We start from the raw sequence: 45105 nt of genomic DNA, 5'->3' as shown, positions 1-45105 counted from the left end.
ATACCCATATCAACATGGAGCGCCCGTGGGAAGACGGTCTAAACATCCGTAAAGGCCGGATCGGGAGCTAACGACACGCCGTCATTAGCAACTATTTTTGTCTATTAACCCGCCCACTATATGAGATGAGAGTTCTTGGACAGGGTAGCGCAGGGGCAGCACAACAAAAACAGAACGGGCCCGGGTAAAAACCCGGACCCATTCCGCGTGAAACGATGAAACAGTTGAGGATGAATAACCTAATGGCAACCAGCCTCGGAACTGTTTTTAGTGCCAGAGGCAGGTTTGCTTAGGCAAACTTGCGGTAGGCCACGAAGGCACCACCGGCCAGGAGGAGCAGAGCAGCCCCACCAGCAGCCGCACCGGCGTCAACACCGGAGTTGGCCAGCTTCTTGGCGTCGGCCTTCTTGACTTCCTTCTTGGGGTCAGCCTTCTTCTCAGCCTTAGGATCAGCCTTCTTCTCGGCATCCTTCTTGGGATCGGCCTTCGGCGCGGGCTTTTCAGCCTTCGGATCCGCCTTGGGGTCAACCTTGGGGGCCTGGCCCTTCAGAGCGTCAAGAGCCTTCTGGGCAGCGTCGAGTTCGGCGACGGCCTTGTCGTAGGCATCCTGAGCCGGACCAACACCCGGGAAGGCGTCAAGAGCTTCTTCAGCGTAGCTGAGGGTGCCCTTCTGGATCTCGATGTAACGGGGGGTATCAGCGATATCGGTCTTAATTTCTTCCACCGTGCGGAGACCAGCAACGCCCGCCTGTGCGGTGTTCATGGCATTCTTGGCATCAACCATAGCCTTCTGAAGCGCCTCATCGTTCATGTTGGCTTCGAAAGCTTTGCGAGCTTTATTGTAATTCTCCTGGGCGGTAGCCAAAGCCGCGTAGGCAGCCTCAGCCTTCTCAAGTTCCGCGGGAAGTCCAGCATTGACAACTTCAAGTTCAGTCAGCTTAGCCTTCGCGTTCGAAACGGCAATTTCGAGCTTTTCAAGTTTTTCGGAAGCGGCCTTCACTTCAGCTGCCGCGGCATCAACCTTAGCCTTGGCATCAGCAACAGCCTTTTCAGCCGCCGTGGTATCGGCAGCGGTCACCTGCGGTGCATCAGGCGCGGCAGGAGCAGCGTAAGCTACACCCCCCCCCCCGCGGCGAGCATGACACCAAAGGTAGCGCCAGCCACAATCTTCTTCAACTGCATGTCTACTCCTATAAACGTATGTCCATGGCATGAATTCCTCAGTAAAGGCTTTATCGACCGATCCCATTCGCCAGCCGTGCACTCCACTGAGCACCTGCCACAACAGTCACAATACTTTATTGCGCTCTATTAATATACGGGAATGATGAGATTTTCGGAACTCTGTGACCACCGCCACTCACGGTGTTTTTTCCTTTTAATTTCGCGCCATATTAACATTCCGATTTTATTTAAGATATGCATTTGCCCAGCTCAAAGATTCATCAATGGAATTAATATACCTTTGTATTCAACTTTTCGACCAAAGTCCCGTCCAGCCCCCTCAGCAACCTCACGCCTTTAGCCGGGCCGGGTACACCCGCCGCGTGACTATGCACGTAGCGACGTCTGCCCGGCACCTCCCCGGATCCCTCCCCAGATCCCTCCCCGGATCCTTCCCCTGCCCGCACCCACACCGCTCAGCGCCTCCGCGCCTACTCCGCCCCCACTCCGTCAGAACGCGTCCAGCGCACCTTCGCACCTGTCCACATAGCCCACAATTCCCCACCCGGGCGGTGAAGGCGATAAGCTCAAGGCGCTAATGCAGCACATTCCTCACATATCGGGAAAGACCTCTATGTCCACGAATTCCACGCCGGCTCCGTCCGGCACTCCGGCGCCGGGAACGCCGACTACCAGCGCACCCGCAGCAACCGGCACCCACGCCACTACCCACGCAGCCCACCTGCACCGAGATCTGCACAATCGCCATATCCAGATGATCGCGCTGGGCGGGGCCATCGGAACGGGCCTCTTCTACGGCTCAGCCTCCTCCATCAGCTTGGCCGGTCCGGCTATCCTCTTCGTCTATCTCATCGGCGGATGCACGATCTACCTTGTTATGCGCGCCCTGGGTGAAATGAGCGTGCACGAACCGGTGCCCGGCGCTTTCTCCCATTACGCCTATACATACTGGAGCCCGCGCGCCGGCTTTATCTCGGGCTGGAATTACTGGTTTAACTACATTTTCGTGGCGATGTCGGAACTATCCGTCGTCGGCCTCTATATCAATTACTGGTTCCCGGCGGTCCCCACGTGGCTCACCGCCGCGTTCTGCCTGGTCTTCATCACGGCCGTCAACCTACTCGGGGTACGCGCCTTCGGTGAATTCGAATTCTGGTTCGCGCTCGTCAAGGTCATCGCAATTATCGGAATGATTGTGCTGGGCATTCTTGTGCTTGTCGTCGGGCTCCAAGAACCTCACCAGGTCCCGCCCGGAACCTCTTTCGCCGAGCTGGTTTTCCCCAACGGCCTCAAAGGCGCGACTTTCGCTTTCGTCGTCGTTATGTTCAGTTTCGGCGGCATCGAACTCATCGGCATCACCGCCGGTGAGGCAGACGACCCACGCCGATCCATCCCACGCGCCATCAACCTGGTGATTCAGCGCATCCTCATTTTCTACGTGCTGTCGCTCGCCATTATTATGGCGGTCATCCCGTGGCGCAGCATCGACGGGCACGCCAGCCCCTTCGTCCAGATTTTCGACTCGGTAGGGATCACCTTCGCGGCCCATATCCTCAATTTCGTGGTGCTCACCGCGGCGCTCTCCGTCTACAATTCCGGACTGTACTCCAACGGCCGCATGCTCTATTCGCTGGCGCAACAAGGTAACGCCCCGCGTATTTTCGCCACACTTTCACGAGCGGGCACGCCGTACGTGGGGATTCTGACCTCCTCGGCCGTCACCGTCGTGGCAGTGGTTGTGGTCTTCGCTTTCCCGAACTTCGCATTCGGGTATCTGCTTTCCATCGCCCTCATCGCCGGGATTATCAACTGGACAATGGTCATGATCACCCAGCTGAAATTCCGCGCCGCGCTCGGCCCGGAACGCGTGGCGAGCCTCGCCTACAAGCTCCCCGGCGGCCTAGCCTCCAGCATTTTTGTACTGGTGGCGCTGGCGGCCTGCGTGGTGCTCATGCTTTTCCAAGACGCCTACCGGGTGGCAGTTTTCGTGGGTCCGGCCTGGCTGCTACTCCTCACCATCGCGTACCAGGTGAAAGTTTCGCGTGAGAAGCGCCATGCGCGCGCATAGTTCTTAAAGAGTACGACGACGGCCGGGGGGGGGGGGGGGGGGGGCGCGCGCCCCCCCCCCCCCCCCCCGGCGTATCTGGCCCGCGGGAGATTGGGCTATCCGCGGCCGCTCGGGACCCCGGTTAATCAGGGCTTAGAATTCACCGTCGATGGGCGAATTAGCCACCACCTTGATATTGACAAATTCGTGAATACCCAGGTCGATGAGCTCATGGCCATAGCCGGAGTTCTTCACGCCGCCGAAGGGAATATCCGCCGCGACCGCGGTGGGGTGGTTGAGATAAACCATCCCGGTATCCAGCCGCGCCGCTACCCGCTTGCCACGTTCCAGATCTTCGGTGAAGACCGAACCGCCCAGGCCGTAAGGGGAATCATTGGCGAGGGTGATCGCCTCTTCTTCGTCCTTGACCCGGTAAATCTGGGAAACCGGCCCGAAGAATTCCGTGTAGCGGCACCGGGCGCCCTCGGGGATCTCCGTGAGGATCGTGGGCTGGAAGAAGTTACCGTGCTCGGGCAGTTCGATTCCGGCTTCTTCGGCCTTCGCACCTTCCGCGATGGCTTCTTCCAGTTGCTTGGCAAGATCACGCTTCGCTGCCGCGGAGGACAGCGGTGCCAGGGTTGTTTCCCGATCCATCGGGTCTCCGGCCTTGAGCTGCTTGACACCTTCCCGGTATTTCTCCATGAATTCGTCATACACAGCATCCACAACGATCATGCGCTTGGAGGAGCAGCACACCTGCCCGGCATTCCAGTGCCGGCCGGTCACCGCCCAAGCAACCGTTTTATCAATATCGGCATCCTCTAGCACGATGAAAGCGTCAGCCCCGCCCAATTCCAACGTGGACTTCTTAATGTACTTGCCGGCGAGCTGCGCGATGGCAGCACCGGCCACTTCCGAGCCGGTGAGGGCCACCCCGCGCACCCGCGGATCGGCCAGTACAATCTCCGACTGATCATGGGAGAGGTAGAGATTCTGGAAGCAGCCTTCGGGCAGGCCCGCTTCGCGGAAGATCTCCACGAAGGTAGCGGCCGATTCCGGAACGATCGATGCGTGCTTGAGAATAAGGGTATTGCCGGCGAAAAGCTGCGGGGCAGCCACGCGGACAATCTGGTAGTAGGGGAAGTTCCACGGTTCCACCATGAAGAGCACCCCGAGCGGCTGGAAGAGCAGCTGCACAGAGTCCTTCCCGTATTTATCTGAGGGGAGCGTGCGGGTGGCAAGATACTTTTCGCCATTGCGCACATAGTCTTCAAACATCGCGATGCAAATATCGACTTCCGCTTCCGCTTCCCCGATCACCTTGCCCATTTCCTTGGTGATAATCGAGGCGTATTCGGTGCGGCGTTCGCGCAGCAGATCAGCGGCCTTCTGGAGTACCTGGGCGCGCTGTGCATACGAGGTTTCCCGCCATGCCACAAAAGCTTCGTGGGCAACGTCAACTGCCTTCTTAACTTCCTCATCCGTGGCAGTGGGATATTCTTTGAGTATTTCACCGGTGTACGGACTGACTGTCTTGTACGCCATTGTTCGACCTCCGCGTATCGGTGCGAGCAGACCCGCGGCCCGCCCGCGTAATGGATAAATTCGATGGGCTTCCCGGCGTATCCCGCACACCTCCGTGCCAGCAGCGCATATACAGGGACGTAGGGCCGGGTAGGGAAGCAACAGCGCTTCGCTACCCGCGGGAAGAGAACACGTATATTGTTATGACCGGAACGCGAAAACTCCCGCGTTCCTACCTATTACTCTACCTATTTTCGAGTGCGTGTGAGGGGTTTCATATCTCTGGGTGAACATAGGGTAGCCCTGGGACTCTTGTCCCGGTGCTGCGTCGTCGTTCCCACGCACCCCGCGCCGTGTGGTATCCACCCACCCCACCATCGCTATACGGCCCCTAAACTAGGGAGTATGAGTAACACTTTCCCCCAGGGGGCCGATATGCCCTCGGAGCACTCGTTCCATGCGCCCGGGCCCGCCGGCACTCCCCTGCCCGAGGCCGCAGGCACTCCGGCGGTACGCGCCACACCACCGCTAGCTGCCCCGATCGGCGTGCTGGCCGGTTCCATCATCGGTTTTATTGGCACGGCACTGCACTTCTGGACCCTGCATATGAGCGCCGGCACCCAATCGGAAGATTTCGGTGTCAAACTGTGGGAAACGGATACCAAATCGGTGGCCATTTTCATCACCATCGGCCTGGCCTTGGGCGCGATTGGTGCTTTCGTGGGGCTGGTGCGCCAGGCACCCGCCGCGGTGCGCAAAACGTGGTCTTCGGGCGGCATTGTCGGCGCGGTTATCGTGGGGATTTACCTGGTTATTAATATCAAGCCCTCGGATGCGGATACCATCATTGCCTACGGGCAATCCCAGGGTGTAGATGTGAATATTGCTCCCGGAATTGGCTTCTATCTGCTCGCGGTGGCCGCCGTGCTCATGTTCGGTTTCGGTATCTGGCAAATCGCGAAGACACCTACCGCGGCAGCCGTCCCGGCGCAGCCCGGTAAAGTTTCCGGCGGCCAGAACCCGCAGTTCCCGCCACAGAATCCCGTTTTCCCGCCGGCACCGCCCGCTGCGCCAGCTGCGGCGGCGTCGCCCAAAAATACGGACCACGGGGAAAGCGTAGCGCCCGCGGAAACGCAGCCCGTACAAGAACCGCGCGAGGGCGAAGAACCGCAGCAGGACCCGCAAAACTAGCGGATTTTATGGCTAAAGGCCCAGCTCGAAGAGGTCGCTGAGCACAGTAATCACGCCTTCCTCCGCATTGGAGGGCGCCACGTAGCGGGCGGCCTCCACCACATCGGGCTGGGCATTCGCCATGGCGAAGCTGAAATGCGCGTGCTCAAACATGGGGATGTCATTATTGAAATCCCCGAAGCACAGGGTCTGCGCCGGGCTGATGCCCAGGCTCGCCTGGAGGCCGGCCAGGCCGGTGCCTTTCGTGGCCGCGGAGGGGTTGACGTCCGTCCACAGCTCGCCGCTGCGCACCACATCCACGCCCGGCCCGAGAGTTTCCAACAGCGGGATCACGCGCTGGAGCGGATCGGCGAAACTGAGCACCCCAATTTTGTAAATCCCCTCGGTATGGGGCATGAGGTCGGGGACGATCGCATTCGCGTGATAATAAGCGAGGGTTTCATCCAGGAACGCGGTATCGTTGCGTTCGGCGTAGGCCTTCTCCCCGCAGAGTACCGTGCCCACATCTTCCCCGGCTGCGCTGAGCTCGCGCACGATCTCCACGACCCGCGCGCTGGTTTCCCGAGGCAAGGTAGTTGTGGCGAGCGGCTCGCCGTCACGGCGCACATTCGCCCCGTTCTCCGCAATAATGGGCATGCCTTCCACGTGGGCAGAAAACATATCCGCGAGGGTTTGGTACTGCCGTCCGGAAGCCGGACAGAAAATAATGCCACGTTCTCGCAGGCGCGCCACCAGCTCATTGCCGCGTTCCGGGAAAATCTTCCCCGGCAGGAGGAAGGTGCCATCCATATCAACGACAACGAGTTTCACGCTGGCGGCGGCCTCGCGCAGGAGGCTCAGATCGGTAGCTACGGGCTGCACAAAGAAACCTTTCGGGGTGGTGCTGGGCTCACGAGTGCTCTACTTGGCCGCGGCTTCCGTGCCGGCGCCGCTAGCTGTGCCGACACCGGCCAGCGCCACCACATCCGCACGGCTAGCCGTATAGCCTTGCGCCCCCGAAGCCCCGGTAGCAATGGCACCGAGGGCCGTGCCCCAGCGGGCCGCGGTGGCCAGTGATTCACCCACGGCCAGGGCAGCTGCGAAAGCTCCCACGAAAGCATCACCCGCGCCGGTGGTATCCACCACCTCCACGTGGTGGGCGGGCAGCGCATCGGCCTTGACATCGGCGTCGGGCAGGTAGGCGTCAATATACTGGCAGCCGTGGCTTCCCAGCGTCACCACAATGGAACCGCCGTAGCGCAGGTGGAGCTGCTGGGCGCGGTCGGTCACCTTGGTTCCCAAAATGGTATCCGCCTCGGTTTCGTTCACGATAAGCACGTCCACATTCTCCAGGAGGTGGCCCACCGGGGCGGCCGGGGCGGCGTTGAGCACCGTGGTGGCCCCGCGTTTCTTTGCCTCCGCCAATGCGGCCGCCACCGCGGGTTCGGGAATTTCCAATTGGCACACCACAATATCGCCGCTCTCTACCGCGGCGAGACGCTCCACCACATTCTCCGGAGTATTCGCGGCATTCGCACCGGCCACCACCACGATGGCATTTTCGCCATCTGCATCGGATTGGATCATGGCCTGCCCGGTGGGTTCACCCACCCGCAGCACGGCATCCATATCAAGATTTTCTTCCGCGGCGAGCTCAGCCGCAACGGCATCCCCCACGGCATCGCGCCCGAGGGCAGCCACCATAGTCACGGGGATTCCCATACGGGCCGCGGCAACCGCCTGATTGAGACCCTTCCCGCCTAGCGCGGTGTGGGAGCTGAGGGCAGAAATTGTTTCTCCCGGCTCCACAAAATTCTCCACCTTAAGGAAGGTATCGGAATTCATGCTTCCAACAACGAAAATGCGTGCCATGGATACACCCCGTTCTGTCTAGGCTCGTGCGCGGGCAACGGCGCCAATCGCGCGGCTCATTACCTCATATACTACCCGGATCCAGCCTGTTTCCGGCGCGGGAATATAGAGGTACGACGACGCGCGCGGCGCCTCGCGCCGCGCGGGAAACCCGCCCGGCGGCCCACTAAGCGCAATGCGTGGCGATATACTCGCGCACCGCTTCCGGATCGGCGGGAACCTGGGTTGCACGCTGCGGGAGGGCCAGCAGCCCGGTCAGGCGTTCCTCCAGGTCATCGGCTGCATCCCCGACCGCTTCGCGGACGGTATGCGCGAACTTCTCCGGGCGGGCGGTTTCCATGGCGAGGACCGGGACCGTGCCATCGCTTAGGCGGCGGGCCACCGTAACCGCGTCCGCGGTATGCGGGTCAATGAGGATCCCGCTGGTGCGGTAGGTCCACTCAATGGCAGCCAGCCGATCCGCATGATGGGATGATGAGGCCGCGAAGCCGAATTTCTCCCCAAATTCCGGCAGATACGTGTGCATATCCAGAGTTCCGGTGGCGTTCAGCTGCTCCCAGGCAACCGGGAACTCCGCCCCCAGCACCTGGTAGATGAAACGCTCCACATTGGATGCCTTGGAAATATCCATGGACGGGCTGGAGGTGGCGAATGTACGCTCCCGCGAGCGCGGGGTGTAGCGCCCGGTGGTGAAGAATTCTTCCAGCACATTATTTTCGTTGGTGGCCAGTAGCAGGCGGCGGATGGGCAGACCCATGCAGCGCGCCAGGTGGCCGGCATAAATATTGCCAAAATTACCGGAGGGCACACAAAAATCCACCCGGATGGCCTCGCCGCGCGCCCCGCCCGCAGCACCGGGAGCGGTAGGGGCAGCCGCGCCAGCGGCGTCGTCGTCGTTCCTATCCCGCGCGAACGTGCCATCGGTGTAACGCAACCACGCCCAGAAGTAGTAGACAATTTGCGCGGCGATGCGCCCGAAATTGATGGAATTGACCGCTCCGATGCGGTAGCGCGTTTTGAAGTCGATATCAGAGCTGAGTGTTTTAACGATGTCTTGGCAGTCGTCGAAAACGCCATCGACAACGAGATTGTGGATATTGGCGTCCTGAAGGGAATACATTTGGGCGCGCTGCACCGCGGACATCCGCCCGCGCGGGGAAAGCATGACCACCTGCACGCCCGGCTGGCCGCGGAAGGCGTATTCCGCCGAGGAACCCGTATCCCCCGAAGTAGCACCCAGGATAGTGAGGTCACGCCCGGTGGCAGCCAGCACGTAGGGAATGGCCTGGCCCAGGAACTGCATCGCGAGATCCTTGAAAGCCATGGTGGGGCCTTCCGAAAGGCCAACCAAGACCAGCGTGTCATCCACGCGGCGCAGCGGCACCCCGCCCGGGAAGTTCTGCGGGCTATAGGCGGCCGCGGTGAGACGCTCAAGATCCGCGGTGGGAATATCGGTAGCGTACAGGCCGATAATCGCCGCTGCCAGCTCCGGATAGCTCAGGCCGCGCCACGCTTCAAGCTGGGCGGCATCCACATGCGGGATGCTTTCGGGTACCACCAGGCCGCCGTCCGGGGCCAGGCCGTCCAGCAGAATATCGGTGAAAGAAGCCGGTTCCATCCCGGAACGGGTGGAGATGAACTGCATGCTCGCCTTTCGCTGAGGGTGGGTGCGGGAAAAGAGCGCCGCTCTCCCATCATAGTGGCTCCCCGCCGCTCGCAATACCCGTGGTCAAGCACAGCCAACCCGGCGCACACGGCTCGCGGCGCGCAGGGCTCGCGGCACGCAGGGCTCGCGGCACGCAGGGCTTTTCATATCTCTTCACGAAGCCTCCAGGAAGTCTCCAGTAAGCTGAGAAATGCTAGTGCCTATCAGAAATTTTCCCGAAGACGTGAAAGGTACCCGGTAGTGACCTTAGCTGGACGCGCGTGGCGTTACGTCACCCGAAAACATATCCGTACCCTCCTTCTTTTCGTCATCATCACGGCCGTGGTAACCGTGCTGGTTTCGGCCGGGGCGGTGAAAACGGCATCGGCAGCGGCGGGCCGCGACGCGGAACACACCCTGGGATCCGGTTTCGTGCTGGAAAACTCCCCCTATAATTCCGGTACCCCACGCGGGGGCGGGACGGTCAAACCCGCGGACGTGGAGCGGATCGCAGCACTGCCCGGAGTGGATCGTTTCACGGCACGCCAGGATGTGACCGCGGATCTTGTGAACGCCAAGGTGGCCCGGCTGGACCGCCAGGAATACGATGCCAAGCGCGAGGCGCAACTCGGTAATGCCGTGAGCGTACGCGGAGTAAGTGCCAGCGCGGATGAAACGAATATTCGCAGCGGCACCCTGGAGCTGGTGGCCGGGCGGCACATCACCCGCGAAGATAAAAATAAGGCGATTATTCACGAGGATTTGGCGCGGCTCAACGGCCTGACCGTTGGCTCGAAACTCACCCTGCGCGGTAATCCTTATGATTACGACAATACGAAGAAATCAACCGCGGAAGTGACCGTGGAGATCGTGGGCTTGGTGCGCGGGGATAATCCGCAGCCGGCCGCGCGCCGCCTCGAGCTTTTCGCGAACGCGGTCTACACGGACCTCGCCACCACCCGCGCGCTCTACGCCTACACCCCGGAAACGGAGATTTATCAAGACACCACTTTCTTCGTGGCCGAAGGCGCCGATAGCGAAGCGGTGATGAATGAGGCGCGTGGCCTACCTATCGATTGGCGTAACTATCAGCTCACCCGCACCTCTCAACTGCTTACCGGTATCACCGGCGCGGTGGCCGGGGTGCAGAGCGTGATGACGGGCGCGATTATCACGACGACGATCCTCGCCCTCGCGCTCCTCAGCCTGGTGCTGGTGCTCTGGCTGCGCGAGCGCCGCCGCGAAACCGGGGTGCTGCTCGCTATCGGCACCTCGAAACTGAAGATTCTGGGCCAATACCTGGTGGAGCTGATCTTTATTAGTATCCCGGCGGCAGCAGCCGGGGTGGCCCTCAGTACCGTTGTTGCCCAGCGGGTGGGAACGAGCGTGCTCGCCTCGGTGAAGAAGTCGGGAATGGAGGAGCTCACCTCGCAGGCCCCGCTGGGTGGCGGGGTGGATGTCACCACGGCCACGCGAACCTTGGATGATCTTGCAGTCCAGTTGAGTGCGGGTACGACGACGCTCGCCCTGGCCCTCACCCTCGCCGTGCTCATCGGGGCAACCGTGCTGGCGGCTCTCCCCATGCTGCGCACTTCCCCGCGCAAACTGCTGGTGAGCGCGGCATGAGTGGGGTAACTCCCGGGAGTGGCCAGGCAGGTGGCCACCCGCCACAGGGGTCCCAGCACCCCGTGCCCATGAGCGCGGGAGCGCGCGCCGGGCTCGCGCTGCGGCGCCGCCCGGTCCGCAACGCCCTACTTTTCGTGGTCATCAGTTTGATTTTTACGGCGCTGGTGGCGCAGGCCGGGGTGCGCGGAGCGATGGGCCAGCTACGCACCGCTATTGATGCCCAGGTGGGAGCCGGTTTCGTTGCGAGTGCACCGGCCGGTTCGCCCAGTGATGCGGATGGCGCGGCTGCCGGAGTACCGGAGAGCGCGCCGGGCGATACGCCGGGCGATGCACCGGGCGATGCGGTCCCCAGCGATAGCCCCAACACCAACCCCGGCGATAATCCGCTGACACAAGCCGCGCCCACTCTGAGTCCGGACCAGGCCAGCCAGCTCGCGGCGCTGCCAGGGGTGACAAGCACTGCCACCGAGCAAGATATTTTGGCCACTCCGGTTGGAGTCCGAGCCGTGGCCACCGCGGGCGGGGTGCAATTGGATGCCGGCGTCGTGGGGGCGGTGACGGTGACCGCAAGTAACGATCCGGCGCGGTTCCCCGCTTTCGCGGCCAAGCTCTACCGGCTCGCGTCCGGAAAGATGAACAACGGCGCGGAACCGGGCGCCCTCATCCACCGTGATTTCGCCGAGGCGAACGGGTTGCGACTTGGCGATGAGCTGCGGCTGCGCGGCCCGGCCGGTGAGGTCACCCGCACCGTCACCGGGATTTTCGACGGCACCACCCCGAATCCTTCCGGGTTGCCGGCAAGCGCGGCTGCGAATCGCATCCTCGTGGATAGCGCGGCCGGCGGCGAGCTCAGCGGGGATGCGGGCGCCACCCGGGTGCGGTGTTTCACCGCGAGCGCGAGCGAGTTACCCGCGAGCTTGGCCGCGGCCCGCACCGCGCTTCCTGACCTTACTTATGAGCACAATGCCGCGAGTTTCAGTGGGGTGCTGCGCGCGGTGGATAGCGTGGAAGGCCTGTTGAGTGCGCTGCTCAGCGGTGCGTGCGTGGCCGGCGTGGTGATTGCCGCCGCGGTGTTGGCCCTCTGGGTGCGCGGGCGCATGCGGGAAATTGGGGTCTTGCTTTCGCTCGGGCAGCGGCGCCGCGTGATTGCCGGCGGTTTCGCGCTTGAGTTGGGCGCGCTAGCACTGGCTGGCGGCGGCGTCGCTATTCTTGCGGGGCGCCAGCTCACCGCGCTGGTGGGGCGGGCCGTTGTGGACGGTGCGGCACCGGGCGCGCTGGCCGGGTTACCTCCGGTCGCGGTGAGCGGCGCGGATATTGTGTGGGCGCTGGGTATCGGCGCCGGGATTCTTGCCGTGGCGCTGGCGATTGCGCTGTTTCCGATTTTGCGCCGGTCTCCCCGGCAGATTCTTTCGTCACTGAGTTAGGAAAAGATTATGAATGTTATGGAACTTGATCACGTGAGTTATAGCTACCCGGGTAGCGGCGCGAAGGTGCTGACCGATGTGTGCGCGGGTTTCGAGCCGGGTACAGTTACGGCGCTGCTGGGCGCTTCGGGTGCCGGGAAATCGACACTGTTGAGTTTGCTGGCGGGTTTGGATACGCCCACGAAGGGCGCGGTGCTTTTTGAGGGTGTAGATATTGCGACGACGGGCTATGCCCATCACCGCCGTGCCCATATTTCGCTGGTGTTCCAGAATTACAATCTCATTGATTACTTGACGCCGCTGGAAAATGTACGGTTGGTGGATCGGCGGGCGGATAGTTCCGTGCTGCTGGAGCTGGGGTTGAGTGAGGATGAGATTCGCCGTAATGTGCTGCGGCTTTCCGGTGGGCAGCAGCAGCGGGTGGCGATTGCACGGGCGCTGGCCTCCCCCGCGCCGGTGATTCTTGCGGACGAACCGACGGGGAATCTTGATGAGGATACCGCGCGTGGCGTGGTCCAGATTTTGCACGACGCCGCACATCTGCACGGCAAGTGCGTCATTCTTGTCACGCACTCCGCGGATATTGCCCGCGGCGCGGATCGCGTTCTCACGCTCTCCCACCGGCGCCTCACCGAGCGTACGGCTGTACGCTAAGCGGGGCGAGACAGTGGGTGACAGCGGCTCACGCCTACCCGCATGCTGCATCTGCCCACGTATATCAACACCGGTGGGCCAGCGAGAGTTTCTTGCTGGCCCACCATGATTGATTTTCACCAGGTATTCCGGCCGTGGTGTTCAATACCTATCAACGGCTAGCTATCTGTCCATACTGGAGTAAATCATCGGGTGAAATATCGTGCGCAGGAACCAGATCATAATGGGCTTCCCGCACTACTCGAATTTCGTCATTTTGCACAGTCAACTCGAAAATGGCGAGACGCCGTCCAGAAACAAATTTCACCGAGACTGCACGGCACACAAGATGTGGCCATTTTTCAGCGCATAAGGCGATGTCTTGTTCGGTCTGAGTAATACCGATGTCGTCCTGGCGCCCCTTTGCCTGCACTGGAATAACGTATTGGCGGCCATTGCTATCAACTCCGACATATACTTCATCAGTTTCTACTTGGCCGATATCAGTAACCGATGTGCGCAAATGGTTTTGAAGCGAATATGCCGCAATACCTAGGAAAATATCGATAATGCGGTTGTAGCGTACGAGCGCTAAGAGTGCTTGCTCGTCCCCAAGCGCAGCACTGGAAACAATTTCAGGGGTAGCATCCGGAAGCTTTATCACCGCCAGTGCGGGGCTAGGTGTGATTCTGATCCGATTGACTAAACGGAAGGCGTATTTTCCCTGCCCTCGCCCCCTGATCACCCATTCCTTCCCATCAGGAGCTGCCTGGGCTACTTCTGGTGGCATAGGAGCCCGGAATCTTACGTAGTAGATGACATCGCCGAGGTTTTTCGGAACGGCAACATCTAGGTTTTGCGCAGCCTCGATCAGTTCGTGGCGTTCCCACAATACTTCCGTGTCGCCGTTTTTGTAATGACGATGAAACACCCAATTAATGAGTTGTGCGTATCTATTCTGGCTTGCCATCCCAATCTCCTAACCTGCAGCTCTGGTACGTTGCGGGATAACACGTTCTTTCAGGCCAAAATATGTTTGGGCCTCGGTCGCGGTGAAAGAAAGTAATGCTTCATCGCCGAGCGAGGTGAATTCACCGCGGGTAGGCGTTACGTTATCAGCCTTGAGTAGCTCTGCGGCTACCGCGCGGCCAAGCATGACAGGAACGGAGTTTCCGATTTCTCTGAAGCCGTTCCACTTGGTTACGTGGAATCTGAACCAATCCGGGTAGCCGTGCAAACGTGCTGCTTCCCGTACTGTAATTACCCGAGGATGGACGGGATGAATAGGGCGGGGAGCTGTGTACGCACCACGGTCTGAGGCAGTACCGGCCCGCAAGGTATTGCAGATTCCTTCTGGGTGAAGCCGAAGGAATCTGCTGATATGTTCGGTTGTTCCGGGAAGAGTAGCGGTGAATCGATCAATTGATTTTTGAGTATGAACTGTTCGTGCGGATGCAGTAAGCCGATTACCCACGGCCGGGCGCGGCCGGGCGTAGTTCCTCAGATCTTGTGTGACACCACGCAGGATTGCCGCGTAGGGGCTTGGTTCCAAATATTCAGTACTCGCCACCGAGTCACCGCGCAGCAATTCCTCAAAAGTATCTGCATCGGGGAGATCTGCAAGAGCGTCACTGACACTGGGACCCAACGGGAACAGACTCTCTTCCGGGAGTGAACCATCGATACGGCGTGGCGTATACCGTGGACTCGGGTAGCTGGGGCACGGGCAGTCCTGCCGATATCCCAATAAGAAGAGCCTTTTGCGAGATTGTGGAGTGCCAAAATCTGCTGCCTGTAGCACCGATACTGGCTCGACAATGCGATAGTCCCCGTGAGAGACAAATAGTGCGATAACTTCGTCGAGGAGCTGCCGGTGCGAGCCGACGGTTAGCCCCGCAACGTTTTCCATCACAAAGTAGCGCGGGCGCAATTCCAGTACTAAACGAACAAATTCCTTGAGGAGGGAATTACGTTCATCGTCCAAAACGCGTTTACCTATCAGTGAGATGCCCTGGCAGGGTGGGCCTCCCGCCACAAGGTGAATCTCTTGGTCCTGAATATCTGATTCGGAGCGGATCATAGCGCCGCTGACGTTACGCACGTCCGCGCAGAATGTCTTGCCGTAGGGGAAATTAAATTCGTGGACGGCAGCGTGGATGGGATCGTATTCAACGGACGCGGTAACGTCATACCCGGCTTCCTCAAGGCCGAGAGAAAGCCCGCCGGCACCCGAAAAGAGGTCCACGGCAATAGGACGACGAATACTCTGTGACATGCTCGCAGTTTATCAGTGGCCTACGACAAAATTCTGGGGGCGTCTTTCGGGGCAATCCACTTCCCTCACACCATAATCTCGGCAAATTGACATTGGTTGAGAAATGTACTCAGCGCCGCAGTGCCGTTCGGTGAGGTGCGTAGGTCGGGGCCAATAGCATCATCTACCATCCCCGACCTATTTCCCCGACAGCCTTTCGGTACCACTGACTAATCGCGGTGTAAAGCACTTCCCAGCTTGGCGCACCTATAAGGAATCAGATTTTCTTCTCTAGCCAATTACCAGCCGGATCAAGTTCATACTTCTTTACAGAGGCACCGGTTATCGTGACCATGCCGTCACTGCGAACGCTGTAACTCAAATTTGCTACCGAATTGCTGCGCAAAGGATCATTGCTACCGTGTGACTCAAAATCCAATTTTTCCGATTGCGATTCGGTTTGACGCTCACAGTCCCCCACTCGGATCGCCTTAGTTCCGTCTTCCGATACGTATACGCCCGGTTCCGGCGAAGAATCGCTAAAATCAGCAAGCGGTCGCATCTTATCCCAAATCCCGATCCAGCCCGCACCCAGCGCCTCGAGAGAAGTAAACAGATCCGGCAGCGGTATATTTGCAACTTCTTCGTGTGCCTCGGCACGTTTCGCCCTAAAGTCCGCAACAAGTTGATTGAAATCAACTCTACTCTCATCGAAGTGCTTTAATATATCATCCGCTCGCGAATCTCCGTTCTCTGCGGCCTCTATAGCTTTGTCGAGGAAAACCGCTGTCGAGGAAGGTGTCGGATAGAAAGTCCCTCCATAAATACTTGCGGCAGCGAAGAGCGCATTTTCCATGTACACCTCTTCACGGTTTCCTGACAACCTCAACGATTCCAGCCATTCATCCACTTTTTCATATTCCAAAACCGTCCTCGCGTCTTGCGCAGCTCGTTCCGGACTGCCAGCTTCAGTGAAGGTCGTTTCAATGTCAACAGCACAGTATTTTGCAGACTTAAGAGGATGCCCCGTGATTTTGAATTTTTCGACTCTAATTTCCTCACCTTCGGCACCCATCACTTTCTTGAGGTCCTCGGGAAGCTGAACCACCACAGATTCAACGGGCCCGTATTGTCCGTGCATTAATGACGCAAAACTTGGACTGTTCTGTTCCTGCGGACCTTCTTGCATTTGCCCAGCGCCGCTCGAATTAGAAGCAGGCGAAGTCGACGATCCGGAACACCCCGATAAGACCAACATTGCGACCCCGCACAGTGCTCCAGCAGCTCGAATTGAGATTCGTTTCTTCATGGAAAATTCCTCTGTCGTTCCTTTTATTCAACAGGCACTAAGTTCCACACAAAATCTGCATCACCCCAGGAGATACCGCCACTCAGTAACCCATTTCTGGCAGCGGACGCTCCCCCACTGTCCCACCATCAGGATCGCGTGGATGCGTGGATGCGTGGTGCAAAACCTTGAACCACTATCAAAATACCCTACCGGTAGGGTGGTCGGCTAGAGGGTGTGCATCTCATCCTGTAGTGATGGACTGGGGTGCACAGGAAGCGAAGGAGTTTGGGCGGAATTTAGCGCAGCTTCGCCGCGATTATGGTTTCACGCAAGAACAGTTGGCGCACGCCGCCGAGATCGAAACGAACCAGTTGCAGCTAATCGAATACGGGCGATCATCTGCGCGCAAAGGTGACATGAAACCTTCGAATCCCCACCTGCGCACTCTCATCGGAATTGCGACCGCCTTCAACCTGTCCCCATCGGCACTACTTGCAAAACTCGGTATCTAGCTCCGAAACTGTCTTCAGCAGCGTTGCCGAGCAACTCTCCCACTCCTCGGCAAGCTTGCGCAGCACGATAGGTCAATCCCACTCCGAGCGCAATCTTGACATGTTCAAGCCGTTTGGTAGATTCAACTACCGAAGGCCCCGGAAGGATCCCTAGCCTCGGCCAAAACACCGGGGTTACGGCTTTCCAAGATCCGCACATACATCAAAACAGGGTGATAAACCGCGCTAGGAGTCGGAATGCTTAAATGGCCGCCGAGGCAAATCGGAAGAGTGCTAACCGTACTCCTAAGCGCCATTGTTACGCTATGCGGCTGTTCAGGCGGCGAAGGCGCATCACACTCGGAAAAAATAATAAACTGGACAAAGTACGAAGTCACAGATTCACACGAGCTGACTTTCACCGCTATCACGGGTGACCCCAAATGTTTCAAGTTGCGTACCGTCGCCAAGGAAACTGATGGACGCATTGAGGTGGCAGTTATCGAGGGAACACCGCCGAATGCTCCACAGCACTGCACGGCTGTCGGGAGGATTGAAAAGCTCATTGTTAAAACTGAAGCTCCAGCGCTAGATCTGGATGTCCACGCTTTACCAGCCGAAGAAGTCCAACTGAATCCCTGACTTCCGAAAAGCGGACTTCGGTGAATGAACAGAAATGTGGCGTGAGTATTTATCAGCCAGAATGGTGGAGCTAAGGGGATTCGAACCCCTGACCTTCTCATTGCGAACGAGACGCGCTACCAACTGCGCCATAGCCCCAAAGACCTGATTAGTTTAGCACCCGAACGGCCCGGAATAAAACTTCGGGGAGTGGTTCCTATTACACCACTCCCCGATCTTCTATTTTCAGTTAGTACCCGCGGCGCGGCAACTCAGCAGTCAGCCAGGACACCCAGCCGGCCAGAGCTACGCGCGGCGCTTGCGCAGCAACTCGTCCAAAGCCGCACCACCCGCGAGGCCATCATGCGCAGGTGCAGTCGCTTGTGCAGAAGGCACTGCAGCTTCGGCCTTCGATGCCTGCGCGGTGCTTTGCGAAGCAGCTTGGCTCGCCGGCGCCGCGGCTGCGGCTGCGGCCACATCTTGCGCCCCCGCATCCACGAAGGTCACTCGCTCGCCGATCTCCTTCGGGCGGTAGGGCACCGGAGCAACGGGAGCTTCTGGAGCCTGGTAGGGCGCTACCGTGCGCTGTTGGATCTGCGGCTTGAGCGTATAGCTAGGCAGCTGGCGGCGCGGGACCGCCCCGGCCACGAAACGCTTGGGAAGTTTCTCCGCTTGTTCACGCCGCGAACCGGCGATAGGAGCGAAATCTTCCGCGGCAATAATCCCTTGCTCAAGGGTCACCGAAATGCCGGAACGGCGCTTAGGCGCCCGCGCCCCCGCGTTCCGGCTCCGTGCTTTTCCCGGGTTCACCCCGGCCTCATATTCCTCGGCGTTCGCAGCCTGCGTATCGCGAGCATCGCCAGCGCCACCATCACAAGCATCGCCAGCAGCTTCACCTTCACCAGCTGCATCTGCGCCACCGGTAGCCGCGGAGGCCGCCGTTGGCATGGTGGCCGCACTCCCGCTCGCAACACTCCGACTGAGATCAGCACTCCGCCCCAGGTCAGCACTGCGACTCGCATCAGCCGTCAGCGCCCCGAGGTCATCGCTTCCCAGCGCCGCGCTGGCCGCACTCAAAGCCGAATGTGCGGAAGCAGCCGAGACCGCCGAACGCCCGGGGCGCGGGCGGGCCGGGCGGCGCGAATGGCGCTGTGCCCCGCGGGTCTTCCGAATACCGAGTTCCTCGGTGAGCTCAGCAATATCCTCGCGGTCACGAGCCGTCGCCTTCCCCATTTCGCTGAGCAAGTACCCAAAGCCGGCCCCGTACAGCACCCCGATGCCCACGGCAACGTAGAAAATCCAGCGTGGCATCGTCGTCGTAAAAGCAAGAGCGCCGAGCACCGCAATAAGCAAGCCTAAAGCGCCCGCAACCACGAAACCGCGCTGGCGGTTCGCCGCGCGTTGGGAAATACGTGCCTTACGGCGCGCGCGTTCCCGCGCCAGGGTGCGCACATTACGCCCCGCATTGGGTGGAAGAATATCGCGTTCGTCGTTCTCTGCCATGATGACCTCCGGCTTCCGGAAAAAAATAGCCCCGGTTGGCCCACCAGTTTCCACGCCCGCCGTTCCGTCCGGCAGTGCGAGGGTGCGTAGCTGGGGTGAATAGCGTTCGTCAATGCGCACATCCGCGAGGATGACGCGCCGGCGATACACCCCAGGGATGACATAGACCATGAGTAGCACAACCACTGCCATCAACGCGTATCCCTGGAACCCCACACAGCCACTTTAACCAATCGTGGGGCACTCAGGCAGGGACGCGCCGTTACTTTCGTAGAGAGAATAACAATGATGTTATTCGTGGGACGGATGGGACTGGTGATCTGGGCTGTCTCCTCGAGCTGAACCTAGCCGTTAAGAATCATGCACTCCAGTTCATCACCGATGCCCACGCTTTCTTGAGCGGCAGGCACCACCGCGAGCCCGTTCGATTTCGCGAAATTCGCCAGTGAGAGCAGCTCCACATCCCCCACCGGATCAAATTCGTAACCGGCACGCGGATCCCCATACACCTGCACCCGCACATAATCTTGCACACCGGGCCGGGAGAGCAGCCCGCGCGCCGCCCGGGCCCGGATGGAACGCGGGGTCACATGCTTGTAGCCGGCCATTTTCCGCAGCGAGGGGCGCACAAACACCTCGAAGCACACCAGCGCGGCCACCGGGTTGCCCGGCAGGCAGAACATGAGCGCCGAATTTGCGCCGTCGCCCCCGATGGTACCCACCCCGATGTGCCGGCCCGGATTCATAGCGACGGCGTCGAACCTCATCGACCCGAGCGGGGACAGGACCTCTTTGAGGGTATCTCCACCCCCGTAACTCAAACCTCCTGTGGTGAGGATAACGTCGGCGCGCAACAGCTGGTCCTCCAAGGACTCCCGCAAGATATGCCGGTCATCCGAAACCGCCGGCACGCGATACGCAACCGCCCCGGCGTTACGTACCGCGGTGGCAAGCGCGTGCGAATTCGCGTCGTAAATCTTCCCGTTCCCCAAAGCTTTTCCGGGCGCCACCAGTTCATCGCCCACGGACATCACGACGACGCGCGGCGCCGGCCGCACCCGCACCCGGTCCCGCCCGGCCGCCGCCAGCAGCGCGATGTGACGCGCCCCGATACGGGTGCCTTCCTCCAGAATCGTGGTGCCGGCCCGCAGGTCCTCGCCCTGCGCACGCACATTCTCCCCGGGGGCCACGCGCGCCGTAATATCCACCTGCGCTTCCCCGTGATCCGTGTCGATCAGGGGGACGACGGCGTCCGCGCCGGTGGGTATCCGCGCCCCGGAAGCAATACGGGCCGCGGCGCCGGGAGTGTGGGCAATGCGGTCGGTGGTAACGGCGAAAATATCGTCCGTCACCGGGAAATGCACCGGGCGGGCGGGTTCCGCACCGAAAGTTTCGTCCGCGCGCACCGCGTAACCGTCCAGGGCCGCCAGGTCGGTGTGAGGAACATCAACAGTGGCGACAACGTTTTCGGCAAGAATACACCCCATCGCGTCAGCAAGCTCCACATCGAGAGCCTCCAGGGGCTGGGCGACCTTTAAGAATTCATCGAGTTGCTCGGCTACTGTTTTCACGCATTCCTCCTCGGTACACAGCACAGCGTACCGGTTTGGGGGCCTGCCAGCGCTAACGCCGCGCGCACGGGCCTTGCCTCCATCCGCAAAGGGCCTTACTCCTAGCGGGCATCCAGCCGCTCGTGCCACACTGGTGCCATGACCGACCACACCATATCTCTTCCTGATGTCTCCGCGATGGCGCTGCCGGAAGCCAAACAATCCTTGCGCGCAACGGTGCGCGCGGCTCGAGCCAAGCGCACGCCCGCTGCCCGTGAGGAAGCCGAGGCCCGCTGGGTCACTACCGTGCTGGATTTCCTCGGCACCGCCACCACAGTTGCCGGTTATATTTCCGTCGCTAACGAACCGGGTACCCGTGCTCTGTGCGATGCGATTGTGGCCAGCGGGCGCACCCTCCTTGTCCCCAAGCTCGGCCCCGGGCTCACCCGCCAGTGGGCGCGCTATACCGGCGCGGATAATCTTACCGATCAGGCTCCCGGCCGGCCGCCCGCACCTCGGGGTGAAGCCCTGGATTCCGCGGTATTACGCGAGGTTGATGCCGCTTTTATCCCCGCGCTGCTCGTCAATCACGATGGCGTGCGCCTGGGGCAGGGCGGGGGCTGGTACGACCGCGTCCTCAAGCAGCTCGATAGCTCCACCCCGGTGGGCGCCCTGGTATGGCCCGAAGAATACGTGCACACTCCCCTCCCCCACGATGAGATGGACGTGCCGGTGCGCTACGTCCTCCTTCCTGAAACCGTGGTGGACCTGGGCGGGCATACCCCTATGCACTAGGAGTTACGGGCCACTTCCCCGAGGGCACGTGCCACGCGCTAGAATAATGCGCCGTACGGCTTGTGCCGGCCGCACCTCGGCTCGGCCACCGGCCCGGAAAGGAAGAACGTGCCTACCTACAGTTACCGTTGCGATAATTGCGGTCACCATTTTGATGCACACCAGTCGATGACAGCCGCCGCCCTGGTTACCTGCCCGGAATGCGGGAAAGACTCCTTGCAGAAGGTAATGGCGGGGATCAGCGCAATTGTTTTCAAAGGCTCGGGTTTCTACCACAATGACTCACGTTCTTCGGGTGGAAGCTCTACGCAAAAGTAAGGACGACGACGCAGCTCGGTTTATCCCCAACTCCGCGAAACGCTGCCGGTATCCACACAAGGGCCTAGTTCTGGTTCGCAGCTGATTAGCTCCCGCTAGCCTCGAGCCATGACCGGACTCCACACACGGCTGTGGCGCGCACGCCATCTGCTGCTAGCCGGGGTTGCCATCCTGGCTTTTTTCACCATTCTTCAGGCTATCGAGCGCCGCTACCCAGATACCGGGCACGTGTTAGTAGCACGCCGTCATCTACCGGCCGGGCACGTGCTGAGCGGGCGCGATGTGGAGGCGCGCACCGTGGCCCGGGATCTTATTCCAGATAATGCACTGACCACGGCCGCTGAGGCTAACGGGCAGCGCCTAGCTGCTAATATTCCGGCCGGCTATCCCCTGGCTCGCGGGCTGCTCCTTTCCCAAGAATTTTTACGCGATCCACCCGCCGGGCACGTGGTGGTCGCGGTGCGGGTAGCATCCGATGGGACCGGGAGCTTTATTGAGCCGGGTAATTTTATTGGGCTATATGCGCCGGCCCCGGAACACAGCGCAGAAGCCGGAGCGGTTCGGCTGGTAGACCGGGCGGCGGTGGTGGGGATCGGGGAAGAAGAAAAGAACACCGGTATGCTCTCCGAGGGCGTCACATATCGAGTGCTGTACCTGGTTGTTCGCGAAAAAGACGCTAATCTTATTGTGGGTTACGCTGCCGCAGATTCTTTGCGGGCAGTACTGGTACCCCCTCCATAGTTTCTACCATCGGGGTAGTCCCGGTGGCTTTCCGCGCGAAAGGATGCAAGGTGCTCGCAGGTTTTAAGAAGTTTGTTATGCAAGGTAATGTCATGGACCTCGCCGTCGGTGTTATCGTCGGTGCGGCTTTCTCCGCCGTGGTGAAGTCCCTGACGGACCACATTCTCATGCCGCTTATCGCCGCCATTTTCGGGCAGCCGAACTTCGACGGTAATTTTGTGTGGCATTTGGGCGGAGGCGAAATTCAATTCGGTAGCTTCCTCACCGCTGTGGTCAACTTCTTCATCGTGGCTTTCGCACTGTACTTCTTCCTGGTTCTCCCCATGAATAAGCTGCGTGAACGCCACGCTAAGCCGGCCGCTGAGGCCCCGGAAGATCCCCAGCTCATCCTTCTCAAGGAGATCCGTGACGAGCTGCGGGCTAAGCGCGACTAATCGCTTGAGCTTGCGCTAGTGCGCGCAAGTCTGCGCACGTGCGGAACTTCCCTGTTTTTCGGAGTGCGCTGCCGCTTAGAGCTTGCCGAAATGCGGCGGGCGTTCGTCAAGGATGGTCTGCTCGTGAGCGGTGCGCGCCACGATATCCCGCGTGCGAATCTCACGAGCGGATGCGACCGTGTCCCGGGGCGCCACGATGCTGGCCCCCGGGACGCTATTTTTTAACGCCGATTTTTTGGTGGGCGTATCCGGGTGCGGTAGGGTCGCTCCCCCTTCGCCGCGCGCGAGGCGCCGGAGAGCTTCGGCGGCGTCCTTGAGTTCGCCGCTTTCTATCCGCCGGGCGTCCACTTCGGACAGGCGCACCACAGCTCGGTGGGTGCGTCCGGAATGCGTGTTACTTGCCACCGCCGCGCACCTAGTCCTGTGCCAGACCGGAGCGGCGCACCACATTACCGAGCACGGCATCGGCCTGGGGGCCACGGCGGCGGATATCCAGCTCGCTACGCAGTTCTTCCACCAGCTGCTCGGACGTCCGGGCCACCCCGTCGGAGGCTATCCAAGCCACCACGTCATCAAGCTGATCGTCCGAGTAGGCGGCCAGCGGCAACCCCGGCCGCACCGCGGGTTTCTTTCCCCGGGCCCGGCGTGAAGCTTCCGGATCTGAAACCGCAGCAGGCTTTGCTTCCTGCTCGCTGCTTCCGGCTGGCACGTGCGACCTTACCGCGCCGGGCTCGCCTTGCTGACCTTCAACACCGGTATCGCCCGGCTTTCCAGCACCCGCTGGCCCTGCTTCATCCGCCGCGTCCGTCACACCCGGCTCATCCGCGGCTCCCGCCCGAGCAGAATATGCTTCATCAGCTACGTCCGCGCCAAAAACGGGGGTATCTTCCGCCCGGTGGCGCGCGGCAGCCTCGTCACGGCGCACCACCCGCACGAGCGCTTCAATACGATCCGCTTCAGCTTCCGGATCGAGGAAAATCGAGGAGGAGAAGGTTTGTACCACTTTCCAGCCCAAATCCTCGAGCATCTCGACCCGGTAGCGGTCACGGCGGCGCAGGGAAGGTTCGGCAACGTAATCAGCGTCGTCGGTCAATACAGCCACCCGCCAATCACCTTCGTGTTCAGCAACAACAAGCGGGATGCGCAAACCTGCGTCGTACCCGTAGTAGAGCGCGGTGAAAAGCCCGCGTCCGCGCAGGCGCGCGGCTAGATCGAAAAGCAACGGGCTGGCCTTGGCCACATCCTCGTCCGCCCCGATGAGTAATTCTTGCCGGGCGGCCGTCTCGAGCAGGGTAGCTAGCAGCCGAGGAGCTGCACCGGAAAGATCATCCACCCCGATATCACCGGGTCCCAACGAAGAAATAACACTCATATAGCGGCTGGGAACCAGGAGCGCCTCACTCAGGTAGCGCGCGCCGTCCGGTTCCGTGAGCGGCCCGAACGTGTGCAGAACCCGGCCGTGCACCGTCTTCCCGAAGCCCACCGAGAATATAACCCGGTCGCGCCGCAACCCGCTCGCTCCGGTGATATCCACCACCGGCACCAGGCTAGCCGCGGACTCACCTGCCTCAGCCAGGGCCGGGCTATTCGCGATGGTACGTTCCACCGCCGCCCGCACATGAACGGCATGCAAACGCGAAATCGTAATAACCGCGAGGGATTCTTCCGGGCGGGTGAGGAGGTGATCCACCACCGCATCCACCACCGCATCCACTTCCGCGCTGGGAGCTTCGACCATCCCGGTATTCGGGGAGGGCACCCCGCGCCCGTCCACCACGTGCAGGCGGTTAGCCCGGCGCGCCCGCCCCGCCGGAGCGGCGCGGTCGGCGTCGTCGTACCCGAGGGTGCGCAAACAAGCGAGAGCAAGATCGTCGTGATGCGCACGGAAGGTAGGAAGTTCGCACACCGGGAGCGCATCAGCCAAAGCCGCGAGCGCGCTCTCCGCACCAGCCCGCGCCACGTCACCGAAAACGACGAGCTGCGAGCCACGCGCCATGAGGGCGACCACCGCGGCCAGCGAAACATCCTCGATACCGTCCAGAATCACCACATCCGCCCAGGGCAAAGTGGGAATGAGTTCAGGAACCAGCGCCGGCGGTACCACCCACACCGGGCGTGCCGCCTGGACCAGCGCGGTTGCCGAGGCAGTCACGTCGGCCAGCGCGCTCACTCCAGCGCGGGCCAAGTAACGATCCACAGCCACAGTTTCTTCGCGCTGTTTGCGGGCAACCTCTTGCATATGGGTGATCGCGGCGCGCAGCACCGGCCCGGGCAAGCTCTCCACATGTTCGCGATCCAGGTCCCGCACAGTGTGTACAAGCAGGGCCAACTGCTGCGGACCAGCCTGGGCCAGCACGGTGTTACGAGCAATGAGCTGCTCAAACACAGAATTGGTGTAGGCCAGGTCAAGTTCGGCAGCCACCGCGTCCCCGCTTACTTCACGGCGAGCCATATCACGAGCGAAATCGCCCAGGCCACTATCCTCAAGGTCGTGGAGGAGGTCGATGCGGCGCGGCTGCGAATCAAGCACCCGACGCTGGGAGACCAGAGCGCGCGCAAAGGCCAGCACATTTTCGATGGGCTCGCGGCGCAGGCCAGCGCGGTGCGGGAGGAATTCTTCGAGTTCGCGCACCTGCCCGTCCACTTCCGCGGCCGTCGCACGGATCATCGTCATGCCCTCGGGGAGGGTAGGCCAATCACTTTCCGCGCTGTAGCGGCGCCAAATATCGCGCTGGCGTGCCACTTCGCTCAGGGCCGCGTGCATATCCGCCACCCGGATCCCCGGGCGCACAAAATCGCGGGCCTGCTTGGTGAGAGCGCGGCGCTGGGCACGTTTCATGCTTTCGCCGTGTTCGGCACGCCATTCATCGCTCGCGGTGGCGATCACCATATCGGCAACAGAACGTTCGTAGATAGCCGGTTTGAAGACCTCGAGAGTATCGGAGATCCCTTCGAGCATCTTGATTTGTTCCATCCACTGCGCCAATGTCTTCGGGCGCGCCAGGCCGGTTTCCCCGGCCACTCGCTGGGATTGCTCCATGACCAGGGGAAGTGTTTCGGTGGCCATGCGGGTGACGGTGGAGAAAGCGCGGGCGGCATCATCCTCCGTGCGGACCTGCGCGCGCAACCATTCCGAATTCCCGCCCCCGGTAAAGGCGCCGGCACGGCTTGCTTCCGCGAGCCGTTCGAGCACCGCCTCGCGCTCCTCGCGCACCCGCGCGGCGGCGGTGGCATCCAGGCGCACTTTCGTGGCCGGCCCCTTGGGCTGTGCGGCAAGCTCAGCCAAATGTTCGAGCACGTTATACACCGAGGTATTCCATACCGGATCGATGGCGTGCAGGGCGTTCACGTAACCGCGCAGGCTGCGCCGGGCCGCTTTGAGATCGCGGCGCACGGCCAGGGTGCGTTCTTCGTCAATCTGCGGGAACTTCTGGCGCAGGCCCTGGCGCAGCCGCAAAGCCGCGTCGTTAATATCAGAGAGGTCGATGAGCAGTTCGCCCACACCGAGTTCTCCAGCCCGCGCGGTCACCGCCGCGCGCCGCGCCCTACTGCCGGGAATATAAAGAACGGAACGGCTGGATGCTGCTGCATCCGCGGCAATCGCCACCAGGGTGGTCACGTCCGCACTTCCCGGCGGGGTATCGATAACGACGTCGCGGCCAGTTGCCACGGCCTCCACCGCGGCAAGTTCGGCCACATCCAAATCGCCCACCCCGCGTTCGCCCTCCGGAGCCCGGTCACGTTTCTCGGCCGGAGGAAGCGGGGCGCTGGTGAGCTGGTGGGTACCCCGATCACCGGCAATCGCCGCAAGCACCCCGGAACGAATCATGACGGGGCGCAGCAGCTCGGCATCGGTAATGGCCCGCGCGGCCGGATCGGCAAACATCCCCAAGAGCACCTGAGGGCGGTAGGACGCCCCGGGCAAATAGAGGTGGGACAGGCGTCGCACCCGGGTAATAAGTTCATCTTCGGTGGCCCGTTCCACCCGGGTGAGCTGGGCTAATTCCCGCACCGGGGCGCCGTGTTGGCGCAGTGCACTCACAATATCCGGATTGACGGACAGGGCCGGGGTGGTTTGGATGAGGGCATCGGTGCCCACGTCCTCCACCCGTAGCAAGCGGTAGACAATCGGTACGCTCACTTCACGCACCTGCCGGCTTTCTTCGCCGCTTTGCGCGGCGGGCTGCTCGAGTGGCTCCGCAAACCCGGCCTGCGCCTCCACCTGAGTGCCTTCCGCAGCCTGCGCGGCCTCCTCCGCGCAGGCCCGCATCGCTTCCGGATCGAGCTTGAGTTCGCCGGTGTCCTCATAGCCGGGTTCCAGCTCATCACTGGGGCGGCGCGGCGGGAGCTCCGTCCACGTCAGGTTTCCGCTGGCCAACTGTATCGGGGCGTACCCGTATTCTTCAGCGGCACGCGCTACCTGCTCACGCAGGGTTCGCCACGTGGCTAAAGCTTCTTGCTGGCTACGCTCCTCCCGAATAAGCGAGGTGAGGCGAGTAGGTGCCCCGGAAGAAAACTGTGCTCCCCCGGTCGGATGCGGGTGTGTAAGATCAATGCACACTCGCGCGGCCGCGTTTTCCGCCGCGCGCTCCGCCCGCGCCCTCAGCTCCTCCTGCCAACCGGCATAGGCGCGGGAGACGAGCTCTTCACGCTGCGGGGCGGGAAGCGGGGTGAGATTCTCCTCCGCGTCACGGGGATAGCTGTCACTATCGGTCCCGTACTGCGCGGCTGCGGTGCCCGGGACGTTGTGCGGTGCGACGCCGGCGGTGCCGGTCTGCCTCGCCTGTTCAGCTGGCGTGGCGGAATTGCCGGCAGCCTCCGCACCGGCAGCGGACACCGCGGGGGCCGCAGCCGGTGCGGACACTACGGGCGTATCCTGCGCGGATTCAGCGGGGTCGCCCGCGGGCACCGCGGCGGTCTCGGGAACCGCGGCGGTTTCACGAGAAAGAGATTCACGAGCCGGATGCCGGCGAGAAGAGCGTTTGAAGAGAGGAGTCACGACCTTAACGCTACTCAGGTCCGGCGTAAAAGTCCCTATGCGCGCCGTAATAAGCCAAAAATTATGGCTTTATTCCGCCACCGGCGTGGAAGGTGCGGCCGCCGTAGTGGCAGGCACGGAAGATTCCGGAATAGAGAACGACGACGCCCCCTCGGCCGGGCGCAATCCCGGCCAGAGAGGGAGCTCCTGGAGCTGGCCACCCACGTGCCGAATAAGTAGCTGCGGAGCTGGCTCCCCATCCGGTTCGGGACAATGCTCCCCGCTATACACAGCAGTCAGTGCGGCATCACACACCGCATTCACCGCTGCGGAACCCGAATCAGGGGCACCGATAACCGGCAGGCCAGCCAGCGCGGGATCCGTGCGATCAACTACGGTCAGCTGCGAGGCATAGCAACGTAGCGCCGCCACCACGGTGGCTTCATGCTCCCGGGCGCTGCGGTAGCACCATCCGGCTTGCCCGGGAGTGGAAGCCAGCTCAAGCACGGGAATTCCGGTATTCCGGCCGAGGGCGCGAGCCAGGTGATGCACCCGTACGTGGTCGGGGTGGCCGTAGCTTGCTGCGGCGTCGTACCCAATAATCACTGTGGGCCGCACGTGCGCGAGGAGCGCCCGCGCATCTGCTATTTCTTCACTCAGCTCCGCGCGGGAAAAGGCGCGCGGGCCGGCGCTGGGTGCGGGACCGGCGACCCCGGGAGCAATCCAAACCATCCCGGAATCCCGGTAGCGGCGCGGGGCGGCGCCGGATGCGAGAGCGGGCGCGGTGCCGAGCCAAAAGCCATCCGTCACCCCGAGGATCGCGCGCGCCCGGGTGATTTCTGCTTCGCGCCGGGCAACGAGTTCGGCCTCCCCCGCCCCGGCGGGCAAGATTCCAGGGACCGCTTCGCCTTCTTCGCCGCGGGTGCAGGTGAGGATGCTGACGCGGTGCCCGGCGGCGGTGAGAAGCGCGGTGAGGCCGCCGGCCTGGATCGCTTCGTCGTCCGGGTGGGCGTGGAGGAAGAGGGTGCGGGCGAAGAGCGGCCCACTGGGGTCCCAGCTCCACGGGCGCGCAGCCGCGCCGTTGCACACGCGACCATCAAACTCGCGAGGCGTGCTCATGCCTGCCTCCCGAGTTTGCGGTAGGCGGCGGCGTAATCGCGCGCGACCGCGTCCCAGGTGCGCGATTCGGCGAAGGCGCGCCCCGCGGCGCCGTGCCGGGCTCGCAAAGCCGGGTCGTCCAGGTAGGCTCGCACCGCACCGGCCCATTCACGTGGCTCGCGGCTGCGGCACAGGGTGCCCGTCACGCCGCCGTGCACGGATTCGGGAATCCCGGAGGAATCCCAGGCCACCACGGGAGTGCCGCAGGCGGCCGCTTCCACGTTGATAATCCCAAAAGTTTCCGAGAAAGAAGGGTTGAGGAGGAGCTGCGCGTGGGCGAGGAACGCCGCGAGGCCGGTGCGTGGAAGCGGGCCGATGAAGCGCACGTCGCTTTCCATTCCCATTTCGGTTACGACGGTGCGCAAATGGTCCTCGTAGCCGGCGAAGTCATCGGAGGCCGCCCCGGCAATAACAAGGAGCGGGCGGGTGCCGGCGGGTAGCTCCGCGAGCGCGCGAATCGCTAAATCCGGGGCTTTCAGGGGTTGGAGCCGCGCAGCGAAGAAAACATAGTCCCGCCCGCCGGTCACCTCGGTGACGCAGTCGGGGGCGGTGGGCGCTGCGGCCGGTAAGGCGGCAACGAGTCCGCCAGCGCGGGCCGGGCGGAACATGTCAATATCCACGCCCGGGTGCACGATGGTGACCGGGCAGGGCGGTGTACCGTAGCGCTGTGCGATCATCTCTTTTTCCGCTTGGGATACCGCAATGATGAGATCAGATTCGCGCACGCAGCGCGCCTCGCCGGGCACCCGCCCAGCGGATTCCGCGGGTTCACCGTCGGCAAGATTCTGGCCTTCCCGCGCCGCCACCGAGTGGAAAGACTGCACGTGGGGGCGCCCGGTTTCTTGGGAGACGGGCAGGCAGGCCACGCCCGCGAACCAGTGGTGGGAGTGGATAAGATCGACGCCGCTGCCGTGCTCGGCCATCCACCGGCGAAATTCCACCGTGAAGGGGGCGATGAGGCCATCGGTGTGGCTTTTCGCCACGGGGTGGCGCGGGCCGGCTGGCAAGAAGAAAGCACGCACGCCCGGCATTACCTCATGCATATAAGGCTGGCCGGGTTCGCTGGCGCGGGTGACCAGATCAACCCGGTGCCCGGCGCGGGCCAGGGCCTGTGCGGTATTGGTTACCACCACGTTGAGGCCGCCGGCGTCAGCGGATCCGGGAGTGGCCAGTGGGGAGGTATGCACCGAGGTCATAGCGATATGGAGCGGGGCAGGCGCGCCGTCGTTCCTATCCGGTTCCTGTGCGTGGTGCGTATTTCCCAAGGTCATTCCCCCAGCCTACCCGGGAATTACGTCCCAAAGGTACAGGCGCTTTACGTAGAGGCAAGGATGCTCAACAGTTCCCCGACTCGGCTCGATGGATTCAACCCCGCCTCTCCGTTCTGTTTATCCGCATTTTTCGCTCTCTCGTATGCATCTCGCCACGACTCAACTGGAAAAGTGCTAGGTACGCTCTTACCATCAAGGTGGGGAACGAGTTTCTTCTCAAGCTCACCTGGACGTACGTGTGCGAAATGATCCGCAATATGCCACCACAACCAGATCTCGAAACAAGGATTCGAGACGAAAACTCCGAAACCTTGTGCTTGAGCTTCCTTCACGACAGCCTGCAGCGTTGGATGCTGGTCAGTATCCATGACGAGACAAATATGCTGATACTTTCCCGAGTGCCCGGCGATGGACATAGTCTTATCTAATACTCGCCTAGGTTCACCTCCACCGGACACAATTTTGAGAGTAACTGCCCGATTGTCACGTATTAGCTGCTGAAACAAGCCGAAGTACTCGACCTCCGTTACTGAGCCTTCGGTAACAATCAGGTAGCTCTCACGCAGACGCCGTTGGGGACGTTTTCTAGCCATCGCTGTGCCCGCCGATCATTTTCCGGAACAGCCAGGGTTCAAGTAGCGGTGTAGCACCTAAACGGCCCGACATGTACAAGCTGGCCATATCGGTGCCAGGCTTCACGTCGGGGAAATCGGCCACGGAGAAAAGATCAGTAGCACCCTCATTATTTTTTTCCGTCAGCCATACCTGTCCCGGCATCAAGCCGGTATCGGATTCGTTCGAGAGAAAATAAGGGTTATGGCTCGTGAAAATGATTTGACCGCCATTGGTATTCAGCTCTGGATCTTGGAAAGCAGCGATGAGCTCAGTTGCCAGCATCGGATGCAAACTCGCGTCAATCTCATCCACGCATACAACTTTTCCCGAGCGTAAAGCTTCAACAGCTAAACTCCCTAACGCTAGCCAGGATGTGGTACCGAGGGATTCTTGTTCAGCGGCGAAGGTGATTGAGTCTTTCGCACACTTATGGGAAAAACGCAGAGCTAAAGCGAATTGTTTAACTAGTTCGGCCGTGATTTCCTCATCCTGGTGTTGCTCAGGAATCAGTTTCTTGAGCATATCCAGTAATTCGGGCGGGAATTCCCGCGACTCAACGCTAATATCGTCAATCCCCACATCAGCAACCTTTGCCAAACTTGCATAGAGCCGCCGCTTGGCAATATTTTTAGAAAGGTCGCTGGTGAGCCTATGAACCTGCAGATCGTAATCGGAGTTACCCACCCGATACATGAGTAATTCTCTGCCGATTGTGCGTGCGAGGTCGCCTAAAACCTTGGTATCAAGAACCGAGGCGCGCGAAAGAACCAGCTCACGGGGTGAAACCTCATTGATCTTCCCCACCCGCGTGGGGTGCACCTTATGCCCGCGCACGTCCCGATCAATAAGCATTGTGGCGCGAGTCGAGTAATAGGCCCGTAATTCTTCCCGAACAATCACTCTCTCATTGAGCGTGAAGCTATAGACGTAGCGAATACCATCCGTCACGAAATCAATCCATAGCGTGGTATCCGCGTTCCGTTTTTCCGGGTCCAGTGCAAAAGGAGGCACGGGCAACTTATCGGCGCTGGCCCACGAGCGTGCCGAGTTGTAAACGGCGTCTCGGATGAAGTTAAGTGCCTTCAGCACGGTGCTCTTGCCCGAAGCATTTGCCCCGTAAATAGCCGCGCATGGCCATACGTGCTCACGCCACAATTCACCTTTGGGTGGAATGTTATGCCGCAACGAAGGGCGGAGGAGGGACAGCTCCCATTCATCACGCAAACTTCTAAAGTTAGCGCCGCCCACACCGAGGAGTATCATACCGACCATTCTAGTGTCGAAATACGTGCAAATACAGAATCAATATGCATTTTGCACATTTTCAGACATGAAATACCCGGCGAAACTGTTTCACAGTTCAATCGCAGAGTGGGGCTATAGACCGCAGAGTGGACTACTGCCGGTAGCCAACCTGAAAACACGAAAAATCCCGCGTCACAGGCAGACCTATGACGCGGGACATCGCAACTGTGCCCCCGAAAGGATTCGAACCTTCGACCTACCGCTTAGGAGGCGGTCGCTCTTCCCCTGAGCTACGAGGGCGGGCCCACCGCCGATCATTCATCCGAACGACGGTGGGAATAGGATAACCGTTCCAGGTTACTCTGCGTGGCACCGTGGGCGCTACTTACTGCAGACCCCGCGCACGAGACCACACGGGCACCTCGCGCGCCACCACACCCGCTACTGCGCCGAAGGATCGGGCACATCCCAGGGCACATTGGTATCAGGAACGTGGAGGTTCTTGGTGGCGTGGGTTGGCACCACGAGCACCGGCGATTGGGTACCTAGGAGCAGCGTGTGGCTGGTGGAGCCGAAGAGCAGCCCGGTAATTCCGCCGCGGCCGCGCGCCCCCACCACCACCAGGTCCACAGAGCTAGAGAATTCCGCCATGATTTCCGCCGCGGAGCCTTCCACCGCGTAGCAGCGCACCTGCACGGTTTCATCCCCGCGCAGCACCTCGGCCACGGTTTCTTCCAAGCCCAGGCGGGTGTCATCCAGAATTTCACGGGTCATATCCCCGCCGGGAAGCAGGCCGCCCCCGGCGCGCGTCACCGATACCGCGTTAATTGCGGAGACCTGCGCGCCCCAGCGCCCGGCCATCCGCACCGCCAAATTAAGGGCATATTTCGATTCCTGCGAGCCGTCCACTCCCACCACAATGTGGCGGATCGGCAGGCGCCGCGAATGCTGGAGCGGCACCACGGCAACCGGGCAGTACGCCTTGGAAACAATTGCGCCGGCCACCACACCCAGCTGGTCAATATCCGCGGTATCGGCCCCGGAATATCCGACCACCAGCCGGGAAGCAGTTTTGGATTCTGCCAGAAGCAGCTCGACCGGATCCCCGGGCAGTGCCACCGCGGTGGCTTCCAGCCCCGCTAGGCCCGCCACACCTTCCTGGGCGAGTGCCTCCCGAGCGATACTCATGGCGCTCTCATAGGAGCCGCGCGGATCTGGGCCTTCCTGGTAGCAGGTGAGGGCCCGCAGGGTGGCATTGCGGCTCACGGCCACGTGCGCACCCCATATAAGTGCCGCGCGCGATTCAGGGGAGCCATCCACCCCAACGACCACGGAATTCTCATGCTGGTACATCGTTACCTCCGTTGCCCATTCTCCCACGGGCCCGCCCCGGGGTGGAACCGTGCGTAAAATACGAACGCCGCCGGGAGCTCCGACGGCGTTCGCACATAATTCTTCTCAAACCTCGCGGCAGGCGCGCTTTAGGAAACGCGAATCACGATGGGGGTATCACCGCACCACGAATCCGGACCCACGCGGGTACCCATGCTCGGGTTCCACGCCGCCACATTCTGGCCGTTGCCCAGCGAGATCGCCACGTGGCCGGGCCAGTAGAGGATGTCACCGGGCTGGGCTTCCGCGTAGGAAACCTGGCGGCCCGCCGAGAGCACCGAGGTGGTGTACCCGCCGATGGCAACGCCGTGCTGGGCGTAAACCCAGCGCACGAAGCCGATGCAATCCCAGCCGGATGGTGTAGTGCCAGCCCATACATAGGGCGAACCCACACCGCTGAGGGCGGTGTCAAGAACGGAGGAGCCAATGGCGCTGGGTGCGGCTTCCACTTCCACACCAATGCCCGCGGCGGCGGGAGTGGCATCGTCATCAGAGGAAGTGGTGGCGGTGGCAGCCGCGGCGGTGGTGGCGCTAGCGGCCGGGGCAGCTACTTCAATAGCCGGAGCTGCGGATTGAATGTTGATCTGTTCGACCTTCCATTCCGAGGTGGCGCTCGTGGTGCCGGCGATGCCAGCAGCAACGTCCTGCGCGTGCGGATTAGACAGCGCCGCCTTGGCGGGCGCGGCCGCGGTATCAGCCGCCGCATTCGGAACGATCAGTGCTGCCGCGCCGCCCACAACGAGAGCTGCGGTGAGACCACGTACTGCGGGGTTCGCCAGGTTATGAGCCTGCGACCGCGTATCAAGAGCGTGGCGTCCGGTCATGGGATGATCTCCTACAAAAGTTTTCCTGCGCGCCCCGAGGGGCACTTTCGGTACGTCCATTAGCGTAACGATTAGGCAACGAATTGTCACGTTTATGTAACAAGTGGCACAGGAGGGCCGTTATCATCCTAAAACGGCGAACTTCCGGCCTTTCCTCCACTTTTTTCGCATGATACCAGGCTTTTCCAAGCACCCGTTTATAACGTTTTGATATACTTTTTTGCGGCTTAAATTACATCGCAGTGATAAATCGTGGTGGAGACCACACATGACGACGACGCTGTGCTACCGCTCCGCTACCCCGGGCGCCCACCGTCACCACCTGAGACAGGCTCCGCACCCAGCCTTCACCAGCGCCTGGCGCACGCTACCTCCCGGGAAGTGGCACCTTCAGCCCGGCTACCTCAGGCATGCACCAAGAGGTGTTTGCGAATCCAATCAGTCAGAGGAAATACCCCACTTGCTCCGTGGGCGAGAATATCGCCGTCGTCCTCAACACTGAGGGTCACCGCAGCATCGGGTTTAATGCCGGCCGCGGCCATAGCCTCGAGGACGTCGTCGTCGGTCTGGATCACTTCACCGATGCGCGCAATGGTAACTTTCCCACCGCTCGGGTTGCGCTCCAGGTAATCCGCCACGGCGAGCAGGCCGGTTCGCGCGGCTATATCAGCGCCGGGGCCCAGGGAATTTTCCGCGGGAATCGGGTTGCCGAAAGGATCGTGGCTGAGCTCGTAGCCCTGCTCCCCTAGCACGTGGGCAATGCGTTCTTCTAGTTCGCGGGACATGACGTGTTCCCAGCGGCAAGCCTCCGCGTGGACGTGTTCCCAGGGCATCCCGAGCACGTGGAGGAGGAAACATTCGGCCACCCGATGCTTACGCATCACGCTGGTAGCGATGCGCCGGCCTTCCTTGGTGAGGACAATAGCGCGGTTGGTATCCAGGTACATCATGCCGTCGCGCTCTAGGCGCGCCACGGTTTCCGAGACGGTGGGTTTGGATTGACTCAGGCGCTCCACGAGCCGGGCACGCAGCGGAACGATTCCTTCTTCTTCGAGTTCGTAGACCGCTTTGAGGTACATTTCGCGGGTATCAACAAGGTCATCACTCATCGCGCGTCTCCTTCGTCTCAGCGGCGGGGGCGGCATTCGGGTGCCCATCCACATCCGGTTCCTCATGCGTATCTTGCCATTCTAAGCCGCCCGCGCGCTGCGGGGAATGCCCAGTTTCGGCATCGTGGGCTTCATCTTCAGGTTCGAAAAGATCGGCCTCAACTTCGTCGTGGTCCTCCGCGGTGAAACTTTGCCCGCTATCCGTTTGCCCGGTGCGATTGGCTCGTAGTTCAGCTTCGCGCTCCTCATTTTCATGTTCGAGCGGGCCAAGAATCTCCAGCTGGAAGGGATGGCGCACCCGGTAGTGCACTTCCACATCCCATTTGCGCCGGCCCCACAGGTAGGCACCCACGGTAGCCACCAGGCAGCCAATCGCGCCGATGCCCACACCCCAGCGCGCCCCGGCTGCCCCGGAAATACCGCCCACCACCAGGGAACCGATCGGGGTCACGCCCTGGTTGACCGTTTGGTAGAGGGAGACCACGCGCCCGCGCATCTGGGGAGAAGTAGACATCTGCACCGCGGCATTGGCTGCGGTGAGCATAATGAGCATAAAGAAACCGACCGGCACCAGGGTGAGGGTGTAGATCAGCAAATTCGGGGCCAGTGCATTGGCGGTAACCGCGATACCCATAGCTACGCCCGCTCCTACCACGGAGCGCACACGCGGTTGCTTCGTACGCCGCGCCCCCACCACGGCACCGGATAGCGAACCAACCGCGACCATAGAAGAAACAATGCCGAATTGGGTGGAGTCGGCGTGGAATTCCATGGTGGACATGGACACCGTGGTGAGCGGGGTGTTCATGGCCAGGCAGGAAACCACACCCACCACCGCGAAAATCACGAGAAGATCGGAGCGGTTGCCCACGTAACGCAGGCCGTCAATCGTCCCCTGAATCGCGGAAACCTTCTTTTCCGGGCGGGGTGCCGGGTGGAATTCTTCGGGGCGCATGAGCGCCAGCGCAATAAGGGTGGCACCGAACATGATGCCGTTAATAATGAAAACCCAGCCGGTCCCAATAATGCCAATAAGCAAGCCGCCCAGCGCGGGCCCGATTAGGCGCGCAATATTAAAGGACATGGAATTCAGGCCCACCGCATTCGGTAACCAGCGCGGAGGCACCAATTCGGAGATAAAAACGAGACGCGGGGGATTATCGAAAGATTGAATAACCCCGATGGCCAGGGCGAAAAGACAGACCACCAGCACATTCGCCCAGCCCAGGAGGACCAGTACCCCCAGGGCCACCGCGGTGAGCAGCATTCCGAATTGGGTGAGCACCACCATTTTGCGTTTATCGAGGCGATCAGCGAGCGCTCCGGCCAGCGGCATAATAAAAGGAATGGGAACGAATTGCAGCGCCGTGACAATACCGACGGCGAAAGCATCATTATTGGTGAGGTCGCTCATGACGAGCCAGTTCTGAGCGGTGCGTTGCATCCACCCGCCGGTATTGGCGACCAACGAGGCAGCGAACCAAATAGCGTAGTTGCGGTACTTCAAACTGGCGAATGTACGCCCCACTAAATCCTGCCCCCTGCAGAAAAATCCGATATCCATAGCGGCCGGCGGGCGCGGCGAGCTCGCAGTTGCGCTATCTGCGGTGAGTTTATCACGCGCGGCCAGGCAAGGCTCACGTTTGTCTCACCGGCGAAAATGGTACGACGACGCACGCAGGGCCTACCCGTACGGGTAGGCCCTGCGTGGTTGAGCTGGCAGCCAAAGTGCTGCGCAGAACTTAGCTGCGCTTAGCCGAGCAGGAGCTTCTGAATTGGATCGAGCAGGAAGTAGACCACGAAGGCCACGAAGGTTCCCCACATGAGGGGGTGCACGCGGCGGGCCTTCCCGGCAGCCACCGACATGATGACGAAGGCAACGAAGCCCACCCCGATGCCGACCGTAATGGAGTAGGAGAAGGGCATGAGGGCAACGGTGAGGAAGGCCGGGATACCCACGCTCAGATCTTCCCAATCAATCTCGGTTACCTGCTGCATCATGAGGAAGCCCACCGCGACCAGCGCGGGAGCGGCCGCTTCGGAAGGAACCAGAGTGACGAGCGGAGCGAAGAAGATGGAGAGCAGGAAGAGCGCACCGGTGGTCACCGACGCGAGGCCGGTGCGCGCGCCGTCAGCTACGCCCGTCGTCGATTCAACGAAAGAGGTGTTGGAGGATACGCCGCCCATACCGCCGGCCAGCGCCGCGAGGGAATCGAGGAGCAGGATGCGGGAGGTGTGGTAGGGCATGCCGCCCTCATCGAGAAGATCACCTTCGGAAGCCACCGCGACCATGGTGCCCATGGTGTCGAAGAAGTCGGCGAGCATCACGGAGAAGGCCAACACAACTACGGAGATCACACCGAGCTTCTGGAAGGGGCCCACCACGGAGAAAGCACCGAGGGTGGAAAAGTCTGGGATCTGCACCGGGGAGCCGTTCAGCGCGGGTGCCCCACCGTTCCAGCCAGCCACGTCACCACCGGCCACGCTTCCTGGCTTGGCAACAATATTGACGATAATGGCCGCGATGGTCGAGGACACGATGCCGATGAGGAGCGCGCCGGGAACCCCGCGCAGCAGGCAGATCGCGGTGAGGAAAAGACCGAAAACGAAGACAGCCAGCGGCCAGGAGGCGATGGAGCCGTTAATTCCGAAGGACATGATGGTTCCTTCGCCGGGGCGGATAAGGCCGGCATTGACCAGCCCAACCAGGGTGATGAAGAGCCCCAGGCCCACAGAAATGGCGGTGCGCAAGAACTTCGGCACCGCCCGGAAAATAGCTTCACGCAGGCCCGTCACCACGAGCAGCGTGATAACGATACCTTCGATAACGATAATGCCCATACCGTCAGCCCAGGTCATGCCAGGCATCTGCACGATGACCACGCCGACGATGGTATTGAGTCCCAGCCCGGCCGCCATGGCGAGCGGGAAATTCGCGATAACGCCGGTGAGCAGCGTCATCACACCCGCAACGATAGCGGTACCCGCAGCGATGGCCGGGAGGTTCGGCCCCTCGGTGCCGCCGCCCAGGTAGGCTCCGGTGGAATCCTGCCCAGAAAGAATAATTGGATTAAGAACCAGAATATAGGCCATGGCCACGAAGGTGACCAGTCCGCCGCGCACTTCCCGGGCCACGGTGGTCCCGCGTTCGCGCAGCCGGAAAAAATCCCGCTTCGGTTCGGAGGTTGTGCTGTGGTTCGTCTCGACGTGCGTGGAAGTTACGCTCACGAAGATCTCCTCGGTAGTCGTGCGGTCCGCTGCGCGCGAGGCGAGCGCGTGATCCGCAGATTTTCGGGCGGTCCTGACCGCCACCAGCACTCATTCTTGAACCGCGACCACCACCCACGCAAGACAAGTCTCACTATGTGGACGCTTTTTCGCCCATTTCATCTCACATTTCGAGACGTGCGCAAAGTGGTGTGGAGAAACGGCGCGATAGTGCGGTTTTCTCCCGGCCCACCACCCGCGTGAGTCCGGCCACGCAGCTGCGGGTGCGGAGCGTATTGGCACCCGTGCGACCCGGATTGTTACGGAACAGATGCGACGACGACGTCGCCAAATCCCCGTACCGCCAGCTCCCCGTCACTGTGCGGAACAAAAACCGCCTGCCCCGAGTTGAGCGGTTCACGCCGGCCTCCGGCAAAGATTTCCACCGCGCCTTCCAGGCAGACCACCGTGCGCGGACCGCGCGAACGCAACTTTTCCGTGGAGGTAGCATCGCGCAAATGAACTATCGAGAGTTCAAAATCATCCACGGGAACATAGAAGGTGGACACCGCCTCGCTCATATGCTCGGGGGCGATGCGGATGGGCGGGACCGCGGCGTCGTCCATAATCCGCACCAGTTCCTCCACATCCACATGTTTCGGGGTGAGGCCGGCGCGCAGCACATTATCTGAGGCCGCCATGATTTCCACCGCGGTTCCAGACAGGTACGCATGCACTGTCCCAGCAGGGATAAATAGTGCCTCGCCGGGGCGCAAACTCACCGGATTCATGAGGAGGGAAGCTACCACTCCGGGGTCGCCGGGATAGTGCTGTGCCAGGGTTTCCACGATGCGGTCCGCGCGCGGGGAGGGCGAAGTTCCCCGCTCCAGGCGCGCGGCGCAGGCTGCTACCACCTGCTGAATCTGTTCAGGAGAAGGGCGGGTTCCCGCGGAAAGCAGATCGGCGAACACCGCTCCCACCCCGCGTTCTTCCACGAGGGCCGCCAGCCGGTCCGTGAGGGGCAGCCCGAGACCACCCAGCACCTCGGCGATGCGGCGCGGAGTGCGCAGCCCGCAAATAGCCTCGAAAGGCGTGAGAGCATAGGCCAGTTCCGGTTTGTGGTTGCGATCCCGATAGGAACGATGGGGCGCGGTGCGGGAAATTCCGGCGGCTTCTTCCCGCTCGAAACCCGCGCGGGCCTGCTCGAGGGAGGGGTGTACCTGGAGGGACAGTGGCTGATCCGGGGCAATGAGTTTGAGTAAATACGGTAATTCACCCCCGTGCCGGCGCGCCACATCCGCACCGAGCATCTCTTCGGGTGCCCGGGCAATAAGATCACGTAGGCTCGGCCCGCCGGGAGCTACCAGGGTGGCGGAATCTTCCGGAGCCTCTGGGGTGCGCGGGCCTCGCGGCAAGCCGGCCCGGTGCCGCGCGTGCCGCCGCCCGCGCGCCCCACGCACCGCGGCGTGCCCGCGCTCGTTCGCCTCCGATTCGCGCCCGATCCGGTGTTCCCCGGCGGGTGCGGAAGGATAAAGCTGAGCCAGGTCAAAGAGCGGGGCATCCTGGGCGGCGATCACCTGGGCGGAATCATCGGGGTGGGCGCCGAGCCAGATTTCCGCCACCCGGGTTTCCGCCGGTGCATAGCCGAAAAGCGCGGGAAGCGCGCTCGTGCCGCCCCACGCATAGTCCCTGGCCCGCCCTTGGATCCGCATCACCGCTGCTCCCGTTTTAGCTCAGCGCGCCGGTGGCCTGGTAACGCCGCCCGCGCGATCCGCGCACCACGGTACGCCCGCGCCCGCGGCGAATCACCGGAGCCGGAGTCCCGGCAAGGCTCGCGGCCGCTTCCACTACCGCCGCTTCAGCTGCCGGTTCCTGAGCGGATTCGGGAGTAGGTGCCAACGCTGCTGCCGGAGCTTGGGCGTCCGTGTCCACCGCGCCGGTTTCGCTTTCCACGCCCGCGATCTTGCGCCGCACCCGGCGGCGCCGCCCGCTGCGCTCAGCGCGCTCAGCCCTGTCCGCTGCGGCAGCCCGCGCCGATTCCTGACGTTCCTTTTCCGAGGCGGCCCGCGCCTGCGCTTTTTCCGTTTCCAGCTTGGCCAGCCGCTCACTCCACGGCACCCAGCGTGGAGCCAGCAAAGCGCCCGCCCCGGGCAACATCTCAATTTCGTTAAAGGTCACGGTACGGGCCCGACTCGCTCGGCTCACCGTAATACTCCAGTACCAGCCGTGATATCCCGGGTGAGTGCAGGTAAAGAGGTAGGACACCACCCGGGTGTCCTCGGCGAGGAATCCCGCGTACTCTCCCACGAAACGTTCGGCAATGGCCTCAAGTAGGGTTGCCCGCGCCTCAGCAACAGCCCCCGCGAGAACTCGATCTTCAGGTAGGCCGGGCAGCGGTTCTACCCGCTTATCATCCGGGGTGACCGCCACGTTTTCATCAACGCGATCCTCCGGGCGCGCCATATCTGCACCCTCATCCGCATGTCCTTCAACCCTCACATCGGGAAAGTGGACCGCAGCGGATTCTTCCCCCGCGTAGTTGTCATATTCTTCATTCTTAGGCATCAAAATCATCGGCGACCGCACGCAAGGCGCGCGCGATCTGCCCTCCCCCTTCCGGGTAGCGACCGCGCCGAAGCTGGGTGGAGGCCCCGTCCAGAAGCCGAATGAGATCTTCCACGATCACCACCGTTTCTTCCGGGGAACGCCTATTCTTCCGCGCGAGCGATTCAAGTTTGGTCATCGGTTCGACATTGAGCGCTTGCGGACCGCGACGTGTATCGGCAAGCCCGAAAGATACCCGCTGGCCCTTGCGCGGCGTGAGTCCCTCCGGGAGAGCCGATGCGGGCAGGAAAACCTGCGCGCCATCCTCATCGCTGACAATAAAGCCGAAGCCCTTAGCGGCGTCGAAAAACTTAACCTTTCCGGTTGGCACAACACTCTCATTTCTAGCAAAAACGCTTCGCACACGGTCGGGCGAAGCACCAGCGCCATTCTACCAGCGCCCCCGCGGGCACAGGCAACGCTACCGGCTGAACGCCCCGGCCTCTTTTCCCATCCGACTCCCAGAATGCTGTGGTTAAATTGTGCTGTCCACCACGTAAGGGGTAAACCTGGTGAGCACCACCGGGCACACGGAAGGTTGAAATTATGGGGATCGCACGCCGGCTAGCTGGAACATTAGCGCTCGCAAGCGCTCTACTGCTCTCCGGCCCACTGGCCGCCGCGGAAGAACCCCTCACCGGCGTTGACCCGGTCACCGATCACGCCCAGGTGCTTTCCTCCTCTGAAGAAGAGCAGCTGCGCACTTCCCTTGACCGCCTCCAGGATGAGACGGATTACGCGGTACGTTTCGTTTTTGTCGACAGGTTCGACGGCGCCAGCGCGGACCAGTGGCCCATCGAAACTTTCAACCGCGCCGGGCTCTCCAGCGATGCCACCCTCATCGCGGTGGCCGTGGATAGCCGCCAGTTCAGCTACGCCTACGGCCGCTCAAGTTTCTCCGCCTCAGACCTGGACCAGGCTTTTACCGCGGAAGTGCGAGCCGCCTACCGGGATGGCCGCTGGCTGGAAGGTTCCCTCGCCTACACCCGGGCGTTAGCGCAAGGGGAAGAAACGAATTGGGGCGGTCTGGCGCTCGGGGGTGGCGTCGTCGTCGTTATTATCGGGGCCATTATTTTCGTGCGTTCGCGCAAACGTAAAAAAGCGGAAAATAAAACTCGTGAAGATCTTGCCGCGCTCGGCAAACGTGCCGCAGCCGCACTTTTAGCGACAGACGACGGCGTGCGCAGCGCCGCCGCGGAACTCAATTTCGCGCGGGCACAATTCGGGGTGAACTCAGTGCGCGGCTTTGACCAAGCGCTTGCGCAGGCACAGCACTATCTCCAAGAAGCTTTCAACCAACGCCAGCTCTTGGACGACGATATCCCCGATACCCCGGAGCAGGTGCGTGCCTATAACACCGCGATTTTGGAACTGACCGAAAAAGCGCAGCGAGCCATTACCGAACAGGAAGAAGAATTCGCCCGGCTGCGTGATTTAGCGGCGAATGTGGAGGAGGCCGCGGCGCGGGTGCGCGAAGGTGTGGCGGATATTCGCACTCATCTTCCCAGCGCTACCCGGCAATTGGATTCGCTGGCGGCAAGTTACGGGGAGGGCGCGGTGGCAACCTTCCGCACCTACCCAGGGGATATTGAGTCTCTCGTGGCCGGGGCGGAGGATGCGCTCGGGCAGGTTGATCGGCTGCTCAGCGGGGGCGAACGCAACCAGGCCGTGCCGTTTGTGCGTATCGCTGAACAGGCTTTGGATGAGGCTGCGGAACGCTACCGCGCGATTTCTAACGTCCAAGAATCTATTAATCGAGCCTTCGCCCAACTAGCTGAGCATATCTCTTCCATTTCCGCGGATATTGCGGATGCCCATCGCATCGGCGGGGATAATGCCCAGGTGGTCGCCGCGCGGGACCGGGCGGCGGTGCTGGTGGAGAAATATCGCGGAGAGCGGGTGGATCCGCTGGCCGGAATTCGGGAACTCACCGACGCGGAAAATGACCTGGACGGGGCGCTCGCCCCGGCCCGGAACGCGGAGGAAAACTACCGCCGCCAGGCAGCCGGAGTGGAACGGGATCGCCAGCGGGCCCGGGCCACGGTGCAGCGGGCGGAGGCGATGGTCTCGCAAAACCGCTGGAGCACCGGGAACGAAGCACGCGCCCCGCTGGAGGCGGCTCGCACTGCCTTACAAGCCGGGGATACCAGCGATGACCTGGCTAAGCGCCGTGATTATTACGCGCGGGCCGAATCCTATGCCCAGCGCGCCATGGATGCGGTCCAGGCAGCGATGTCCGCCCGCAACTCCGGTGGCTATGGTGGCAATAACGGTGGCGGGGACGTAGGTAGCCTGCTGCTCGGGATGTTCCTCGGCTCGCTCTCCGGGGGCGGATCCCGCCACAATTCCGGCTGGGGTTCCGGCTGGGGCACCGGTTTTGGCGGGGACCGTTCCAGCGGATTCGGCGGTGGTTTCGGAGGTTTCGGAGGTGGCTCCGGCGGATTTGGCGGCGGGGGCGCCGCGGGAGGAGGGAGCCGTTCATTCTAATATCGGTGGCTGCGTGCGTCCGTTGATCGCGCCCCGCCCGGATACTATTTATCCATTATTCATCACACATTCCTACTCGATGACACAGAGAAAGGCTGATCATGGCTGAAAAACAAACAATCCTCGGACGCATTACCCAGCTGGCAAAGGCAAATATTAACGCGCTCCTCGACCGTGCGGAAGACCCGCAGAAGATGCTCGACCAGATGGTGCGGGATTACAAGAATTCCATTGCGGAAGCCGAAGATGCCGTAGCCCTGACCGTGGGCAATCTGCGCCTGGCACAATCCGATTACAACGAGGACATCAAAGCCGCCCGTGACTGGGGGCAGAAAGCTATCGCCTCCTCGCGCCGCGCCGATGAGATGCGGGCCAAGGGCGATGAAGCAGGTGCGAACCACTGGGATGACCTGGCGAAGGTGGCGTTGAGCAAGCAGATTCAATACGAGCGCGAAGCCAAGGATGCCGAACCCATGCTCGCCTCCCAGGAAAAGGTCGTTGAACAGCTCAAATCCGGGCTCACCCAGATGAAGGAGAAGCTCACCGAACTCAAGAATAAGCGCGATACCCTGGTGGCACGCCAGAAATCCGCACAGGCGCAAAGCCAGGTGCAGGATGCCATCTCCTCGATCAACGTGCTGGATCCCACCAGTGAACTGGCCCGTTTCGAAGACAGAGTCCGCCGCCAGGAAGCCCTGGCCCAGGGCAAGGCCGAAGTTGCCTCCCTGAGCTTGGCTGATCAATTCGCCGAATTGGAGGATCATTCCGACGACGCAGAAATCGAAGCGCGCCTCGCTGCCCTCAAAAGCGGGGAAGCCCCCGAGCAAATCGAAGGCCGGGACTTCACTAGCTACTAAAGTACCTGGCTCCCCCGCTCCTCAGGCACACAGTTCTCCGGCGCGGGGAATATCCCGCACCGGGCACGAGCACACGCCGCATGCACCTAGGTGACCCAAGCGCGGCGTGGCTTCCCGGGGGGGGGGGGGGGGGGCGGGGCCGCCCCCCCGCCGCGGCGCCCGCCCTAAATACCCAAAACCACACTTGTTTTGTCCCCACCCAGACACTAACGTATTATAAAAAAATAAATATAT

37 protein-coding genes and 2 tRNA genes are annotated in these 45105 nt (G+C 61.5%); 13 read left to right on the top strand and 26 right to left on the bottom strand.

What is annotated here, in order from left to right:
- Positions 1-289: 289 nt before the first annotated feature.
- Positions 290-1078 (bottom strand): hypothetical protein, encoded by a 789-nt coding sequence (locus PWJ82_RS05180; protein WP_016443250.1) that lies wholly within the window; start codon positions 1076-1078, stop codon positions 290-292.
- A gap of 720 nt (positions 1079-1798) precedes the next feature.
- On the opposite strand from PWJ82_RS05180, the gene PWJ82_RS05175 reads away from it, so the two are divergent.
- A complete protein-coding gene (locus PWJ82_RS05175; RefSeq protein WP_016443252.1) occupies positions 1799-3253 on the top strand; it encodes an amino acid permease in 1455 nt (484 codons plus the stop codon).
- 132 nt (positions 3254-3385) lie between these two features.
- Here PWJ82_RS05175 and PWJ82_RS05170 read toward each other — a convergent pair whose 3' ends face one another.
- Entirely contained in the window at positions 3386-4777 is a 1392-nt protein-coding gene (locus PWJ82_RS05170) for an NAD-dependent succinate-semialdehyde dehydrogenase (protein ID WP_274735622.1), read from the bottom strand.
- Between the two features lie 384 nt (positions 4778-5161).
- Here PWJ82_RS05170 and PWJ82_RS05165 point away from each other — a divergent pair, with 384 nt between their 5' ends.
- On the top strand, positions 5162-5947 hold the full coding sequence (locus PWJ82_RS05165; RefSeq protein WP_274735620.1) for a hypothetical protein: 786 nt from the start codon (positions 5162-5164) through the stop codon (positions 5945-5947).
- Between the two features lie 12 nt (positions 5948-5959).
- Here PWJ82_RS05165 and PWJ82_RS05160 read toward each other — a convergent pair whose 3' ends face one another.
- The 3 genes from PWJ82_RS05160 to PWJ82_RS05150 form a co-directional block, all read right to left on the bottom strand.
- Positions 5960-6808, bottom strand: a complete 849-nt coding sequence (locus tag PWJ82_RS05160; protein WP_274735619.1) for a Cof-type HAD-IIB family hydrolase — start codon at positions 6806-6808, stop codon at positions 5960-5962.
- A 39-nt stretch (positions 6809-6847) separates the two neighbouring features.
- Positions 6848-7798, bottom strand: a complete 951-nt coding sequence (locus PWJ82_RS05155; protein WP_274735617.1) for a ribokinase — start codon at positions 7796-7798, stop codon at positions 6848-6850.
- Between the two features lie 166 nt (positions 7799-7964).
- Positions 7965-9443 (bottom strand): threonine synthase, encoded by a 1479-nt coding sequence (locus tag PWJ82_RS05150; RefSeq protein ID WP_274735615.1) that lies wholly within the window; start codon positions 9441-9443, stop codon positions 7965-7967.
- A 261-nt stretch (positions 9444-9704) separates the two neighbouring features.
- On the opposite strand from PWJ82_RS05150, the gene PWJ82_RS05145 reads away from it, so the two are divergent.
- From PWJ82_RS05145 to PWJ82_RS05135, 3 genes are all read left to right on the top strand, one after another.
- Positions 9705-11069 carry an ABC transporter permease gene (locus tag PWJ82_RS05145; RefSeq protein ID WP_274735614.1) on the top strand — a complete coding sequence of 455 codons (1365 nt, stop codon included), beginning with the start codon at positions 9705-9707 and terminating at the stop codon, positions 11067-11069.
- Between the two features lie 68 nt (positions 11070-11137).
- Positions 11138-12493: an FtsX-like permease family protein gene (locus PWJ82_RS05140; protein ID WP_274735612.1), complete on the top strand. Its 1356-nt coding sequence runs from the start codon at positions 11138-11140 to the stop codon at positions 12491-12493.
- Between the two features lie 9 nt (positions 12494-12502).
- On the top strand, positions 12503-13147 hold the full coding sequence (locus PWJ82_RS05135) for an ABC transporter ATP-binding protein (RefSeq protein ID WP_274735611.1): 645 nt from the start codon (positions 12503-12505) through the stop codon (positions 13145-13147).
- Between the two features lie 151 nt (positions 13148-13298).
- Here PWJ82_RS05135 and PWJ82_RS05130 read toward each other — a convergent pair whose 3' ends face one another.
- The 3 genes from PWJ82_RS05130 to PWJ82_RS05120 form a co-directional block, all read right to left on the bottom strand.
- Positions 13299-14096 (bottom strand): endonuclease, encoded by a 798-nt coding sequence (locus PWJ82_RS05130; RefSeq protein ID WP_274735610.1) that lies wholly within the window; start codon positions 14094-14096, stop codon positions 13299-13301.
- Positions 14097-14105: 9 nt separating this feature from the next.
- On the bottom strand, positions 14106-15401 hold the full coding sequence (locus tag PWJ82_RS05125; RefSeq protein WP_274735609.1) for a DNA cytosine methyltransferase: 1296 nt from the start codon (positions 15399-15401) through the stop codon (positions 14106-14108).
- A gap of 256 nt (positions 15402-15657) precedes the next feature.
- Positions 15658-16689, bottom strand: coding sequence for a hypothetical protein (locus tag PWJ82_RS05120; protein ID WP_274735608.1), 1032 nt, complete (start codon positions 16687-16689; stop codon positions 15658-15660).
- Between the two features lie 233 nt (positions 16690-16922).
- On the opposite strand from PWJ82_RS05120, the gene PWJ82_RS05115 reads away from it, so the two are divergent.
- Both PWJ82_RS05115 and PWJ82_RS05110 read left to right on the top strand, forming a co-directional pair.
- A complete protein-coding gene (locus tag PWJ82_RS05115; RefSeq protein WP_274735606.1) occupies positions 16923-17183 on the top strand; it encodes a helix-turn-helix domain-containing protein in 261 nt (86 codons plus the stop codon).
- Positions 17184-17420: 237 nt separating this feature from the next.
- Positions 17421-17804 (top strand): hypothetical protein, encoded by a 384-nt coding sequence (locus PWJ82_RS05110; protein WP_274735604.1) that lies wholly within the window; start codon positions 17421-17423, stop codon positions 17802-17804.
- A 62-nt stretch (positions 17805-17866) separates the two neighbouring features.
- On the opposite strand, the gene PWJ82_RS05105 is transcribed toward PWJ82_RS05110, so the two are convergent.
- The 3 genes from PWJ82_RS05105 to PWJ82_RS05095 form a co-directional block, all read right to left on the bottom strand.
- Positions 17867-17942: transfer RNA gene (locus tag PWJ82_RS05105), tRNA-Ala, on the bottom strand.
- A 147-nt stretch (positions 17943-18089) separates the two neighbouring features.
- Entirely contained in the window at positions 18090-19502 is a 1413-nt protein-coding gene (locus tag PWJ82_RS05100) for a DUF6667 domain-containing protein (RefSeq protein WP_274735602.1), read from the bottom strand.
- Between the two features lie 128 nt (positions 19503-19630).
- Positions 19631-20857 (bottom strand): molybdopterin molybdotransferase MoeA, encoded by a 1227-nt coding sequence (locus PWJ82_RS05095; RefSeq protein ID WP_274735601.1) that lies wholly within the window; start codon positions 20855-20857, stop codon positions 19631-19633.
- A 138-nt stretch (positions 20858-20995) separates the two neighbouring features.
- Here PWJ82_RS05095 and PWJ82_RS05090 point away from each other — a divergent pair, with 138 nt between their 5' ends.
- The 4 genes from PWJ82_RS05090 to mscL all read left to right on the top strand — a co-directional run bounded on the left by PWJ82_RS05090 (position 20996) and on the right by mscL (position 23124).
- On the top strand, positions 20996-21631 hold the full coding sequence (locus tag PWJ82_RS05090; RefSeq protein ID WP_274735600.1) for a 5-formyltetrahydrofolate cyclo-ligase: 636 nt from the start codon (positions 20996-20998) through the stop codon (positions 21629-21631).
- A gap of 108 nt (positions 21632-21739) precedes the next feature.
- Complete coding sequence (locus tag PWJ82_RS09600) at positions 21740-21949, top strand: FmdB family zinc ribbon protein (RefSeq protein WP_016443268.1); 210 nt, start codon at positions 21740-21742, stop codon at positions 21947-21949.
- 108 nt (positions 21950-22057) lie between these two features.
- Positions 22058-22690, top strand: a complete 633-nt coding sequence (locus tag PWJ82_RS05085; protein WP_274735599.1) for an SAF domain-containing protein — start codon at positions 22058-22060, stop codon at positions 22688-22690.
- A 50-nt stretch (positions 22691-22740) separates the two neighbouring features.
- Positions 22741-23124: a large conductance mechanosensitive channel protein MscL gene (gene mscL / locus PWJ82_RS05080; RefSeq protein WP_016443270.1), complete on the top strand. Its 384-nt coding sequence runs from the start codon at positions 22741-22743 to the stop codon at positions 23122-23124.
- 75 nt (positions 23125-23199) lie between these two features.
- Here mscL and PWJ82_RS05075 read toward each other — a convergent pair whose 3' ends face one another.
- The 15 genes from PWJ82_RS05075 to PWJ82_RS05010 form a co-directional block, all read right to left on the bottom strand.
- Positions 23200-23529 carry a hypothetical protein gene (locus PWJ82_RS05075; RefSeq protein ID WP_039898951.1) on the bottom strand — a complete coding sequence of 110 codons (330 nt, stop codon included), beginning with the start codon at positions 23527-23529 and terminating at the stop codon, positions 23200-23202.
- 10 nt (positions 23530-23539) lie between these two features.
- Positions 23540-28123, bottom strand: coding sequence for a hypothetical protein (locus PWJ82_RS05070; RefSeq protein ID WP_274735597.1), 4584 nt, complete (start codon positions 28121-28123; stop codon positions 23540-23542).
- A 69-nt stretch (positions 28124-28192) separates the two neighbouring features.
- Positions 28193-29221, bottom strand: coding sequence for a PIG-L deacetylase family protein (locus tag PWJ82_RS05065; RefSeq protein ID WP_274735595.1), 1029 nt, complete (start codon positions 29219-29221; stop codon positions 28193-28195).
- A complete protein-coding gene (locus tag PWJ82_RS05060; protein ID WP_274735593.1) occupies positions 29218-30531 on the bottom strand; it encodes a glycosyltransferase in 1314 nt (437 codons plus the stop codon). Before PWJ82_RS05060 ends, PWJ82_RS05065 begins: the two co-directional genes overlap by 4 nt.
- A gap of 44 nt (positions 30532-30575) precedes the next feature.
- Positions 30576-31124 carry an RloB family protein gene (locus PWJ82_RS09595; RefSeq protein ID WP_369277803.1) on the bottom strand — a complete coding sequence of 183 codons (549 nt, stop codon included), beginning with the start codon at positions 31122-31124 and terminating at the stop codon, positions 30576-30578.
- Entirely contained in the window at positions 31117-32409 is a 1293-nt protein-coding gene (locus PWJ82_RS05055) for an AAA family ATPase (protein ID WP_274735592.1), read from the bottom strand. The genes PWJ82_RS09595 and PWJ82_RS05055 overlap by 8 nt, the downstream gene beginning before the upstream one ends.
- 210 nt (positions 32410-32619) lie before the next feature.
- Positions 32620-32691, bottom strand: a tRNA-Arg gene (locus PWJ82_RS05050).
- Positions 32692-32832: 141 nt separating this feature from the next.
- Positions 32833-33744 (bottom strand): universal stress protein, encoded by a 912-nt coding sequence (locus PWJ82_RS05045; protein WP_016443277.1) that lies wholly within the window; start codon positions 33742-33744, stop codon positions 32833-32835.
- Between the two features lie 128 nt (positions 33745-33872).
- A complete protein-coding gene (locus tag PWJ82_RS05040) occupies positions 33873-34607 on the bottom strand; it encodes a C40 family peptidase (RefSeq protein WP_274735591.1) in 735 nt (244 codons plus the stop codon).
- 404 nt (positions 34608-35011) lie between these two features.
- Positions 35012-35716, bottom strand: coding sequence for a metal-dependent transcriptional regulator (locus PWJ82_RS05035; RefSeq protein WP_016443279.1), 705 nt, complete (start codon positions 35714-35716; stop codon positions 35012-35014).
- Positions 35709-37244, bottom strand: a complete 1536-nt coding sequence (locus tag PWJ82_RS05030) for an MFS transporter (protein WP_155875997.1) — start codon at positions 37242-37244, stop codon at positions 35709-35711. Before PWJ82_RS05030 ends, PWJ82_RS05035 begins: the two co-directional genes overlap by 8 nt.
- A gap of 224 nt (positions 37245-37468) precedes the next feature.
- The gene (locus tag PWJ82_RS05025; RefSeq protein WP_274735589.1) at positions 37469-38944 is read right to left on the bottom strand and encodes an NCS2 family permease; all 1476 of its coding nucleotides are present in this window, start codon (positions 38942-38944) and stop codon (positions 37469-37471) included.
- Positions 38945-39243: 299 nt separating this feature from the next.
- Positions 39244-40635, bottom strand: coding sequence for a mannose-6-phosphate isomerase, class I (gene manA / locus PWJ82_RS05020; RefSeq protein ID WP_274735623.1), 1392 nt, complete (start codon positions 40633-40635; stop codon positions 39244-39246).
- A gap of 16 nt (positions 40636-40651) precedes the next feature.
- Positions 40652-41488: a DUF3027 domain-containing protein gene (locus tag PWJ82_RS05015; RefSeq protein ID WP_274735588.1), complete on the bottom strand. Its 837-nt coding sequence runs from the start codon at positions 41486-41488 to the stop codon at positions 40652-40654.
- Positions 41481-41858 carry a cold-shock protein gene (locus PWJ82_RS05010; RefSeq protein ID WP_016443284.1) on the bottom strand — a complete coding sequence of 126 codons (378 nt, stop codon included), beginning with the start codon at positions 41856-41858 and terminating at the stop codon, positions 41481-41483. Before PWJ82_RS05010 ends, PWJ82_RS05015 begins: the two co-directional genes overlap by 8 nt.
- A gap of 215 nt (positions 41859-42073) precedes the next feature.
- On the opposite strand from PWJ82_RS05010, the gene PWJ82_RS05005 reads away from it, so the two are divergent.
- Positions 42074-44014 carry a TPM domain-containing protein gene (locus PWJ82_RS05005; RefSeq protein ID WP_274735587.1) on the top strand — a complete coding sequence of 647 codons (1941 nt, stop codon included), beginning with the start codon at positions 42074-42076 and terminating at the stop codon, positions 44012-44014.
- Positions 44015-44115: 101 nt separating this feature from the next.
- The gene (locus PWJ82_RS05000; RefSeq protein ID WP_016443286.1) at positions 44116-44871 is read left to right on the top strand and encodes a PspA/IM30 family protein; all 756 of its coding nucleotides are present in this window, start codon (positions 44116-44118) and stop codon (positions 44869-44871) included.
- Positions 44872-45105 lie beyond the last annotated feature (234 nt).

Source organism: Actinotignum schaalii (assembly GCF_028864145.1).
In the GTDB taxonomy this organism is placed as follows: Bacteria; Actinomycetota; Actinomycetes; order Actinomycetales; family Actinomycetaceae; genus Actinotignum; species Actinotignum schaalii_B.
This window is presented reverse-complemented; position numbering and strand designations above follow the sequence as displayed.

Excerpts from the sequence above, each read along its gene's own strand:
- PWJ82_RS05175 (WP_016443252.1), top strand. The coding sequence starts at position 1,799 with ATGTCCACGAATTCCACGCCGGCTCCGTCCGGCACTCCGGCGCCGGGA.
- PWJ82_RS05170 (WP_274735622.1), bottom strand. The coding sequence starts at position 4,777 with ATGGCGTACAAGACAGTCAGTCCGTACACCGGTGAAATACTCAAAGAA.
- PWJ82_RS05165 (WP_274735620.1), top strand. The coding sequence starts at position 5,162 with ATGAGTAACACTTTCCCCCAGGGGGCCGATATGCCCTCGGAGCACTCG.
- PWJ82_RS05155 (WP_274735617.1), bottom strand. The coding sequence starts at position 7,798 with ATGGCACGCATTTTCGTTGTTGGAAGCATGAATTCCGATACCTTCCTT.
- PWJ82_RS05150 (WP_274735615.1), bottom strand. The coding sequence starts at position 9,443 with ATGCAGTTCATCTCCACCCGTTCCGGGATGGAACCGGCTTCTTTCACC.
- PWJ82_RS05140 (WP_274735612.1), top strand. The coding sequence starts at position 11,138 with ATGAGCGCGGGAGCGCGCGCCGGGCTCGCGCTGCGGCGCCGCCCGGTC.
- PWJ82_RS05135 (WP_274735611.1), top strand. The coding sequence starts at position 12,503 with ATGAATGTTATGGAACTTGATCACGTGAGTTATAGCTACCCGGGTAGC.
- PWJ82_RS05130 (WP_274735610.1), bottom strand. The coding sequence starts at position 14,096 with ATGGCAAGCCAGAATAGATACGCACAACTCATTAATTGGGTGTTTCAT.
- PWJ82_RS05125 (WP_274735609.1), bottom strand. The coding sequence starts at position 15,401 with ATGTCACAGAGTATTCGTCGTCCTATTGCCGTGGACCTCTTTTCGGGT.
- PWJ82_RS05120 (WP_274735608.1), bottom strand. The coding sequence starts at position 16,689 with ATGAAGAAACGAATCTCAATTCGAGCTGCTGGAGCACTGTGCGGGGTC.
- PWJ82_RS05110 (WP_274735604.1), top strand. The coding sequence starts at position 17,421 with ATGCTTAAATGGCCGCCGAGGCAAATCGGAAGAGTGCTAACCGTACTC.
- PWJ82_RS05090 (WP_274735600.1), top strand. The coding sequence starts at position 20,996 with ATGACCGACCACACCATATCTCTTCCTGATGTCTCCGCGATGGCGCTG.
- PWJ82_RS05085 (WP_274735599.1), top strand. The coding sequence starts at position 22,058 with ATGACCGGACTCCACACACGGCTGTGGCGCGCACGCCATCTGCTGCTA.
- PWJ82_RS05065 (WP_274735595.1), bottom strand. The coding sequence starts at position 29,221 with ATGAGCACGCCTCGCGAGTTTGATGGTCGCGTGTGCAACGGCGCGGCT.
- PWJ82_RS05060 (WP_274735593.1), bottom strand. The coding sequence starts at position 30,531 with ATGACCTTGGGAAATACGCACCACGCACAGGAACCGGATAGGAACGAC.
- PWJ82_RS09595 (WP_369277803.1), bottom strand. The coding sequence starts at position 31,124 with ATGGCTAGAAAACGTCCCCAACGGCGTCTGCGTGAGAGCTACCTGATT.
- PWJ82_RS05055 (WP_274735592.1), bottom strand. The coding sequence starts at position 32,409 with ATGATACTCCTCGGTGTGGGCGGCGCTAACTTTAGAAGTTTGCGTGAT.
- PWJ82_RS05045 (WP_016443277.1), bottom strand. The coding sequence starts at position 33,744 with ATGTACCAGCATGAGAATTCCGTGGTCGTTGGGGTGGATGGCTCCCCT.
- PWJ82_RS05040 (WP_274735591.1), bottom strand. The coding sequence starts at position 34,607 with ATGACCGGACGCCACGCTCTTGATACGCGGTCGCAGGCTCATAACCTG.
- PWJ82_RS05035 (WP_016443279.1), bottom strand. The coding sequence starts at position 35,716 with ATGAGTGATGACCTTGTTGATACCCGCGAAATGTACCTCAAAGCGGTC.
- manA (WP_274735623.1), bottom strand. The coding sequence starts at position 40,635 with ATGCGGATCCAAGGGCGGGCCAGGGACTATGCGTGGGGCGGCACGAGC.
- PWJ82_RS05015 (WP_274735588.1), bottom strand. The coding sequence starts at position 41,488 with ATGCCTAAGAATGAAGAATATGACAACTACGCGGGGGAAGAATCCGCT.
- PWJ82_RS05005 (WP_274735587.1), top strand. The coding sequence starts at position 42,074 with ATGGGGATCGCACGCCGGCTAGCTGGAACATTAGCGCTCGCAAGCGCT.
- PWJ82_RS05000 (WP_016443286.1), top strand. The coding sequence starts at position 44,116 with ATGGCTGAAAAACAAACAATCCTCGGACGCATTACCCAGCTGGCAAAG.